This is a genomic window from Paenibacillus sp. Soil750, assembly GCF_001428045.1.
Lineage (GTDB): Bacteria > Bacillota > Bacilli > Paenibacillales > NBRC-103111 > Paenibacillus_E > Paenibacillus_E allorhizoplanae.
The window spans coordinates 919835-977505 of record NZ_LMSD01000012.1 but is presented as its reverse complement, the minus strand read 5'-3'; the positions used below and the strand labels follow the sequence as shown (position 1 = coordinate 977505).

Below are 57671 nucleotides of genomic sequence, written 5' to 3'. Positions count from 1 at the left end.
CACAACTGGAAATAGTAGTTACGGTTTCCTCTCCAATAATGATGCTAGTTTTTATAACGGCGATATTAACATCAAAACCAAATTTAATTTTAATACGTATAGCGATAGCGTCACAGCAGGCATCGGATTTAGAGTGCAAAATAATAAAAACATGTACAGAGTAGAAATGACACCGAATCTTATCAAGCTGACCAAAATTGTTAATGGTATTTCATCTACTATTATGAGTAAAACTTATAATTCCAAGCTTGGGGTATACACAGAGATCAAAGCCAAGGTAAGGGCTAATCACATTATTGTCTACGCAGCTGGAATTCCAATCATCGATGTTTATGACGATACATTCGCAGTTGCAGGATCTTATGGCCTTTACTCGGAATCCCCGTATGTAGAGCTTCAAGGTTTCAATGCTATGATTTACGAGAGTGGTGATACGGCAGTTGCCAATCAAGCCATTGTTAATATGCCAATTACGTATAATACAAGTTATTTTGATCCTGAGAACGATCCTGCTATTCCCAATCTAGCGAAATGGAAATTTACTAATATGGAACCTTATAAATTTCTTAATGCTGGGGATGGTGCTTCCGATCCTATAGGAACTAACAGCTATAATGGCGTTGTTATTCAAACACCAAGCCCTAGTATTTCGAAGGTAGGCGTATTCAAGGTTGAATTCCAAGAACCCGACGACCCTGCGCCAGCTGGATTCAAATATCCATCACCTATCTTTGCCATGTTTCAGAAAATGTCAGACCCTACAACTCATTCAATCTTGGTTCACAGAAGGCCAATAGAACAATTCACGATTGCTGAGAATCCAGATCATACGATTCAATGGACAGAAACAGGTTACGACCCGGATCGATGGCTAAGCATGGCAAACTATTCAACTGAAGTGACGGGGAAAAATTATCAGAGCACAAGAGGTATTTTTAATAACAGATACAGCTATACAACGCCAAGTGGCGTAACCCAATTAGGAAAGCTTACGCGTCCTACTGAAACAGGTCTCTATACCGTCAGGGCTGCCGTCGCCGACGAATACGGAGCATGGTCCGATTGGGTAGAACAAACAATTCATATTACGATTCCGTTGCCAAATCAACCGCCTGCAGCCGTACTTACATTCCCAAATGGTACACAAACAAGTCCTAGTTATGTGAATACACGGCAACCTACAATTACATGGAATCAAACCGATCCGGATGCTGGAACAACCTTTGCTGCTTTTCAAGTAGTACTAAAAGATGAGGTTGGAAATGTCGTCGTTGACAGTGGTATCAAACCACAAGGAACTTCTGCAACTACACAAGAATGGATAACAACACAATTACTAGCGCAAGGACAAAAGTACCAAGTTCAAGTAAGGGTTTTCGATGGAATTGCTTGGTCGGCATGGTCGAATATAGGGTGGCTTATTACAAACCGTCCACCAACAGCAACCATGTTGGATCCCAATGGCACACAAGCTTCGCCAACCAGATTTAGTAAATTGCGGCCAACGCTGAAATGGAGTCAAGTAGACCCGGATCCAGGTACAACATTTACGTATTTTCAAGTTCAAATCACGAATGAAGCTAACGATACAATAATTGTAGATTCAGGTCAGTATTATCAAGGCACATCTTCAACATCCGGTAGCTGGACAGTAAATGCCGATCTACCGGCTGGTCAAAAATTAAGAGTTCGTGTTAGGGTATTTGACGGCGTTATCTGGTCAGACTATTCACCACAAACTTGGTTGTACATCAATAGACCCCCAGTAGCTGATTTCGATTGGCATCCTAAGCCGGTCTGGGAAGGGGATGAGGTGCGGAGTACCAATACTTCGACAGATCCTGATGGCGATGTGCTCTCTTACTTATGGACCCTTCAGGGGCCAGATGGGGTTACTAAGACTTTTACAAGTATTAATTTTACGCAAAAGTTCACTGATCCTGGAAATTACCTAGTTACACTCACCGCTACGGATGGGTATCTTACTACAACGGTAGTCAAAATGATCACCGCGTTGCCTTTGACCATAAGAACTGTTGTGACTTACACGGACAATTGGTTGATTTTGCATAATCAGAAAGGGCACCAAACACAAGAAAATCCAAAACAATTTTATTCTGGCGAGATATTTGTTGTGAAAAGTCAGAGCGCAGCTACCTCGGTTGATGAGGTCATCGCTTGGATCGATACGATTAGTTTGGATGGTCATACCTTATATGTTTCTGAAAAGTTGAAACCACAGTCCATTGATACTACCATGTTTAGTGGTGAATTATTTGATAGCCAATTCCAATCTCTAACGGAGGGATTACCCCTAGGCGCACAAACGATTCATTTTCAGATTAGGTACAGTAATGGTGTTGTGAAAAAGGAAGATATTCCTATCGAAATCATTGGGAATGCTCAGCAATCGGTTGGTGTTCATCGGGTGCAATAACGAAGAGTAGATCTTGAGAAGTCGTTGTTGTTATTGTAAAAACGGTGAACTGATTTTGCACCTATGGTACAATTAGTCGATAAGAAAAGAGCGAGGAGAGAATACCTTGAACTATCGATTAATCGCACTAGATGTAGATGGGACACTGCTTAACGATCATCACGAATTAACGGACCAAACGATTGAAACTATACAGGAGATTCATGATCAAGGCTGCCATATTGTTCTTTGTACGGGGAGAGCGCCGGTAAGTACGTTGCCGATCCTAGAGCAATTAGGCTTGGAAGGAACGATGATCACGCATAATGGAGCGGTAACCGTTCATGCCGATGAGCGAGGACAGTCGTTGGTGAATGAGTTTTCTTTTGAAATTAGTGAAATCGAAAGTATGTTGGCTTATGCACGCCGAGAAGGGATTCACTTCGATGTGTGTACAGCATTTAATATGTATATCGAACGAGTCGGTGAATATGAGAAGATGATGTACCAGAAGTTTCTCATTAATCCTAAACTTGTTACTTCTGTTTCAGAGCTCGGGGTGCCGATCGTTAAATTTACGCTTTTTGCTCAACCGGATGTGTTGGATCGTGTTCAATTGGAGTGGGAGGAGCAGAAGCTCTATGGGAATTTGAGGATGATTCGCAGTGGAGATTTGTTCATTGATGTGATGAATCCGACGGCCAATAAGGGGAATGCATTGAAGGCCTTGGCAGCTACTTTAGAGATAGAAGCCCCTGAAATTATGGCGATTGGCAACTACTATAATGATCTGGAAATGATGAGTTTTGCTGGTTTGGGGATTGCCGTTGAGAATTCACCAAATGATGTGAAAGAGGCAGCTGATGCCGTGACATCTTCTAATAATAATGAAGGTGTACATGAAGCCATACGAAAGTACTGTTTTTAAATAGAAATCGGTCAAAAACCTCGTATTTTGAGGTTTTTTGTCGTTTGAGGGGTTTTTAGTGCAAATTTCGTATGATAGAATGAGAGAAAGACTAATAGATGATGGTGGTGTGAGTGATGGGGAAAACGAAAGGCTCTAGGAGAAGAGAGAAATTGATCGGAACAATAGCAGGTGTTACAGCTTTGGCTGCTCCAATGATCATGGTTCCGGTTGAAGTTAGTTATGCAAAGCAAGACCCAGTACCAACAACAGTTGAAAAAATACAAACAATTGTTATTCCTAAGAACGGCATGAAATATATTGATTTAAATGCACTATATAATGCTAGTTATTTAGAAGTAGATATTACATTTGAAGAAGAGCAAAGTGAGGACCACCCTGTTTCGGGAGCCTTTACAAAAAATTATTATGATGGAATTTATGAAATTAAGGCCGATCATGTGGGTGCTGCTACGTTTACAGTCACAGGTGAAAGGTACGAAGGAGAAGAATATACAACGATTACGGATTCGTTTAAAGTCATTGTCGTTGAGAATTCAGAGGATCCTGATGATTATAAAATCGATATTTCGAATGTTATACCTTTAATGAATCAATCGACGTATACTCAAGATCAAGTCACGGATTTTCTTGAAAATATTAGTCCAACTAATATTGCTAGTTTTGATTCTATTACATACAATAATGGCAATTCTGCTCCACAACAAATCAGACCTTTTGATTTCAAGATTAAAGGGGTTGTAGGTGAATCAATTCGTAGTGTGGACATTGAAAATCGAATTAATTCTTACTTAAGAGATTCGAACGAAGATTCGCTCGATTTCATTTATTCAGAAGAAAATAATCCTAACTTTGAAATAGGTAACTACTGTGAATGTTCTGAATGGGAGGATATAATCCCACAAGAACCTGGTGACTTCGATTTGAAAGTTACAATTACCGATCACAGAGGCGGATTCACTAAGGTGAAGATCCCTTTTCAAGTTGCAGCAGTGAATACGCCTCCACAGGTTAAAAGCAATAGTGTACTTGCTGCACATGTTCAGTCATCTAACAATCCAGTTTTATTTTTATCTAATGATGCTATGATTGACTTAAATGAAATTTTCTATGATACAGACGAGAATTTAATGCACTTTGAATTATATGCAGAATTTCAGGTATCCTCTTCGGATTTTGTAAGTAGAGCTATTGATCTTAATCAGGCTAATGTGTTTTCTTGGAAAACATTAGGATATTCGAATGAATATCCAGCAAGAATCAAGGAAATTCGTGCGAATGATATTTCACATCCCAACCAACCCAAAACTGTACTTAAAGTTGATATTGAACGCACGGATAAGGACCCGTTCCCCGAATCTATCAATCTATATCAATCGATTCAAGGTGTAGGTAAAAGTAGTTTCATTTTGGATTATCAAAGTGCAAGAGGATTTAATGATTCCTCCATTACGATTAGTAATTCAGATCTTCAAAATTACGCGACTGGTACAGTTACAGCATCCGTATATCAAAATCATTATCTGAAGTTTGATGCGGGATATGGGGCAAATGATTGGACGACGAAAATGAAAGTGTATGCACACGACTCAAATCCTAATCATCTTTACCTGGATGACTTTAATTTTAGATTAGCATCAGCGCAGCAGACACCAAATTTAGCGGGGAATCCCGCGATTCAGCTAAGCCGTTTATATCCAGACAATCAGTACAATTATGAGTTTTGGAATACCTTCACTGAGAATGAGTATGTAACTATGACTACACCTGAAAATATAGTTTTTGGATTTGACTCAGGTTCATATATTGCAACCTATAGTTCAAGTGCAGTATCTGGAACCAGTGACATATTGAGATTTGATCCATTCAATGGGGCGAGTGTATTCTACGTTCCTTTCAAAAAACAATGACGTCCGAAATTAACCACATCATCACCCTCATCCAATCCAACAAACCCCGAGAAGCCGAAGCGGAGCTCTTCCAAGCCATTCGCTATAAACCCTTGGAAGCTCAGCTTTGGGTACTGCTCGGTGAAACGCTGCTCCTGCAACAACAAGCTGGCGCAGCGAAGCGGGTCTTCGACCGTGCTTGGCTGCTGGATCCACAAGCCAAGTGGGTGAATCACATCTATAAGGCGATGCAGAAGATTCCCCAAAGCGCGTCGCGACCAGACATCGAGGATCTCTTATATGTTCCCAAGGTCACGGTGACCGCGGCAATTTTATCACATAATGAAGCTGCAAATATTGCGAAGTGTATCGTGGCTCTGCAAGGAGCTGTCGATGAAATTCTGCTAGTGGATTCGTCGACGGATGATACACGCAAGATAGCTATGCAGTATCCGAAGGTAAAGGTTGTCCCTATCGTGTGGGAAGATAACTTCGGCGCCGCGCGTAACATAGGTCTTCAACATGTGACGACAGATTGGGTTATCTGGATCGATGCCGATGAGGTTTTGATTCCGGAGGATGTCGGTGCCATTCGCGAGGTTGCGAGTGTGTACGACCATTCGAACATCACCCCAGCCTTACATGTCTGGCATTTGAATCGAATAAACGGAACCGTTCAACATGATTTCTCGCAAGTGCGGATGTTTCCAGCACAACGGGGGCTTCGGTACTATGGTCGCATCCATGAGCAAATTGCTACGGACAAAGGGGTCTATCAGCTCGATACGTACCGAAGAGCTGTTAAAATCCGACTAGATCATAACGGGTATGATCCAGCTGTTATTCAAAGCAAGGGCAAGCTAGAACGGAACCTTCGTTTGCTTAAGCTTATGATCGAAGAAGAGCCTGAGAATCCAGGTCACTGGTTATTTTACGGTCGGGAATCGCTGGGAATCGGGCTAGAAGAGCAAGCTGTAACATCCCTCCTTGAAGCCGAGCACTTAGGTTTACAAACACCTTTATTCGGGCGGATGCCTGAGATCTACCGACTTCTCATACAAATCATGATGCAGCGCAAAAATTACGCAGAAGCGGAAGCCTATTGCCACAAAGCATTGGCGCATTCACCTGATTTCCCTGATGTGCATTATTTGCTCGCACAAGTGAGAATGAGACAAGCAGATGAACTGCTGAGATTAGCAGAAACGAGTATTAAGCAGTCGTTGTCCAGTCTGCCTAACTACCGCGGAAGCGTTAGCGCTGATTATCACATTGGCGAGTGGAAGGCCGCGACGTCGCTTGGCGAGTTAGCGATGCGTTCGGGAAAGCTTGCGAGGGCAAAGCAGATTTTCTCCCGGCTCAAGGATAAACCAGGTGCAACAGAGATATTATCAGCTAAATTAAATGCCATTGAAACAGAGCGGCAACGGCTTAATCAAGTCGACCAGCAACACCAAAAATAAAGACGATCACCATGCCTCAGTGGGCTGATGATCGTCTTTTTGCTTTTAGCTTAATGATTAAATAACGAATGCGCTAGTTATGATAACAAGAAGGATAAAAAGTACTAGAATTGCAGCTGATGAAGTTCCTACTGCTGACATGGACATTCCCCCCTTTCGTGGTGAGTGTTATAAGATAAGATATGTAAGTGGGGGCTGAAGTGTATAGACGAATATCCTGATTACTCATATTTTGGTCGATAATGGGCATGCTACAGAAGAATGACACAAGATCTGTAGAGGAGGCGACGAAGTCGTGGCCGATATTATGCTAAGACCCGACCTGAAAACAGCAGGCGGCGAAGTCTGCGATATTATGTACAATGGGGAGTTTGTCGGTACGTTAACGCTAGTCTACAGGGAATCGGATCGTCTTAAAGGCGCGATTCATCTGGAGCAACAATCCATCACGATTGTGAATAAGCAAGCGGTCTATGATTTTGCTCAGTCCTATATTCAGGATGTGATTGATGCGCTTGGAATCGCCCAGTGCGAGGTTACGGTTAGTTATAGTGATTATGATTTTGTCATAGTGACGGAGCATGCTGTTGAGCCGTCAACGTATCAAGAGGATTATATTTCGAGTGTAGATCTCCTGCATGATGATGGGTTGGATTACTCATGGCTCAGGGAAGATATTAGCTTGGATGATCAGGAGTCGGAACTGTCTTCGGAACAGCTGGAAATGCTTGAGGAACGAAAGAAAGAACAGGGATATGAACTTGTCATTGTTAACGAAAACAGGAGTAGTGTCGAATATCACGTGTATGATAAGGATGCCGAGTTAATCGCGGAAGCCATCCTGCATATCTATGGTTCGGAAGTAATCGGGGATATTTCGTGGAAATTCGATCCGTTTGATGAAGAGATGGATATTGTCACTGAACTCATGGTGGCAGATTTCAATGAAGAGCAAACAGATTCGTTCGTGTTCCATATGATCTTTAATGGAGAGACCGTAGATACGGTGGAATTAACGCATATTGATATGCTGGATTTGGTGGATGACATTCAATCTGAAGATGATATATGGATACCAACAAGAGATGACTATTCCATCGTTTTGGTTAGAGATGATTTGGATACGTTATCTTATGAGATCTATCAACAATCCTATGGTGGATTACCAATCGGAACCGCAACGGTGGATATCAGCTCGCGGCAACTAACAGGATTTATTGATTTTCGTGAGCCCGGAGATTCGGATGATCGAGAGTTAATTGCCACACTGCTGTTAGATGAGTTAGATAAAGAGAAAGAATACGAAACCTTCAATTTATCTATGCTCTACCGGAATAAGCTAATCGACGAAATTATGTTTGAAACCGAACAATTTCACTAATCCAAACGCGCAAAAAAGGCATGATCTCTCATCCTAACATGAGAGGCATGCCTTTTACTACATTAACTTATATTAGAAAGAGTTAGAAACGGTGATTTGATCTAATGAAAAGCGACCAGCCGAACGTGCTGGAGTAGATGCCAATCCAACGCTGATCAACATAACAGGTACATAACGAGCAGGAACGTTAAAGGCTTCTACGAATTTACCAGCATCATAACCACCCATTGGGCAAGTGTCATAGCCAAGTGCTTTTGCTGCAAGCATCAAGTTCATTGCTGCCAAAGAACCGTTACGAATCGCTTCATCGCGAGCAACTTGCGGATATTGGTAAGCACCTTCGATTTGAGCAACTAGCGTATCCATCACAGCTTGTGGAAGGAACCCGCCAGCAACAGCTGGACCGAAAACAGCTTGCGCATTTTTGTTAGCTTCAAGATCACCAAGAACGGCGATAACTACGGAGCTTTCAACGATTTGCTTTTGACCGTAAGCGATTGGAAGCAATTTCTCTTTCTGTGCTTGGTCGTCGATAACAAGAAGTTTCCAATGTTGAAGGTTCCAAGATGATGGAGCCAAGGAAGCGGAAGTTAGAATTTGTTCAAGATCTTCTTTAGGTATTGTGTGTCCAACTTGGTATTGCTTAACGGAATGACGGTCTTCGATTACTTTCAAAACTTCATTTTGTACTTGTGTGCTCATTACGGATCCCTCCAAGGATAGTATAAGTTCTATATAGTGTTGTTCAACCATCGAAAATCATGCCTGTAAGTCGTTGGTAGTCGATCGAGGAACTGTAAACAACTTTGTAACAATTTACTGTAATCATAAATGTTATAGTTGTGATTGTCAAGAGAGTCTTTCCCGTTGTCGTAAAATGTTGGATAATGGAAAAAGAAAGGGGTTGTTCCTCTTGAAATTAACGCAAAAAGAGTTGAATCACCTTGTTTTTTTGAGTGAGGTCGTATTGACGGGGAAAAAGAAGAGCCTTATGGACGAAACCCTGCAATGCTTGCTTTATATTGTGAAATCACTTGAAGAAGTGGAACTTCCTGATTCTGTTGCGCGCCAGATTGAGCAGCTGACTGCTTTAATTGAAGCTGACTTGCGTGATGAGAATGTACGCATGCAAGAGATCCGCGGACACTTAGATTGGATGCAAAAGAAGGAGCGAAATTCTTCCATGCCATCCTAGTAAGGTGACATTCAGTCTATTTATGATATAATATAGAGTACTGTTTTTTTTGAAAATATGAGGTGATAAATAATGAGCTATGAAATCCCAAGAAATGTGCAAGAGTTGGGGCGTGACATCCAAGAGAACCAATTGAAATATCACCATAAATCCGTTTTGATTTCCAAAGAATTTACGTTTGACAGTGCGCATCATCTGCATTGTTATGAGGGAAAATGTAAAAGTCTACACGGCCATACTTATAAACTGCAAGTGATTATGCGGGGAAAAGTGGATAGCCGAGGGATCGCAATTGATTTTGGAGATATCAAAAGAATTACGAAAGAACGTGTGATAGATCGATTAGATCATCGCTATCTGAACGACGTATTGCCGCCGATGAACACGACGGCTGAGAATATGGTGGTTTGGATTTATGAAGAAATTCATCAAGCATTGCTTGATGAGAAGCTGTATCCAGCCATTTCTTTGGACGAGATTCGCCTATGGGAAACGCCGACTAGCTATGCAGCCATCACTCGCTCGATGATGGAGGAGGATCTGTAATGCGAGATATCCGCATTCCCATGGTCGAGATCTTCGAGACGGTTGAAGGGGAGGGAACCCGTGCGGGGTTCCCAACCATCTTCGTCCGTCTTTTTGGTTGCAACCTGCGCTGCACATGGTGTGACACCACGTACAGCTATCCGCCGGCGGAAGCCGAGAACGTCATGACCATTGCTGAGATTATCAGCAAGGTCGAGACGTTCCGATCCCGGCATATTTGCCTGACAGGCGGCGAGCCGCTCTTGTACGGCAACAAATCACTCGCGTTGATCGAGGCGCTCGCCGAGCTAGAGCAGGTCGACGACCTGCACATCGAGACGAACGGTGCGATTGACCTAGCGCCATTTATCTCACACGTAGCATCACCGAAGGTGCGTTACGTGATGGACTTCAAGCTGCCGGATTCTGGAGAAATGGATCAGATGATTTACAGTAATTTCGAGCTGCTGCGCGAGCAAGATGAGTTGAAGTTCGTCATTGGAAGCGATCTCGACTTCCGTACAGCTGTCAACGTACTTAAGGAGTATCCGACGAAGGCGCTGCCGATGTTCAGTCCCGTGTGGGAAACGATGCCGCCGCGTAAGCTGGTAGATCTGATGCTAGCTGAAGGGTTATCGAAGGTGAAGCTCAATATGCAGTTGCATAAGATTATTTGGGACCCAGCGATGCGAGGCGTCTAGCCAGCAGGCATTGTACACCATGTGTACAGTGCCATTTTCTACTTATATGAAAGAGGTGCTTACGATGAGTGAAAATACAAAAAGAGCCGTCATTATTCTCAGCGGCGGTTTAGATAGTACGACATGTATGGGAATAGCGAAGGAAGCGGGCTATGACTTGTTTCCGATTTCTTTTGACTATGGACAGCGTCATAAGATTGAAATCGAGAATGCCAAGCAAGTTGCTGAGCATTACGGGGTTGCAGCGCGTCACAAAATTATCAAGTTGGATTTCCTGCGTGATTTCGGAGGCAGTGCACTCACGGATGATTCGATAGATGTTCCGAATGTGATGGAGGGGACAGAAGTTGAAGAAATCCCTGTAACTTATGTACCTGGACGCAATCTTTTATTTCTTTCCATTGCAACCTCTTACGCAGAAGTAACAGGCTCTCAAGCGATCTACATTGGTGTAAATGCGCTAGATTACAGCGGTTACCCGGATTGTCGACCTGAATTCATCCACAAAGTAGAAGAAGTTATCGCATTAGCTACAAAGGTTGGAGTCGAAGGTAAGGGAATTACGATTGAAACACCTCTGATTTCCTGGACGAAAGCGAAGATCGTAGAAGAAGGTTTGAAAATCGGTGTTCCTTATGAGCTGACAACATCTTGTTACAATGGCAAAGCAGAAGCTTGTGGCGAATGTGACAGCTGTCGTTTGCGTTTGAAAGGCTTTGAAGAAGCGGGCTCTAAGGATCCGATCGCTTATTTACCGTAGCTGCATGGTTGGAGAAAGGCGGTGCCTGCATGACTCGTATTATGGTTGTTGATGATGATGCTGATATCCGAGAGTTGATTCGCGTTTATTTGGCAGGGGAAGGCCTGACGGTTGTGCAAGCCAGCAATGGGCAAGAGGCGCTAAGTCTTATGGAATCCGTTCCTGCTGACTTAGTCGTGCTAGATGTCATGATGCCCTTGATGGATGGTTGGGAGCTGTGTCGTGAATTGCGATCGCATTACCCAGAACTTCCGTTATTGATGGTGACTGCGAAGAGTGAATCGGTCCATAAAGTGAAGGGCTTCCAGCTCGGTACCGATGATTACTTAGTAAAGCCTTTTGATCCCGTAGAGTTAGTCATGAGAGTCAAAGCGCTATTAAAGCGATATCGGATTCATTCTTCTCAAGTTATTCTCATTGGTGGGGTAACTATCGATCGAACAACGTATGAAGTACGTTATCAAGACCAGCGGTTTACATTGCCATTGAAAGAATTTGAGCTTCTCTATAAGTTCGCAAGTCATGCGGGACAAATCTTTACGCGTACCCAGCTGATTGAGCAAATTTGGGGAATGGATTATGAAGGCGATGAACGCACGGTGGATGTGCACATTAAACGTTTGCGAGAACGCTTTGAGCATTACCAGGAAGGATTTCAAATTACAACGATACGGGGATTAGGGTATAGGCTTGAGGTGAAGGTATGATCAAATCGCTTTATTTGCGCGTGGTTTTAACCTTTTTAGCGATTGTAGTAGCGAGTGTGCTTGTCGCTTTTCCTTTGGCCATGTACTTTTTTACCAATATGATTTCGACGCAATTTCAATCCGAGATGTTAGCCGTTGGACGTCAAATTGTCACGTTAAGCAATGAAGTGCAGCCTAAGAACCTGTATTCCTTTGTAGCAGGGAGCAATCGACTGAACGAGAATTATTTGTTCACTCTATTTGATTCCAGCGGCGCTTCATTAGGTCAGACTCCTGTTGATGTAAAAGGAAGGCCGCGTATCCAATCGTCCGAGGTTGCTGACGTGTTGAAGGGTCATATTTATAAAAGCTTGGATTTCAGTGCTCCCTTTAGCGGGATTAACGGCATTAAAGTCGGTGTGCCGCTGATCGTTGGTGATGAGAGCTACGCGTTATTCATACATACGAACATCACAGATGCAGCACGAAGACAACTCCAGACATTGATTGTATCTGTTCTTGCCATTGTCCTCCTTGTGGGGAGCATACTTATTCTCTTCGCTTCGCGCTACCTGGTGAATCCTTTGAAGAAGCTGACCCTAGCGACAGAGAAGCTGGCACGAGGTAATTTTAACGTCAATGTGAGTGTGAATAATAAGGACGAATTAGGCAAACTCGCAGAGAGCTTCAACCATATGGCTGGAGAGCTAAAGCAGTTGGAACAGATGCGTCAGGATTTTGTTTCAAACGTGTCACATGAGATTCAATCGCCATTGACCTCAATTCGCGGTTTTTCCAAAGCATTAAGAGAGTCGGATATCGCTGAAAACGATCGGATCAAGTATTTGGAGATTATTGAACGCGAGAGTGACCGCCTGTCTCGACTAAGCGAAAATTTACTGAAGCTGGCTTCGTTGGAATCCGAGCATCATCCGTTTCATCCTACGATCTATGATTTGGACGAGCAATTACGTCGCATTGTTGTTTTCTATGAACCTCAATGGTCAATGAAAGAGTTAGATATGGACCTGGCTCTGCCTCGTGTGAAAATCTTTGCAGATAGCGACCAACTAAGTCAAGTGTGGATGAATGTGATTGGTAATGCGATCAAATTCACAGCTACGGGTGGACATATTTATATCAAGCTTGTTCCACTGCGTGACCGGGTTCAAATATGGATACAAGATAATGGGATCGGTATTCCAATCGACGAACAAGGTCGTATTTTTGATCGTTTCTATAAGGTGGATCAAGCCAGGCAGCGTGATAGCGGCAGTGGTCTTGGACTTGCTATTGTGAGGAAGATCATCGATATGCACGATGGATCGATTGAGGTGCAAAGTGAAGTAGGCAAAGGAACGTTATTTCTTATCGTGTTACCGACAACGCACTCACCAACTAAAAAGAGTTGAACAAGAAACTTGGGATTGTTCACCAAGTTTTTTTGTTTTGTTCATATTGAGTTCATATTGAACCTGTATTCTTTATCTCACAATCATTAGTTGAGGGGAGTACAGGAATGAATCGACTCACACAGTTTTCGATGAAAAACGTTTCCGCGTTATTCATCATCATGATCATGCTTTTTGTAGGCGGCTTGTATTCAGCAACACAGCTCAAGGAAGAGAACATGCCGAACGTTTCCTTCCCTGTTGTGGCCGTTACAACGACCTACACGGGCGCACCTAAAGACGTTATGGATGAAATTACGGTACCCATCGAGAAGAAGTTGGCGAATCTGGAAGATCTAGATTCGATCCAGTCCACTTCCAGTGATAATTTCTCCATGGTTATTATTTTGTTCAAGCAGAATGTCGATGTTGACAAAAAGAAGCTAGCTGTACAGGATGCCCTCTCCACGGTTTCCTTACCGGCAACGGCAGGTGCGCCTAAAGCATCTACTTTCGGTGCAGCATCCTTCCCATCCAACTATTTAGTTGCTTATGCGAACGAGGGAGTCAGCCAAACAGAGCTTGATAAAACGTTCAAAGATACGATTAAACCAGGTCTTGAAGGTATTAAAGGGATCGACCATATGGACATTATCGGGGCTAGAGATACCTCACTCGATATTGAACTAGATGCAGCGGCCTTAGATGTGTACGGTTTGTCACCAGGCATGGTGAGTAATGCGATAAATACCGCGGCGACGAAAACACCGATCGGTTCTGTTGAAATCGATGGGAATAGCAAAATGACCCGAGTAACTGGCAACTTAGCCAGTTTGTATGATCTACAAAAAGTAGAAATTACAACACCAACTGGCGCCATTGTTACCCTGGATCAAGTATCTAAAGTAAAAGCCATTAGCGAATCCGACTTCAATGGACGATTAGATGGCAAACCAGCAATTGGGATGATTTTATACAAAGCTGGCAGCGCAAATGCGGTTGAGTTCTCCGATGAAATTGAGAAGAACATTACAGAGTGGAAAACAACTTTACCGAATATTACGTTCAAAAGCACCTTCGATAGTGCCGATCAAATTAAGGAATCTATCTCCGGACTTGTCCGTGAAGGGATTGTAGGAGCAGTTCTTGCCTCCTTAATGATTCTAGTATTCTTACGGAATGTACGTATGACACTCATCGTTCTCGTCTCGATTCCGCTTTCCATTTTGATCACCTTATTATTAATGTCGACGTTAGACCTTACGCTCAATACGATGACACTTGGTGGTATATTTATCGCAGTTGGACGGGTTGTCGATGACTCGATTGTTGTTATTGAAAATATTTATGCTTCCTTGGAAAAAGCGCAGGAACGTAAAGAATCCGTTATTGCTTTGGCAACGAAACAAGTTTCGATGGCGATTACGTCGTCTACCTTAGCTACTGTAGGGGTATTTGCTCCACTTGCTTTGGTCACTGGGGTTGTAGGAGGTTTCTTCCGACCTTTCGCATTAACGATTGCTTGTGCACTTCTTTCATCCTTAATCGTAGCTCTAACGGTTATTCCAATGCTTTCGAAATTACTTGTGTTGCGCAGCAAACCAGGTAAAGTGCAGCATGATGAATCTGCGCCAACGAAGTTATCGATGTTTTATGAAAAAGTGCTTACATGGAGCTTGAAAAATAAAATTAAAACGCTGCTAGTCGCTTTAGTTATGCTGATTGGGACGATGGCTGGAACGATTCCGTTCTTATCAGTTGCCTTTTTACCGGCGTCAGGCGCGTCACATATCATGTACTTCCAATTAAAATTGCCGTATTCAACGTCGTTTGATGCGACAGATAGCAAAACGAAAGAAATCGAAACGGTCTTGTTAGACCTGAAGGATTCAAAAGGCGAGCCCGTATTTAAATTTGTTGAAGCACTTGTTGGTTACGCTGGTAATGATGATGAGCAAACCCCATATGCATCGCAAATTTTCCTTGAAGTGAATGACAATGTGGATCCTGAACAAGTGAAGGATCAAACGACAGCTTATATTTTATCGGAGCTTCCGAATGGTTCTGAAGTTGAACCTAAATCGATGGAAGGTGATTTCGGCGTATCAAGTACAGACTTCGCCTACACACTCCAAGGTGATGATCAGCTTCAACTAGAGAAAGCAGCGAGAATGGTAAAAGAGAAATTAAACACTTTCCCTGAGCTTGCCGAAGTTGAAGATAATTTGAGCGATGCCAAAACAGAAATCGAAATTGCTGTTGACCAGAAGAAAGCTAGAGCCTATGGTTTAAGCGCAGCTTCCGTAAGAGATTCAGCACGTACATGGATTCAAAAGCAAAATCTAGGCGATATGAAATTCGATAATATTGTGTATACAACAACGGTTTCATTGGAAAAAACAGACAAAGATTCTCTTGAGAAGTTGGGAAATATTCCGTTAACGGCTCAGAACGGCTCAACCATTCTATTGAAGGAAGTTGCCAAAATCAATGAAACGAAAGGCGCTGCTTCGCTTGCAAGAGAGAATCAGGCGCAGCTCGTGAAAGTTTCTGCCAAAATTAATTCAGACAATAAAACTGCAGTAAGTGCGAAGCTAAGTACGGCTTTGAAAGAGCTAGAGCTTCCGGAAGGTGTTACACCGCAAATTACTGGCGTATCCGAAGATGTTAACGAGAGCTTTACTCAGTTATTTGTGGCTATGGCTGCTGCGGTATTCGTGGTTTACTTGATCATGGTATTGGCGTTCGGGAATGCAAGTGCACCATTTGCGATTCTGTTCTCACTTCCTCTAGCTGTTATTGGAGGCCTTTTAGGACTCGTCATTGCAAATGAACCATTAACCGTAACTTCCATGATCGGATTCCTCATGTTGATTGGTATCGTTGTTACGAATGCGATCGTATTGATCGACCGTGCACAACAGTTGCGCGAAGAGGGATATACCGTTCGTCATGCGCTTATTGAAGCAGGGAAAATCAGACTTCGTCCTATCATCATGACAGCCGGGGCAACTATTATGGCGTTAGTGCCATTAGCACTCGGGATCTCAGCAGAAGGCGGATTGATCGGTAAAGGTCTTGGGGTTGTTGTTATTGGTGGATTGATTACTTCGACACTCTTGACGCTAGTCGTTGTACCTATTATTTACGAGTTGATTGAAAGTATGAAAAACCGCATTAGCAACATGTTTAACCGGAAAAAAGGCAAAGAAAAAATGACAACGAGTTCGTTAGAGGTATAAGGAGGCACATCGATGATTAACGAAGGTTCACGAAGAGGGCATAGCAAATATCGCTGGATGGGGGTCATCACGCTATTAACTGCAGCGACGGTGTTGGCAACAGCCTGCTCGGCACCAGGGGCTAAGGATGCGGCAACCGTACAGTTAACGCCTAAAGCGGTCAAAACGGAAGCGATCAAGCTTCAGAAAATAAGTAATCCGATTGAACAGGTGGCAGATGTTGTAGCTGGAACAACGCTCGATGTGATGGCGAAAGCGAATGGTGAAGTTACAGAAGTTTTGAAGAAGCGAGGCGAATATGTGACGAAAGGCGATGTCCTTTTCGTTATTGATAATAAAGATGCCTTATCTGCTAAACGGAAGAGTGAGCTTCAAGTGAAGAGTGCAGCTGATTCCTTGCAGCAAGCTAGAGATAATAAAGTGAATACACGGAAAGATTTGGCCGATAACGTAGCTCGTACACAAACTGCTTTGAATAACGCGCAGCAAGATTACAACAAAATCAGAAATGATTTTGAAGCAGGTAGTGCGGTTCAGCGCCAAGTAGATCAAGTTAAACAAGCTTTGGATAATGCTCAAATGAGTTTAGATGCTGCGCAAAGTAAGCTATCCGCTTTCGATAATACGGATTCTATCTCCAGCATTGAAACACAAGCTGAATCCGCACGTCTAACATTAGAGGATGCTACTCGCTCTTTGGATAATTATGAAGTGAAAGCTCCTGGAAGCGGTATTCTGACAGATTTCAATGTTGTGGTTGGTCAAACAGCATCTGCAGCAGCAGGAAAGGTTGGTCAAGTTCAGCAGATCGATCCGATCAAAATTAAAACAGAGCTAGCTGAAACGAACTACCTGCTTGTGAAAAACAAGAAGGAGCTCGTGTACTATAACCCGAATACGCCTGATAAGAAAGGGACAGCTAAGATTAGTTACTTAGCGCCAATCATGAGTGCTGCATCCAAAACCTATACGCTGGAATTGGAAATTCCGAATCCGGATCGTACGATTCAGCCTGGTGGACGCTATCTCGTCCAATTGACAACGGAGACTGAGGAGAACGTTGCTGTCGTGCCTACACTTAGTATCATTCGTGAAGAATCAGATACCTTCGTATTCGTTCAACAGGGTGACCAATATACGAAACGGAAAGTGAAACTTGGACGCATTAACGGCGAGTTCCAAGAAGTACTGGAAGGTGTGAAAGAAGGCGAGCAACTGGTCGTCACTGGACAGAACACATTGAAAGACGGTCAAAAGGTAGCAAGCCCAGCAGCATCCACACAACCGACGGCATCACCAGCTGCCAAATAGCATCATTGAAATTCATATTAAGGGAGACGTTATAGATGAAAAAAAGACCATGGAAATCCAGTCTAACAGCCATTATGCTGGGAGCAATGATCGTTCAAGGAGGTACCGCAGCATGGGCTGCGGAGCCTTCCACGCCAACCGTTGTCGCACCAACTGTGAATTATGGTTTAACGAAAGATATTCGCGCTGCTATTAAAAGTGTCGGAGAAACACCGACAGCGACGGGGTCACAGCTTGCTGTGACGGTTCGCTTGTACAATGGGGGCACAACACAAAACCGCGTTCCAGAGCATGAGCTTCGCGTGCAAACATCGAGCGGGATCTCTTACACGCTGAAACCAAGTGCAAGTAATAAAGCTTCCCTGCAACCGAAGGAAATTGCAGAGCTTGTTTATTTCGCAGCCATTGATTCGAAGGAAATCGGTAAAATTGAAAGCCTTTCGTTCGTGAATGTTGATTTGTATGCTTATCCGAAGGTTGAGACTACGCTGCTTTCAATGCCAACCAATCAAGTATGGTATGGTGGTACGGGCAGTGCAGCGCTTGAAAGCATCGCTAGTGCGGGGTGGGGACAAGAGTTCACGATTTCTGGCGTGAATTCAGGTTTAACGTATAAGACGGTGGAATCTTCCTTACAGAACACAGCGACAGGTCGTGTTGCCGTGGTGACTGTCCTTGTAAACAATCCGGGAGCAGGTCGTGAAACGGTACCCGCTTTCCGTGTTGATGCACAATCGGAGTCGAAGAATTATGAAGGAAAACGTACAGAAGTGGCGCCAGTTGTCTTGGCAGCAGGAGAAACGACCTATATCCACTACGCGATCCCAGTGGAAAGCGGTGTGACGTTAACGAATATCGTCGTGCTATCGACAGATACGTTTGTCCCGAAAGACGGAGGTCAGCCTTCGGAATTGGCAACTGCTAAGTTGGCTATCAACTGGCCAGTAGATGGGGCTAATGCAACAACAGCCGCGTATACGATCGGTAAACCGATCACTTTCAATGCACAAGCCAAAGTGATTGATAAGTCGACGGAAGTATCCTTAATGGAGCTGCATTTGCATGAGAATCCAGGTGAGGGCTATAAGACAGCTGTAGCGAAGTTCAAATTAACGAACACAAGCACAACGCCAGTAGCAACACCAGCATTTTTGACGGAGTTAACAAGTAAGCTAGGTGCCTCATACCAAGGTGTTCGTCAAACGAATGTTACGACTATGTTGAATCCTGGATTGAGCTATGTGGTCAGCTATTCATATATTGTTCCACAATCCGAAGATAGTGAAAGCTTTGCTTTGAAAATATTAGATGCACAGGCTGCAGCACCATATACGACGACGATTGCTGCGTTGCAAACGGATGTCCAGAAGGAAGAAGCGGATGCACCACTTTCCTTGTATCCGTTTGATTTGAAAATAAACGATATCTCAACTAGCATGCAAACGACTGCACAGTTGACATACACGTATAAATTAAGAATGGATTTAAGCATAACACAACAAGAGAATGTCGTTGTCGACAATAACTTCTCCAAATTAAGATTTGAAATTATTGATCCAGCAGGACGTCTCGTTGGTGCTAAGGATGCTTCTTTTGCAGGTCCTAACAAATTAGTGAGTGGTGTTCAAATGATGGATGTATCGAATTTCTCAACAGATCAATTCACATATCCGTTTACGATTCATGTATACGAGATCATTGAAACGCAGAACGGTACAGCGAAGAGGTTACTTAAGATTATTAAATAAGTCAGCAATTAATAAGGGCAGTCTCTCGAGTAGAAGTCATTCTACAGGAGAGATTGCCCTTTTTTTGCAAGTAAGGCTTTAATTCTGTACCCTAGCTTTCACAGATTTCGCATAATCCGATGGTGACATACCGACGGTTTTCTTAAAATCTCTAGAAAAATAATGAATGCTTGTGTAACCAAGCAAGCTTGCAATTTCTGTTATGTTATAAGGTCCTTCGCGCATATAGGTTTTGGCTTGCTCGATTTTGAGTAATTTGAAGGCTTCCATAATGCCCATACCCTTCTGGGATTGAAAGAGCTCCTTCATACGACTTTTGCCCAGGTGAAAGGTTTGGCAGAGGTCATCAAGGGTAAATGAATCTGCAAGATGATCACTCAAATAGGCCATAATCTGACCGACTAGCCCAACCTCCGCTTTTTCCTTTTGCAAGGAGGATTGTTTCAATTTCTGAGCTTCCTGAACGTTTCCACGAGCTGCTTGCTTACGGATGAGCGTGATAAGGAGGATTTCCAAATAAGCTTTGATAAGCTGCTCACTAGCAAATGACGCTCCTTCGTTTCTTTCTAACAAATGAACGGAAGGAGAATCGAAGGGAGGGAGGAACGCATGAAATCCCTCTTGCGTGATGATTGAAAGCATATTACGTTCGCGATCGCCCAACGATACGACTTTATTAGCTAGCTGAGACATAGCCTCAGAATGGCAGGCGAAGGCGATGACGATGAGATTCGGCGGCTTATGCGCATGTCTGACATGAACGGTATGGAATTCCTCAGGCTTGTGGAAAATCATATTCCCCTGCTGGAGGGTATGGATGACATCGTCGGCACGAACCTCGACTTCCCCCTTGTCCACGTAGAGAATTTCCCAGAAGTCATGCTGTTCACCGTCGAATACAAAACCTTTGGCATATTCAAAATAGTGAAAGGAAATGAGAGCTTCGATCGAAAGTGATTCCTGTAAATAGATTCTTGGGAAATCCATGGTGTCCGTCCTCTCTAGGGGATTTTCTTCCCGATTACAGCCATTTTACCACATTCAATTTAGCTAAAGTGCAAATAATTCGGCTTAATAGATAAATCCAATGGGACATCACTCTTTTATAATAAAGGAAAGAAGCGGAGGGGATTAACAATGAAAAAAGGGATTAATATTTGGTCATTTCCAGGCTCTATGAGCGTGAAAGATTGCATTACGACTGCGAAAAAAGCCGGATTCGACGGCATTGAGTTAGCTTTGAACGAAACGGGTGAACTTAGTCTGGAAAGCACGGAAAGTGAAGTTCGTGCGTATCGCCAGCATGCTGACGAAACAGGGATTGAGGTAAGCAGCCTAGCAACAGGCTTATTCTGGTCCTATTCCTTGACAAGCAGTGCACCGCAGACGCGTCAGAAGGCGAAAGACATTGTGAAGAAGCAGCTAGAGCACGCCGCGGCACTTGGTGTTGATACGATTTTGGTCGTACCTGGTGCGGTAGGTGTTGATTTCATTCCTGATTCTGAAGTGGTTCCGTATGACCAAGCCTATGACTACTCCCTTGAAGCCATAAAGGAGCTTTCGACGGTTGCTGAGTCCTTGAAGGTTTCGATTGGGATTGAAAATGTGTGGAACAAATTTTTATTATCACCGCTGGAAATGCGGGATTTCATTGATAAGGTAAATTCACCTTATGTAGGTGCATATTTCGATGTAGGGAATGTTATATTCTCTGGGTATCCGGAGCACTGGATTTCTATTTTGAGCCATCGTATTAAAAAAGTACATTTCAAAGATTATCGCCGCGCAGCTGGCGGTTTGCATGGTTTCGTTGACCTGCTTGCAGGCGATGTGAATTATCCGGAAGTAATGAAGGCTCTTCAAACCATCGGGTATGAAGATTATGTAATCGCTGAAATGATCCCTGGCTATACGCATCACGGTGAGCAAATTGTTTACAATACATCAGGCGCTATGGATGCTATTCTGGGGAGGAAATAATTATGCTAAGAATCGGACTAGTTGGACTAGGCTTCATGGGAAGAACACATTTGGAGAATTATGTACGCCTGGAAGCAGAAGGTGTTGCAATTAAAGTTGTTGCGTTATGTGATATTGACCCGGTTAAATTAGAAGGCAACGCTGTTGCTGGAAATATTGATACAGGTGATTCGGCGATCGATTTCAACCTCTATGCGAAGTATACCAGTGTGTCCGAGATGATTGAGAAAGAACAGTTGGATTACGTGGATCTAGCTCTCCCGACATACCTGCACCGTGATATCACGATTGAATGTCTAAATAAAGGTCTGCACGTGCTGTGTGAAAAGCCAATGGCTTCGAATCCGCAAGAGTGTGAAGACATGATCGCAGCTGCTGAAGCGAATGGTAAGCAGTTGATGATTGGACAGTGTTTGCGCTTTTGGCCAGCCTATGTGCACTTGAAAGAAGCTGTAGAGAAGGGGACTTACGGTAAAGTAACAAGCGGATATTTCTACCGTGGCGGCGCAACTCCGACTTGGGGACCATGGCTAATCGATAAAGAGAAGAGCGGCGGAGCTTTACTCGATATGCACGTTCATGATATTGATATGGTTAATTGGTTGTTTGGAAAACCTGAATCCGTTTCGTGTTTGGCACGAAATATAGTTCCAGGCAGCGGCTATGATGTCGTGTCTACGAATTATTTGTACGGGGATGGCAAGGTCATCAATGCGCAAGCTGACTGGACGCTCGAAGGTGATTATGGCTTTGATATGCAGTACCGCGTGAATTTCGAGAAAGCGAACATTATCTTCAATGCGAGCGGCCTGAAAGTAAACCCGAATGATGCGCCTGGGTTTAACCCAGAGCTTTCTCCAGAGATGGGCTATTACTTGGAACTGAAATATTTCATTGAGACGCTTCTCGCAGGGGAATCGGTCACAACCGCAACGCCGGCTAGTACACGGGAAACGATTGAAATTGCTGTCGCTGAGATGGCTTCGGCAGACAAGCAAGGGGCTTGGGTAGAAGTAAAATAAATGGCAGTGAAAACCTTGGAAATCGTTACTGATTTCTAAGGTTTTTTTGCTAAGCCAGAAGAAGCGATGATGGTGCAAATCTGAGTGTTAATTATTTTCATTTGACTGCAATCGCTTTCGTATTCTATGCTAAATGCATTTGCAATAACTAGAGGTGAAGACGAATGAAAGACATAGATTCAACAGCATCGTGGCAAAAACTCCGTCTATTCGCAGTCACTTGGCCGATTTTTATTGACTCTGTTTTACGTATGATGTTAGGTACTGCGGATGTCTTCATGTTAAGCCGAATTTCGGATGAAGTAACGGGAGCCGTGGGTTTAGCGAATGAAATCATCGTGTTCTGTATTCTGATGTTTGGTTTTGTGGGTATCGGGACGAGTGTGGCTGTTGCTCAGCATCTGGGAGCAGGTAAGGTGAAGGAAGCGAGTCGGATTTCTGCAACAGCCATTACGATTAATTTGATTTTCGGCATTCTGGTGAGTATCGCGTTAGTTGTTTTTGGTGAGCCGTTAATGCATGTGATGCATCTTGATCCACAGCAAATAGCGATTGCCAAGAAATACTTAACGATCATCTCCGCATTTATTTGGATTGAAGCATTGTCGTATGCGATATCTTCGGTATTACGCTCCAATGGTCAGACCCGAGACGTAATGTTTGTTACGTTGGGGGTTAATGTGATTCACATCGTGGGTAACAGTCTCCTGATTTTCGGGAATCTGGGATTCCCTGAATGGGGAGTTACCGGTGCGGCTGTTTCCACGGTTGTAAGTCGACTTCTTGGACTCATTGTTCTTGTAATCATCATGTACCGTCGTTTACAGGTTCCTATTCTTCTCAAACATTATGTGAGCTTTAAGTCTAAGATTGTGAAGCAAATTCTTAGTATTGGTTTACCTTCCGCTGGGGAGCATGTTTCATGGCAGTCCCAATATTTGATGATTTTTAGCTTTATTAATATGATCGGAGCCACCGCGCTTAGTGCACATGTGTACGTGATGAATGTGACTAATTATTTCATGGCCCTGGGTATGGCGATTGGCATGGGGACGGAAATTATTATTGGGCACATGGTTGGTGCAGGGGCTTTCCAAGCGGCTTATCATAAATTGATCCGAAGCTTGAAGATTACGTTTGTTCTGACATTCGTCATCGTGGGCATTACGTCGATTTTCCGTAAAGAACTGCTCGGACTATTTACCGATAATCCCGATATCATTGCTATGGGATCGACAATTCTACTTCTTTCTATCATTCTAGAACCCGGTAGAACGTTTAACTTGGTTGTCATTAATTCCTTACGTGCTGCTGGAGATGCTAGATTCCCGGTAATGATGGGGGTTGTCTCCATGTGGGGGATTGCTGTTCCATTAGCTTACTATCTCGGAATTCATCTAGAGATGGGCTTACTGGGTGTCTGGATTGCTTTTACAGTTGATGAGTGGGTGAGAGGCTTGCTGATGTATCTACGTTGGCGAAGCCGTGTATGGCAAAGTAAATCACTGGTTAAACCAAGCAGCGAGCTATTGGCCAATTCGGCATAATTGTAAATGAAGAAGCCTAAAACTCTTGATGAGAGAGTTCTAGGCTTCTTTCGTATTTTGAAAAGGATGACATGAAGGTTGTGGCTGGCGGCTGGTAATTATACTATATTCAGTTTCTTGTAAAAGAATTGGATGTTTGTATGAAATCATAGAAAACGTGCTAGTGTACCCCTGTATAGATGTGGATTGCATCTCTTAGAAACTCTGCTGTACCTGGTTGTTTTACATCATAATAGGCTTTGAATCGTTCATCATCCACATACATTTGGGCAAGCCCAGCATGCGCTTCTTTACTGTACTCACTCCAATAGGACATGAGCCATTGTTTGTGCAAATCAGCCGCTTTTTGTGCAAGCTCACTTCCAGGGTCACCTAGCTTGAAAGCCTCAGCCAAGGTTTCGGCTACTTCCTCCGCCAATCGAGTCACCGCGTCGTGCTGCTCTTGCGTCATATTTTGTAGTTTTTGATTGCTCTTATTCACTTTGTCTTCGCCGTATTTCTCACGAATCTCTTTTCCATATTTCTTCTCGTTATCATCAATTAGCTTTTGTTTGAAGCCTTCAAATTTCTCTTTGTTCGACATGGTAAGTCTCCCTTCTTTGGAAGCAATGGTTTGTTCGACGTTGGCAATGAGAATATCCAATTGTCTCCGCTTGTCGAGAAGCTGCTCTCGATGGTCCATCAGTGCACGGGTTCCGTCATAAGTAGGGGACGACATGATGTCTTTAATTTGTTCCAGAGGAATGCCCAGCTCCCGATAAAATAAAATCTGCTGCAGTCGGTCCACCTCATTTTGCCCATATATGCGATATCCTGATGAGTTGATTCTTGCCGGCATAAGAAGTTCAATCTCATCATAATAGCGAAGTGTACGGGGGCTGATTCCAGCCAACTTCCCCAAGTGCTGTACCGTGTATTCCATCTGCTCACCTCCTGACAACTTAACTGTAAAGGTTTACGTAGCGTTAATGTCAAGTCCTTTTTTTTATCTTGTGAGTCCAGCTGAAGTGAACGACGAAGGTGATGAGTCCAATCAGCACGATGAATAACAAACTAACGAAGAAGCCAGGACGCGTGGTAGGGTGAAAAGCAGCTCCAGTAATGGCGATAAGAATAAGAAGCATGCCCACCCAGCGTTTGAACATTTTAGCAGACGTATGAATTAATAGTCGTCCGGAAGACAGCAAGATCAATAACCAGATGAATAGCAAGGTGAGACCTGCTGCCGTCGACATAACCGTGTAAAGTTCATCGGGTAAAAGTAAGGAAAGAATAACAGCGGCAGCCATTCCACCGGAAGTTAAGGCAAGAGCAGGGTATGGAATCTGTCTCCTTCCACTTGTCGTACGAGTGAACATGAAAGGCGCATCATGATCCTTCGCAAGGGCAACGAGTATGGAGGTAACGGCGAATAAGGAAGCCACCATCGTTGAGAAAGCAGCAATAATGAGGATCGCATTGAATACATGCGGAACATATGGCAATGGGTAGCTTTCCAAGCTGACTTGGAAGGGGCTTTTTTGGTCATGAAGCGCGTGCAAGGGTAAGAGGGTTAAGACTAAGAAGAGCGAGACGATGTAGAGGATAGCTAAAAGGAGGATCATGATGGAGCCTGCTTGATGAGCTTCGCTCGATTTCTTTAGACGCATGGCGAAAAGCCCCATCATTTCCGTGCCGCCGAAGGCATAGAACGCATAGATGAAGGATGACCAAGAGCCCTTGAGCCCTGAAGGCAGAAAGGTGTCTTTTGAAATAGGGAATGAAAGCGGATGGAGACCTCCTCTGATCCACCCAAGTACCGCGGCACCGGCAAGGAGGAGAAATATCAGCAGCGCTGAAACTTTGATGAGTGCGAAAATATGCTCCGAACGCTCGAAAGCTTGGGCACCGAGCAAGATGACACCTACGCCGAGACTGGCATAGAAGAAGGCAAACAACCACATCGGTACCGTGGGAAACCAGAACTGCGTAAACAGGGAAAGAGCCGCTAATTGACTCCCCATAATCATCAGCTGGGAGCCCCAGTAAATCCAGCCGCTGCTAAATCCAGCCCAGTGTCCATAAGCTAATTTGGCATAGGAGCGGAATGAGCCTTGTTGAGGATGCTCTCCCGTCATTTGTAGCAAAGCGTCAAGAACAAAATAGGTGCCTGCTGCAGCTAAAAGGAACAAGAATAGCATGGAGGCGCCGCCCATCGTTAGGCCGATACCGACGCCTAGAAAGTAGCCAGTTCCGAGCGTGCAAGCGACGCCTAGCAGTGATAGCTGCCACCACGCCATCGTGCTGTTCTTCGTTGAATTTGCTTTTGTGGACATGCCGCCTCCTAAGCTGTTTATGAGAAATGGATAACAACAGCCCATAGTATAGCTTGTCCATTGGTAAAATATACAGTTAAGAAAGGTCCATCAGTGCGAATAGAAGACCTTCTTTTTCGATGACGTCAAAGGGTTGAAGCCTTGCATTAGGGACATTGTGGCAACGGCCAGTGTGCACTTCAAAGGTCCAGCCATGCAGTGGACACTCTAATTCGCCATTTTCAAGTTCGACCACATATCCTGCGTGAGGGCATCGACTGGAAAGCAGCGTGTAGACACCATCCGCTTCCGTAAGGAAAAATCGCTTGCCATTCACTTTCACTTCGGACGGGTTTGCAGTAAACTGTTCCTTAGAACCAATCAGGATTTCATTCATGGGGATGCTCCTTTTCAGAAGGGATATCTTTATTAATATCATTATAATCCAAACGACATCAAAGATCTCTAAGCAGATGGCAAAAACAAAGGAGCACGATCTACATGAGTACAATATCTCCATTAGCAGCAGCCTTTCGCCAAACCTCGTATCCAGTAGGTGGCCACGGCCGCAGAAATATTCAAATTTTAAAAGAGGCCTTAGATGGACTGGATGGCAAACTAGAGAGTGATATTTATGGAACTGGCGAAAGTATAGAGAGCTTTCAGGCGGAAATGGCCGCTTATCTTGGCAAAGAGAAGGCTGTGTTCTTCCCCAGCGGGACGATGGCGCAGCAGATTGCTCTACGTATTTGGTGTGATGAGAAGGGAATCCGCAAGGTTGCGTATCATCCGTTAAGCCATTTGGAAATTCATGAAGAGGGTGGCTTGAAGGAGCTTCACCAGATTGAATCGATTTTGCTGGGCGAGAAGGATCGCTTGATTCTATTGGATGAGATTCTTGAACTCAAAGATGACATCGCATGTCTCTTGATTGAGCTGCCACAGCGTGAAATTGGTGGTGTGCTGCCGCCTTTCGAGGAGCTCGTTGCGATTTCGGCACATTGTCGTGCCAAAGGGATCAAACTGCATCTGGACGGGGCAAGATTGTACGAGGTGCTGCCGTATTATCAGAAGACTACTGCAGAATTGTGTGTGCTTTTCGATAGTGTGTACATCTCCTTCTACAAAGGAATCGGCGGCATTGCAGGTGCGATTCTAGCTGGTGATGAGGCGTTTACGGCGAAATCAAAGGTGTGGAAAAGGCGGCATGGCGGCGATTTGATCAGCCTGTATCCGTATTACCTTAGCGCGAGCTACTATTTCAAGCAGCGTGAGCCGAAGATGGGTCAATACTATGAAGATGCGGTGGGGCTTGCTGCGCTGTTTAATAGCTGTCAGCATGTGACTACCTTGCCGCGGGTACCCGTAACGAATATGTTCCACGTTCATATCGCGATGCCGAAAGAGAAGCTTGAGCCAATACTTGTCGAGTTGTACGCTGAGACAAGTGTAGGGTTGATTCACTATCTGCGTGAATCAAGCGAGGGAACTTGTTCCTTCGAAATAAGTATAGGCGATGCATTCGCTCAAATTCCGAAGGACAAGCTGAAGTTGACGTTTGAGCGGTTGGCTGCGGTATTGCGAGAGGGATAGTTAGCAGGCTTGCCTAAAGTGAAATCAAATAGCGCATTGATATTCTGCGTCGGTTGACGAGGTGGAACATCAATGCGCTATTTGTTGCATTTTCACAATCGTAATTTTGTACGCCACGAGAGTAAGCATCAGCTTCTGAATAGGGTGGGATCGTAACATTTGTCACCTTAGTCCGTCAGGCCCAGCATTCGCTGCGAATGGGCCGATTATATGGGGATCCTCGGTCACGATAACGAATATCAATACGTTTACAGATGCGGGAACAGATGCACGTGGCATTAGTCCAGGTACGTTTGGCTCGGAATATCCGCGTATGATTAAGCTTGCCAATGGTAACTGGCTAGCGGTTGCAGCCATTTATGATAATAACGGCTATACGAAAGTTTCCTGGGGCGGTACGCGATTACAGGTATTCCTCAGCACAGATAATTGCCGTACGTGGTCTTTAGCAGCGACATTTTGGGAAGATGGACGTGAGCTCGATAATGGTCAATTCGCGCAACTAGCGAATGGCGATATTTTGCTAGCGATGCGATCGGTGCGTTGGCAAGAGTCTTATCAGTTAAAAGTGTACAAAAGTATGAACGGCGGTTCAAATTGGAGTTATCTAAGCACGATCGATGAGAAAACAGGTTCTCCAGGTACATTAGGTAACCCCGATAAGGGCGTGTATGAGGATAAATCCATACTTACCCCTTATCCATCCAAGCGAAATTACACCCTTGAAGGAGATATCAAGCTTAACAATGCGGGGCAGGGCAGTCTTATTTTTAATGTGACGAATCCAGCAACGGGGACGGACAGTTTGAAAGGGTATGCCGCAGGCATTGATTCTGCGGGGCAAGTGTGGCTAGGTCGTTTTAACAATAACTGGACGCAGCTTGGTCTTGTCAATACAACGATCAGCACGAACACGTGGTATCACATGAAGGTTGTAGTCAATGAAGGGAATACGAAGGTGTACGTAGGCGATATGGCCACTCCCAAAATTACCTTTACCGATACAACATTTGTAAGTGGGACGATCGGGGTCCGTGGTGGCTTCGGGAATAGTGTGAGTTTTGACAATATAACGATAAACTAACTTGCTTGTAAATAATCTATAGAAAAAAGAGCCCTCGGGCTCTTTTTTAATAGATATAAAGTAATGCAAGGTTTGCTTTGATGTTTACTGCGTTACGGACAGGAGAGCCGTTATTTGATGAGAAAAGCAGGGAGTCCAAAGGCTAACGGACGCCAAGGCCGTTATTCAGTCCCTTGCCACACATGTTGGCATGTAAATTAGTCAATAACGCCTCTGGTGTCCATTAAAAATCAAAACTGCCTCATTTTCAGATAATAGAGGCTGTCACGTCCGTTAGAATATCAACCAACCACTTTTCGCGATACTCTCTATGTTTGGGAATTTGCACGACTGTTTACCTAGAAACATGGACAACCCTCCCTATACACATCAGATTGGGTTTATACCAAGGACCTGAGGCAGAGCCTCAGGTCCTTCTTAAAATATGTTTCACATCACAATTTGGTTATATTTCTCCAAAAACGCTCCCGTCCCAGAAGGACGGCGTAGCCGTTTATTTTGATAGTCTCGGAGGGAAAGGGATGCTAAGCGTTAGTTCGGAACCAAATCCTTTAGTTCTTGTACAACATAGGCCTGACCGCCGTTCAGAGCTTCCACAAGATTCTTGGCTGCAAGTTCAGCCATGTCATTACGCGTTCTTGCAGTAGCCGAACCGATATGAGGTAAAGTGACCACATTCGGCATGGATAACAACGGATTATCCGCAGGAGTTGGTTCGATATCGAACACATCTAGGCCGGCTCCGCGAATTTTTCCTTGTTGAAGCGCCTTAATCAGCGCTTGCTCGTCTACAGTTGCTCCTCGGGAGGCATTAATGAAGATGGCTGATGACTTCATCAAGTTAAACTGCTCCTCGCCGATCATATGTTTCGTCTCTGGAGTTAAAGGAGTCATCACAACGATGTAGTCGGATTCACGTAGTAACTCATCCAGCTCGCAGAAGCGGGCATGGAAGCGCTCGTCTACTTCTTTTTTTGGACGGCGACTGTGATAGAGCAGGTTCATATCGAAGCCAAATACAGCTCGCTGAGCAATCGCTTCGCCAATCCGCCCCATGCCGATGATTCCCAGTGTTGAATGATGAACATCTACACCGAATAATTCGGTACCGCTCGTTCCCTTTTGCCATTTCCCCTGTTTCACATAAGCGTCCAGTTCTGCGATTCTTCGCCCTGCACTTAACATTAAGGCGAGAACGAGATCAGCTACGGTGCTATCAAGTACATATGGAGTATGAGTACCAATTACACCATGGGATCTCATTGCATCAAGATCAAAATGATTGTACCCGACTGAAGAGGTACTCGCTACACGTAACCGTGGTGCGCGGCTTAACAGTTCTTCGTCAATTGTTCCTCCCAAGATTCCCTCGGCATCTGAGACTTTATCCAAAATGACACTCCGAGGCATACTGCCTTCCTGATTCCAGAACGTACAATCACCATGAAGATTTAAATAATCTTGAACGGTTTCCGGTAATTTGTGGGTAACGAGTATTTTGGGCTTGGTCGACATGAGTATTCCTCCTTGAGTTTCTTAATTGAATATTCTTTGCATGCGATAATTAAAGTGCCGAGATAACGCGTTTATTCGAATGGGGGGTTACAGTCCCGGCCAGGCACTTTTTATTCTTTATTGAGCAAAAGATGATCTGACTAGCCAAAGTAGTCTTTATGTAGTCTGTTATATTATAGCTAAACTTATCGGAATGATATATGAAAATCTACTAGTTTACTAGAGAAGCAGCCCTCCGACGAAATAACTGGATTTCCTGTATCTAAATTTGCCCCATTTGGGCTCATTTGCGGAATAACTGGATTTCCTCCAGCTATCTTCGAATTCTGTGTTTTTCAATAATTCCAAGGAAATTACCTGTACATTTTCCATCTATATTCAAATAATCGTCTTTTTCACTCGAATTAGCTGTATGTTTTCCAGTTAAACGTCGCTTGTCCAACGTACGATTCACCCCTCCAATCGTAACATCGTCACCTTTTAGTCAAAACAGTCTGAGGATTTCTTACGTTTGTTCCCTAAAGTTGACGGTTTTATCGGTTTAGACGCGGAGCGATTCCCTGTAAAGTTAGAACCAAGGAAAGCCCTTACACTTGAATGAAAGGGCTTTCGACAACTAACATAAACCGAATGAGAGAGGGTTGTTCATCCCAATGAAAAAGAAATTCACTAGTTTACTTACCGCAAGTATTGCGCTTGCTATGGTAGCGACAGGCTGCTCGAGCACAAAAGAAAGCGATACCAAAACTGCAACTGCCACAGCTGCACAGACTGCGAAAGCCGCAGAGACAACCAAAGCAGCGAATCCGGTAGAGATCACCTTCTGGAATATGTTCGGCGGTGGCGAAGGTGATTTCGTAGATCAAATTGTCAAAGGCTATAACGACTCCCAGAAGGAAGTCATCGTGAAACAGCTGCGCTTAGAATCCAATGAGTACTATGCAAAGCTAAGCACGGCACTTTCTTCATCGAAAGGGCCCGATGTGGCTGTAGCTCACGTGGATCGAATCTCGCCCTTCGTGAAAGCGAAGCAAATTCTACCTCTTGATGGTCTTGCCAGCAAGGTTGGTTTTGATCTGAAACAAGTCTCAGACTCCAATATCAAAAGCGTATCCTATGATGGAAAGCCTTACGCCGTACCGTTAGATACACATTTCCATATGTTCTATTACAACAAGGATCTGCTTAAGAAAGCCGAGCTGCTAAACGATGATGGCACGCCGAAACTGGGAGAGTTGACGCCAGAGGGCTTTAAGAAAACGTTAGCGCAGATTCAAGCCAAAGTACCTGGCGTGCAGGCATTAGCCGTGAATACCCCTTATTTCCAAGAGCCATTCCTGAATTTGTACTATGAAGCAGGCGGCGATATCTTAAATGGCGATATGACGAAATCCGCAATCAACAACGAGAAAGCCTTGAATGTCCTTAAGTTTTATATGGATTTGTACAAAAACAAGTACAGTGATCTCAATGATAAAACACCTTGGGATTCCTTCCATAGCGGAAAAGCAGCCCTATGGTTCGGCGGTGTGTGGGAAGCGGGGCTCTTGCTTAACGATAAAGCTTTGAATATTGGTGCGATGCCGCTGCCTGCGATTTTCGGTAGCCAAACCCACTGGGGAAGCTCCCATTTACTCGTCGTACCTTCTTATGTAACAACAGAGAAGCAAGAAGCATCCGCGAAATTCATGAAGTACTTCTCAGAGGTAGGTGGCAAAACGTGGGGTCAAGCCGGACACGTACCTGCTAACAGCACAGTAACAACAAGCGATGAGTACAAAAAACTGCCATACCGTAATTTCTTTATCGAAGCTCAGAAAACAGTGAAATTCGCACCGAAAACAGATAAGTACACAACGATTATCACGACGGTTTCAGAGTCCTTACAGAACATCCTATTCGGTAAGCAATCTCCAGAAGATGGCTTGAAAAGTATGGATAAGCAAATCAATGATATTTTGACCAATTAATCGTCCGCTTGAATCGGGTGAAGCTCTCGTGAAAGCTAACGGTGGCTTCACCCGCTCTTATACAGAAAAGAAACAAGGAGAAGAGCCAATGGAGACAAAAGTAAGTGAGCGTGATCGGACATGGGTCCTCCGCGAACGTAAACCGTTACGAATAGCTTTGGAATTGAAGGCAATGGTGTATCTGCTGCCGTTTCTGATCCCTTTTGCCATCTTCTATCTGTGGCCTGTTGGGCGAGGCGCTTGGATGAGCTTGCACGTTTGGGGCATTCAGGGGATGCAGAAGTATGTTGGCTTAGCGAATTATAAAAAGATTTTCAGTGATTCGAATTTTTATCTGTATGTGTGGCACTCGATTTACTTTGTCATCATCTGTACACCGACTATTATCGTACTAGGCCTGATCTTAGCTCTGCTGATTAATCAGAATCTCCGCTTTCGAACGCTTATCCGTTCCATGTTTTTCCTGCCTTATGTACTGTCCGTCTCGGTCATCAGTTTCATATGGCTCCGACTTTTCGACTCGAAGTATGGCCCGATTAACGCGTTCTTGAAACTCATTGGTTTACCTGGTGACATTCACTGGCTGACAGATAAACATTTTGCTTGGTGGGCTATTACCCTAACAACCGATTGGTGGTCAGTTGGTTTCGTGATGGTACTATTCCTAGCTGGTTTGCAAGAAATTCCTACGGATCATTATGAAGCTGCGAAAATAGATGGCGCTGGCGCTTGGAAGCAATTCATTCATATTACGCTCCCAGGTTTGTCGAGAGTCATGCAAATACAAGTTTTTTATCAAATTATCTCGTGTTTAAAGCTATTTGGGCAAGTACAGATTATGACCGGCGGAGGTCCAGGGGACTCCACGAATACCATGATTCGCTACATTTATGTCACGGGGTTTAAAAAGGATATGTTCGGGCTTGCTTCGGCTCAGTCCATCGTATTCTGTGTCATCATGCTGCTCCTCGCCGTTGTACAGTTCAAATTAACAGACAGAAAAGATTGACGGAGGTTGAACAATGAAAGGAATCGCAATTAACATCATCGCCGTGATCCTGGCTCTCTTATTTATGTTTCCATTGATTTGGATGCTCATTGTATCGCTGAAACCGGATGGCGTAAATGTCTCCGCGCTAAGTGATTGGGTGAATCTCTCGGATTTACATCTGCATAATTATACGAAGGTGATCAAAGATTCGCAGATCCTAAGATGGACGTGGAACAGCGCTGTGATCGGTGTGCTGACTACCGTTATTTCACTCATCTTTAGTTCATTGGCAGCTTTCTCTTTTTCGAAACTGCCTTTCAAGTCCAGAGGTTTGTTCTATCTGGTTATCGTTTCAGGCTTGTTAATTCCTACGGAAGCGATTCTGATACCACTTTACGAAACAACGCTTCATCTGAAGCTGATTGATAACATGTGGGCGATTATTCTGCCTGGGCTTACGAATCCAATCGGCATCTTGCTCTTGAAGCAATTCATGGACGGCGTCCCGAAGGATTATATCGAAGCAGCACAAATCGACGGGTGTAGAAATTTCGGTTTATGGTATCGGATATGTCTCCCGCTTACTAGATCTGCTATGTTCTCTGTCGGGATTTTCTACTTTATTTTATCGTGGAACAATTTCTTGTGGCCGTATCTTTCCATTACCTCGCAAGAGAACATGATCTTATCAGCAGGACTACCGACATTTTTGTCGAATAATACGATGTCCTTAAATCTGATCATGGCAGCAAGTGCAATTGCGGCAATTCCAACGATTCTGGTGTTTGCTGTCCTGCAGCGTCAAATTGTGCAAGGAGTGGCCATGTCTGGTATTAAAGGTTAATAAGCTAATATCTACCAATCAGATTCTCTTCCCAGAAAGGGTTGCTACAACGATGACCCAAGCATCAGAGGTTGCGACGCGACAACGCCACAAACGAATTCCTTCATGGATGTATACATGGACGAGCAGCATTCGCTATAAGTGGATGCTGTTGTTGTTCCTTTTTTCGCTAACACCCCTGCTTGCTCTGGGGTTTATTTCATATTCGATATCGAAGTCAACGATCAACAATAAAGTTACGGAATACTCGGAACAACTCTTGAAGCAGACGGCGGAGAATATTGACACGAGACTTGGCATTTATAAAGATATGATGATGCAGGTCGTCAATAATAATGACATTGTCACGATGCTGCGGACTTTGGATCGCGCAGATCCTGCACAATACGATCTAGATAGTCTATCCCTAACTACGAAGCTATCGACCATTATTGCAATTAATCAGGATATACAGTCGATTTCGTTCCTTTCACCGCAGCATTTTATCAAAGGTATATATAGATGGAACGATCGGTCTTTAGACAAGGTATCACCATTCCTGCAAACCTTGAAGGATGGGAGTAATTTTCGGTGGTTTTCTACGCGATTAGGAACGTATGTCGATAGTCTAAACACTCAGAATGTACACGTTTTCTCACTGGCCAAGCAAATATACAAAATGTCGGACGATAGTCCTGTTGGGATTATTGCCGTACTAGACATCCGCGAGGATGTGCTGAAAGAAATTGGTGCTCGAACGACGAAGAGTAATATGGATATTGAAAGTTTCGTTATTGATGGTTCAGGACACATCATCTCATACCCAGACAGTCGCGTATTGGGTAAGAGTGTGAAAGAAGTACTAGGCGAAGATGGTTATACAGAAATGTTTCGTTCCACGACAGATGAATCCGTATTTCCACTGAGATATCAAGGCGAAAGATTGATTGTGAATTATAAAAAGCTGCACACAAACGACTGGATCGTCGTTAATGTCATTTCGGAGGCTTCTCTGTACAAAGATTCGAATCGTCTGCTGCAAATTATTTTGGTGATCGCTTTCATGTGTATCTTATTCTCCATCTTGACCGCATTTTTACTGGCCAATTCGATCTCCAAGCCCATTCTGAAAATGATTCGATTGATGCGACAAGTCATGTCAGGTGACCTGACCGTCCGTTTCAAAGCCAAGCGCCGCAATGATGAATTCGATATTTTGGGCGAAAATTTTAACTATATGGTTACACGGATCGATGGTCTATTGGAAACGGTTTATGAGGAACAGAATCATAAGCGTGTAGCGGAATTGAAGGCTTTACAAGCGCAAATTAATCCGCATTTCCTGTATAATACACTGGATATTATTAAATGGACGGCGCTCCTCCAGAAAGCTAATCATGCGGCTGAAATGGTCAGCCTTTTATCCCGATTATTGCGGATTAGCTTAGGTAAAGGCGAAGAGACAGTAACCATCGAAGAAGAGATCGAGCATGTACAGTGCTATCTGGGGATTCAAAAGTTCCGATTCAACTTTAATATAGAGACGTTCGTTCATCTAGACGAAGAAGTACGTACGTATCGTACGCCTAAGCTGATCCTACAACCCATTGTAGAGAATGCGATTCTACATGCTTTTACGGATAGAGAAACAGGTGAAATTCATATACGGTGCGGCATCCATCCGGAAGGTGGAATTCGCTTTGAGGTCGTGGATAATGGGCGAGGCATGGACGCAAGTCTGGTACAAAGTCTGAATCGGCATGAAGTTCCCTCCGTTGATAAAGTAAGTGGGATTGGTTTAGCGAATGTAGATGAACGAATTAAACTCATTTGTGGGAAGCTCTATGGTTTAGACATTCAAAGTGAACTCGGAGCGGGTACACATATTCGTATCAGACTTCCAGAAATGAAGTAGGTGAAGAGCATGTTTCGAGTTGTGATTGTGGAAGATGAATATATCGTAAGGTTCGGTATTCGCTCGATGATTGAATGGGATAAGCTTGGTTTAACGGTGAGCGGTGAAGCAGCGAATGGGCAAGAAGCGTTGGCGTTGATCCGCGAGACCCCACCGGATATTCTCATCACAGATATTAAAATGCCCGTTATGGATGGCATCACACTAATTACGGAAGTACGTAAAAGTTATCCGCATATGAAAATAGTTATCCTTAGCAATTTGGAAGATTTCCAATATGCGAAAGAAGCAATTCGCAATGGGGTTTCTGAATATATGATTAAATCAGATATGATGCCTCGGGACTTGGAGGAAACGCTGCTGCGAGTCAAGGAATCGATCCTAGCGGCATCACCAGCAAGTGAGCAGATGCATTCGGTAAGTGACATTGAGCCCCTCTTCAAAGAAAAACGGATGCTAGAACTCCTTGAAGAAATGGACCCTGATCGCAGCCAACAAATCGCAGAAAGCTTAAGATTCTCCGACGTTATGCTACCCTTATATGTGCTTCATATCGTGAAGAATGAGTGGGCGCAGAGTGTTGAGGAGGGGCAAGCTTTGATACGTAAGGCGAATGCAGAAGTGATGACGACTTTCTCAGAGGATGTCTATGAAGTTTTTCCAGATCGACAAGGGGAAATAAACGTACTTCTTTTTGCAAGGAAAATGACGGTTGTTGGTTTGTCTGAGATGAAGACATGGGCACAGTCCGTCGTTCTCTATCTCAAGGACCACTGTGACATGTCGTGTACAGTAGGTGTTAGTATGAGTACGTCTACTTGGTCAGGGCTGCATCAAGCCTACGAGCAAGCGAAAGCCGCAGCGAAATATAAAATGTTCATTGGCCCTGAACGAGCGATTCTGTATGGTGTTGATTATGTACCTCTACCAAGTCAGTTGGCGGAGAATATTAAAGTGAGTACAACGCATATTCATGCGATGGTCTATGCTTTTCAAACGAAAGAGCTGCAAGCTTATTTGGAAGATATTTTCGAACAGCTTACAGCACGTAAAGACTATGATCTCGTGGAAATTATTTCGCTGGAGCTGCTAATCCTACTCACGACGCTATGGTCAGAGGTGGCAAGTGATCAGCAAAGCATCCTCCAATTAAAGAAACAGTATTATGAGCAATTATCCAAATTAGAGACGATTCAGATGAGTAAAGCTTGGTTTCTGCAAGCATTCGAGGAACTCGTTAGGCATATGATCGGTGTGTATAATAGTGATCGCAACGGTATTATTAAGGCAGCGCAGTATATCGGGCAGTACTACCAACAAGAGATTTCGCTGCAATCGATCAGCAGTTTGGTGCACTTAAGTAAAAACTATTTTGCTAATCTGTTCAAAAAAGAAATGGGTGAAAGCTTTCTGGAATATCTGACGCGGATTCGCATCGAGAAAGCCATGACCTTATTAACAAGTGAGCTCAAGACAGCAGATATTGGGCATTTGGTAGGCATTCCAGACCCAAAATATTTCTCGAAAGTATTTAAGAAAATAACAGGTCTATCCCCGTCGGAATATCGTATTCGAGCCAAAGAAGACAAGTCATCGTAGTTTTCTTAAAAAACTTGATTGCAAACGCTTACCGAGGAGCTGTTACTTAGTATCATAAGGGGAAAGGGGGGATCGAATTGTTAGATAAAAAAAAGATCACACGGGTCGTCGGAATCGGGTGTATATGGACGCTCACATTCGTGCTTACGGGATGCTCTTTTCTGTCCAATAATCCTAAACAAGTAGCTGAGAACAAGAAAATCGTGGCGGGCCCAACAGCGCCAGTGGAAATATCGTTCTGGAATCCATTCGGCGGTGGTGAAGGGGAGTTCGTGGAGCGTATTGTTCAAGATTTCAATACTTCACAGAAGGCCGTCTACGTGAAGCAGCTTCGCTTGGAATCTAATGAATATTATGTGAAGCTGAGCACGGCGCTTTCTTCGGGGAAAGGTCCCGATGTCGCTGTTGCGCATGTTGACCGCATGTCACCATTCGTAAAGGCGAAGCAAATTATGCCATTGGATGAATTGGCGAGTGAGGTTGGATTTGAATTCAAGGACTTAGAGGAGAGCAACGTACGAAGTGTAAGCTTCATGAGTAAGCCGTACGCGCTGCCATTAGACACGCATTTTCACATGTTATATTACAATAAGGATATTTTGAAAAAAGCGGGCTTATTGAATGAGGATGAAACGCCTAAGCTGGCCATCTCAACGCCGGAGGCTTTTATTCAAATGCTGCAGCAGATTCAAGCAAAAGTACCGAATGTTGAACCATTTGCAGTAAATACGCCATATTTCCAAGAGCCATTCCTTAATATGTATTATCAAGCAGGCGGAGAATTATTGGATGTTAGCAAGGCGAAAGTAACTATCCATAATGACAAATCGCTTCGTGTGTTGAAGTTTTATCAACAGATCTATGCAAGCAAGCTCTCCGATGTGAACGATAAGACCCCGTGGGACACCTTTCATAATGGCAAAGCTGCGTTATGGATGGGAGGTGTATGGGAAGCAGGCTATCATTTAAGTGAGTCTTCCCTTCCTGCGGGGATCATGCCGCTTCCAACTCTATTCGGCTCTTCGATGCAGTGGGGGAGTTCACATACTCTCGTGATTCCTAGTTATGTAACGAAGGATCAACAACGTGCTGCCATGGCATTCATGTCTTATTTCTCCAAAGTAGGTTCTATGCTATGGGGTCAAGCCGGGCATGTGCCCGCCAATCGAGCTGTTCTTCAAAGCCAAGCCTATAAGCAATTGCCTTATCGGAAGCTTTTTATCGAAGCGCAGCATCAAGTTAAATTTGCACCACAAACGGATAAATATGCAACGATGTTTACAACATTGTCCGAAGAGCTCCAAAGTATCGTAATGGGAGGCATGGATCCCGAGGAAGGGCTCGTGCAGTTAGAGAAAAAAATGAATAGTGTGTTGGCTAACTAAGCTGTATATATGTCCCCTTGCGGAACTTTCCGGGAGGGGATATTTGTAACGTCTGGAAGAATTTCGATTCGAAAAGGTACCTATGATAAAATGAACCTATTAACCCAGAGGAGCTGAAATAAGTGAACATTATTTTCCATGGACAAAGCTGTGTCGAAATTAGATTGAAGCAACACACCTTGATTATAGACCCCTTTCTTACTGGTAATCCGCAAGCAACGGTCAAAGCGGAAGATATCAAGGCAGACTACATCCTTGTTACCCATGGACATGGAGATCATGTTGGAGACACGTTATCTATTGCTGAGCGCAACGATGCTACTGTTATTGCTCCTAACGATTTGGCCAGATATTTGGGCTTTGAGGGGGCAAAAACACACGGGATGGGAATCGGCGGGGCTTATGAGTTTCCATTTGGTAAAGTAAAACTGACCCTAGCCTTACACGATTCTTCCTATAATCCGCCAGGCACCAAAGAAAATATCTATACAGGCATGGCGAGTGGATTCTTGCTTAAAGTAGAAGGAAAAACCATTTATCATGCAGGGGACACGGGGTTATTTAAAGATATGAAGCTGATTGGCAAAATGAACGATATTGATCTGGCCTTTCTGCCGATCGGGGATAACTACACGATGGGACCGGAAGATGCCGTGATCGCTGCGGGATATTTGAAAGCTGACACCGTTGTGCCTATGCACTATAATACGTTCCCTGTGATTGAACAGGATCCGAACGCTTTTGTAGCAAGCCTGGAAGAAGAAGGCATCAAAGGCTTAGTGATGGCACCGGGGCAACAAATAACGCTGTAATCGCGTGAAAGGAGCCATTATGATGAGGGTTCACTCTCGGTGCTTTTGCTAGATTGACGCTCTTTCCAGAATAGGACGGTAAGCATGCGCTCTACCCATTCCTTATCTTCAGGTGTAAGGATAAAACCATCAAACATGAGCTCATTTTCACGAAGAAAACGCCGTAGATTAACAGGATTGCTTTCAAACTGTTGGTTCGCTTGAGAGGACTCGAGATAACCAGCAATATCCATCAGCTCCGAGTAAGACGTGTTGAGCCCCTCAGATAATTTCATCAAGACATCGGGAGAAGGAATTCCGCGGTTACCATTCTCAAGTTGAGAGATGTATGCCGCGGACACACCTGAGCGATCAGCTAGTTCGCGGATTGTGAAGCCTTTCATTTTGCGCATATCTCGTAATTTATCGTAAAAGTACATGCCTGCTCATCCTCATTCCCTAAAGTAAACATTAGTAAACGTTATAATACTATCAGTTTACTATAGTAATTACAACGGTGAGTTTCGATCCTAATAATAAATGTTGTATACCATAGATTCGATTACTAAAGTAAACATTTATTGTTGCATTAGTGAATAAATGCGGTATACTTCAAATAGGACGAAGTGAGGATGGGGGACTGACATTTAACGCCGATGCATATTCAAATTAAGGCCAAAACAGATGCATTCATTAAAGCAAGGGTCATGAAAGGCTATTCGCAACGAGAGCTGGCACGGCATTCTGGCCTGAGCCACGCGTACATAAGTTTACTTGAACGGTCGATTAAATCAGTGGGCCCATCAACCGCTAAGCGATTAAGCGAAGTGCTGGAGATGGAGTTAGAGGAGCTTTTTCATATCCATATAGCCTGAAAATCTTAAAACCGATGTCCCCTAGGTTGGGGAGCATCGGTTTTTGTTATGCACTACCGAGCAGATTCAGACACAAAAGAACAGAAAAGCAGGGAGTCCAAATGCTAACGGACGCCACGGCAGTTACGTCCGTTAGAAAAGCAAGCAACCTCTTTTCGCGATACTCTTTAGGTTTGGAAGTTTGCTCGCCTGTTTATCTAGATACATTGACAACCCTTCCCATACACACATCAGATTGGGTTTATACCAAGGATCTGAGGCAGAGCCTCAGGTCTTCCTTAACATTACGATTGACTATTGACGATTTCTAAGATGGACTGATGTATTCTCTTAATGCCTGTCATTCTTACTTTAATACAACGGAAATGAGAACTAGGCTGTATTCAGGCTCTGGCTAGTGAAGCATACTTGGAAGCAGGTGGGAGGGCCAGCGTGCTGACCTTCAACAAGAAATACATTTATGTATAGAAAGCTTAACTGATAGGGAGTGATCATGACTCGACGATAAAATAGGATGTATTCTTTAGCTTTCCGTTATGGTTTGAGGGTTCTTTAGTTGAAAGTTGACAATCTGATATATGTTTAAGGAGGGAATAACTTTGAGCAAAATGAAACGCAGGCTTCTGAGCATGGTAGTGGTTTTGGCCATGATACTGTCGCTAATCGGCGCCAACCTTACGCCGTTGACAGTATTTGCGTCCGTCACAGATGGAGCCGAGGCTGATTTAAGCGTAACACAGCAATCATCTGCAAACGCTTACAACGTAGCGTTTACCATCAACAAAGACGGCCAGTCGTTTGACGAGCACGGCAAAACGTTCACCCTGCGGCAAAATGGGGAAATCATTGATAATGGTTCCGCCATTGGCGGCACGGTTACATTTAACGTTTACGACGGTACATATAACATTTTTGACGGCAGCGACGACACTGGCGAAACGATTGTCGTCTCTGGAACTGCTGCCAAAACGCTCAACTACTACACGGTTGAATTCAAGGCCGAGGATGCAGGTGCGTCCAATGGCTCAGCGATCATCGCTAAATACAACGACAACTTCATTGCCAGCGGGGCTGTGGTTCTCGGTGGCAAAACACTGGTGATTACCGCCGAAGGCCGGGGTGCGATGTCATCTCCGCCGAACGTGCTCGAAGCCGGGTATTCGTACAAATGGAGCGGTGAAGGGGCAAACGATCAAACCACCGACACGCTCATAATTAACAATCTGAACAGGAAGATTGATGTGCTCTGCAGCGTGAAGGGAAGTCTGAGGTTGTACGCTGCGGGCAGAAACAGCGCCAATGCTGCTAAAGCATACTATACGCTGCCAGAGGTTTTGACGAGTGGACTAATGACGGTTAAGTTCGATTACGTCACATCGGTAACCAGTCCGAACACGGCTGTCTCCTTGGTTCAAAGCGGTACCGCTTTGAATGCGGATGTCGATAAAATGAACGCCCTTGTGCGGTTCAATACAGGGATTGGCGCATATAACGGCACAGGGTGGGGTGCTGATGTCATCTCTCCTTTAGTGGCAAATAAAGTGTATCATGTCAGTGTCGCGATTGATATGACCGCTAAAACATACAGCGCATGGGTAACACCGGAGGGCGGTTCGGAGACGCAAATTGCCACAAACTTTGCGTTCAGGGCAAAAAACCCTGCAAACATTGCCGAGCTACGGGTGCTTGATACAAGGACCTCAGGCAATAACGGCGTTACAAAGCAAATGTGGATTGAGAATATAACAGTTTCCAAGAAACCGGAGCTGACGGTTCTTCTTAATGGAGAAGCGCATCCTGACATCAGCGCAGTGGATTTCGTACTGATGCAAGACGGCGTCGTAAAGGCTAGCGGCGTCAAGAATGGCAACAAGGTTGTCTTTAACGAGACGTTGAACGACGGCATATATGACATATATGTCAATAGCACTAATTCTAACGTAAAGCTCACGATCACCAATGGGGGAGGCAGCGCTACGGTCGATCTGGGCACTGAAGAGAGCAGAGCGAGGAAAGCGCTGCAAGAACTTGTCACGACCATTGAGGGGCGTGGTCTTAAAGAGGACCGCTACACCTTGGCTACATGGGTGCCGTTTGCCACGGCACTGGCCGGGGCGAAAGACTTGCTTCTCGACGAGACAGCGATGGCAGTAACACTCAATACCGTGTTGAGCAACTTGAGCAAAGCGTATGAATCGCTTGTGCTTATCCCGCGTGCCAACGGCATCTACAAGGCGGCGTACGCGGATAAGTTCGGCGGCACCGTAGTTCGCACCAACATTGGCAACACTAGCAACGGCGCGACGTATCCGAATGGCAGCTATTCGTCGCCTCCGGCTGGTCAGCCTAATGACAGATCTGTTCTGGGCGGCTTATACACAGGCAGCGACCCCCAAACTTATAGGGCGAAGCCAGGTGCCGGCGTTACATTCCCTTTTACAATTCATAAAGATGGTAAATACGGATTCATGTTGAAGTTCTCCCGCGTCAATTACGAAATTGAGGACTATATCAGTGTGTATGTCAATTACGATCAGGTTGAAAAAAATGAAAACGGCTCTCCGAAAACGCCTGGTAATTACCGTATTCCCCTTGCAGGCAAGGACAGCGAGCTTGTGTTTGTTGAATCCGATATTTGGACGATGGACCTGAAAGAGGGCGATACCATCTCTCTGGTGCTGGACACCTCCAGTCTTGATGTAGTGGACTATCCAGACAAGGGTCTTGTCAATATCGACTATATTTCCGTCTGGGAGGTGGAGCAGTCTTACTCATACGACTCCTTCAACCGCAACTTCTACCTCCTGACAGGCAATGAGATCATTATTCCGGAGCCCGTGACCTTCCCACTCACTTGGTCCAGCAGTGACCCGGAGACTGCGACAGTGGATCCTGTGACTGGAAGGATTCAAACGATTAAGGCCGGGGACGTCGTCATTACGTCCACTGGTACCGGCGGTACGTTTAAGTACAATCTGTACATAAAGAATAACGAAAGCGATATTAGGTTGAAAACCGCCCAAGTCTCGCTGTGGGATACGGCAAACAATGTGTTCGACCCACCGGCGGCGGTACGGAATAGCAACGCCAGTGAAGTCCCGGAGAACATCCCGATCGCGTTAACTGGCCTTAGCGGCGGGATCAGAGTAGGCAATGGGTTTGTGGATACGATGGACTACGTCCCTGTGGGTTCGTCTATTGAAATCGACGTTCCCGATGCCGTCGTGAAAAAGCCCGGTATGTACGACATCACCCTGAACTATGCGAAAGGCAGCTCTCAGGCGAGCGGCCAATTGGGGCTGCTTGTGAACGGCCAGCTTGCAGGCACTTTATATACGAGGACAACGGCCAGCCTGACCAGTACGGAACAGTCGAACATCGTTACAGTGTATTTGAAACCCGGCGATACAATAGGCATCCGTACGATCGTCAATCCGAAGGACGCCGTTGGACGCTTCAACAGTTTGACGGTGACCGAGAACGTAGTGATTCCGCCTTCATCTGTTACACTGTCCGCTACTACTAGCGTGAATCATCAAGACCAGACAACGCTGAATTATACAACGGTCCCAGCGAACGCCACGCCAGCCTTTGTCTGGACAGCCGCCAACACCGACATCGTGTCCGTGTACGGCAACCTAGTGGTCGGAGAAAATGTTGGTGAGACAACGGTTACAGCGACTTCCATATATAACTCGGTAATTAAGTCAACCGGTACGGTGACGGTTGCAGAAAACAGCAGCATTTTCAGCATCGAAAGCAATGAAGTAAAGGTCTATCTGGATAAGGACTTCCCTCGCGCCATTCAGTATGAGATGAAGGACAGCGGTGCGAAGATCGACGGCAACCGTAACAAGCTGGACACGCTCAAGTTGACCACTGGCATGACATATAGCTTAAATACATCCCAAGGGTTGACAGGTTCAACGGTTAAGGACTACAAGCCCATCGTTACATCCAGTGAGCCATTCCAGAACGCAGACGGCAGCCAACATGTTATCTATACCCTGCGAGTGACCGAGTTGAACGCGGAAATAAAGATCAAGGCAACGGTCGAGGGGATGGTACTCAAGTTTGATTTTATAGAGATTAAGGAGGATCCCGCCAACCGTATTTTCGTAATCGAAATACCGAATCATAATCCGGTAACTGTCAGCAATTTTAATACCGGCTCCTCATTTGCCGGTTCCAAAATGGAAAGCAATATCGGAAGGAGCGGCGATAGCTTTTACAATATCAAAGATATGATGACCGGCTCTGATTATTATAACTACGCCTTTGTGTCAAACGGCAGCGTGGCCGCCAGCATTCAGAGTAATGCCTTCGGATTGACTGACGGCAGCGTGGCAAGACGCGTTTTCGCTGAAACCAAGAGAAACGATTCGCTGGTCACAACGAGTCTGCTCAGCGGATCCTGGGTATGGCGATTCCCTGATGCAACCAAGAAATTTATTGACAATGAGGGTAGATACGGAGAGGAGGAAGCCTTAATAACCAGAACGTATACAGATGAACCATACGAAAGGGATATGCCGCATGTCTGGGTCGTGCTGGCTGAAGAAAACAATAACGATGGCATCGTTAACTGGCAGGATGCGGCCAATGAGTACCGCAGCGTCGCTAAAGTGGCGGTCGGCTCGGACAAAATTGCCGACGCGGTCGTACAACGGCTGATTATGTCACAGGGAAACGAATCCAACTACCCGTATCTGGCATCAGTGGATGAAACTAAGCGTATCTGGCTGCATACGGACGGCTTGGGACAAATCATCCTGCAAAAATACCACAACGCAGGCAACTGGGGCGACTTCAGCGTCTACGATGACCAACTGGGCGGCTTGGACGAGTTCCGAAAGTTTACCGACATTACGACTAACCAGTACAACAGCTTTGTCGGTGTCCACACCAACTTTACAGAGTATTTCGCGAAGGTTGACCAGTTTAGCTATGAGAACGTCGAAATGCAAGCCGACGGAATCACCCCGCGAAGCAAAGGTTATGTGGCGTTCGGTTACTACCTGCACCAAGCCTATGTGATCGACGACCAGTTGGATGCGTTAACCCGAGATAATGATAATGAGGCAAGCCAAGAAAAAAGCCGTTATGAGCGCATGAATCGTTTTAAAACCGACATCCCGGATTTGGGCTTCATTTACAGCGATGTGTACTCCCACAACGGCTGGCGCGGAAACGCCTTGGCGCGGGATTACGAGGATAATGGCCTTGCATACTTTGTGGAGTGGCCGTACGTCTCAGAGGACTCCGCTGCGTGGGCGCACTGGTCCGTGGAAAAGAGCTATAGCCCGGCGTCGCTTAAGGGATATTCCAGCGATATTGCCCGGTTTATCTTCAACGACTCCAAAGACCGCTGGGATAACTACACGACCGACAACTGGAAGGCAGACATTGAGGAAACCCGTGTACCGAACAGTGCTTTCCTGCTGATGGGCGCCGATACGACCTCCTACGAGGGCTGGGTGCACAATGGTATCAACGAATATGACTCGATTGTTGAGAAAATCTATCGCAACAACATCCCAACCAAGTACATGCAGCACTTCCCCGTTACGCGCATGGAAAAGGATAAGGATGGCTGGGCGGACTACATCGAGTTTAATAACGGAGAAGTGAAGGTTTATGCAGAGGGTTATGAGAACCTCAATAACGAAACAAGAAATAGCAAACGCATCATAGAAAAAGACGGAAAGAAGATTTACGAGCAGGTTAACGCCATCGGTACAGATCAAGGTTCGACCAAGTACCTGATACCGTGGAACGAGGGCGACATGCAAAAGCTTGATGAGCAAGAACAAAAGGAGATCAAACTATACCATTGGAACGATGACGGCGGCAGTACGACCTGGGAACTCCCCAACAGTTGGGCGGGCCTCAATACCGTCTACGTGTATAAGTTGTCCGACCTGGGCAAGTCTTCTGAACAGGTTCTAACAGTAGTAAATGGAAAAATTACTATCCATACAGATGCAAGAACCCCGTATGTGGTGTACAAAGAACAGCAGGATATGGATGTGGACGTCGACTTTGGCGAGGGACAATATGTGAGTAACCCCGGCTTCAGCACAGGTAACACCCTCAAAGGTTGGAAAACTGTAAATGGGAATCCCGAAGTAGTACGTAACGACAACACAACGATGCCACTCTTCACCACTGACGGTGCCGTAGCGCAACCTAACTCGAATGCCGACAACCATGGTAGAAGCCGCAATTGGGAGCTGGCGGTTAAGGATGGTAACGAAACGGAGGTCAGCCAGACAATCACCGGCCTGAATCCAGGTGACGAGTACGCCGTATCGGTTATGGTGGAGGTTCAACGTGGAAAAACGCGCAAGGCGTCGCTCATCGTGGATACAGATGGAGCTAGGCGCTCTAGTTACACAGATTCCTCCGTCTTGCTCAACTATGACCGCTACGACTCCAAAGAAAAAACCGGTATGCTCCGTATGCGCGTCGTATTCACCGCGGACGCACCTACAGCAACAATACGGTTGCAAGCAGTGGCGGGCGAAGGCGAGGTGCGATTTGACAACGTGCGTATGTACAGGACTACCACACCAACACCGAAGACTCCGGTGACCGACGGGAAAATCATCCTGTATCAGGATTTCGAATCCGCGCCGGATGGAACAACTGAAGCGGGTACGTCCATCAACAAACCTACTTTTGAGGGCTTCTTGCCCTTTAATCTTGGTAACGGCGGAGGGTTTCGCGAAGCCAGAACGATCATGCAGCGCAGACATGATCCCTATACGCAAAACAATACTGTACCCGTTTGGGGTAGTAACGCTCCCGAAAGTGTAAGAAACTTTGTGCAGCCAACGAAAGACCAAGCGGGAAATACGGTTACTGGCCAATGGTGGGATACTACGACCATCCCGGTTGATCTGGTTGTGGACGGCAAAACCTCATTCTCTAACATCACCGGCAGTGGGGGCATTATGTACCAGACTACACCTCAGAGCCTCCGGTTTGAAGAGGGCAAGGCATACCGTATTAGCTTTGACTACCAAACCGGCCTAAATGGCATCTTCGCCTTTGTGCTAGGGAATGGTATGAAAGGGACACTAAGTCAGAGAGTTTCTTCGACAACCGTGGAATTTACAGGACTTCAACACCATGATTATCTGCAAGGCACGATGGGTCCGTATTTTAACAATGTGAATTCGAACCGGTCGGACGGCGGCGTGCCAATAACCGCGATGCCTGAAGGTTGGGCAGCCAATGGCACTTACCGCAACATCGACATTAAGAAAGCAGTGCCGAACTGGAAAGGGTATTATGAGTACGAGTTCGTGAGCACATCCGACCAGACTTGGTTCGGTATCTTACGGAACAATGACTCACCGACGCCGAGCGATAACCCCAATCCTTTTATCATCGACAATCTGCTAATCGTGGAAGTGGGCGAGGTTGTCTCGGGAGACGCAACGCTTTCTAACTTGACCGTTAGCGCAGGTGTACTGTCTCCGGAATTCAGCTCGGACACTACGAGTTACGCAGTAAATGTGGATAACAATGTCAGCAGTATTACCATTGCTGCCACAAATAACCACAACGCTGCGACGGTCAGCGGAGCGGGCGTAAAATCTCTGAGCGTAGGTCTGAATACATTTGAGGTAGTTGTTACTGCCGAAGATGGTACGCAGAAAACCTACACGGTAACTGTGAACCGTGCTGGGAAAGACGCCTCCAATGACGCAACGCTTTCTAATCTGACTGTTAGCACAGGTGTACTGTCCCCAGAATTTAGCTCGGACATTACGAGCTACGCAGTAAATGTGGATAACAGTGTCAGCAGTATTACGATTACTGCCACAAATAACCACAGCGCTGCGACGGTTAACGGGGCAGGCGTAAAATCTCTAAATGTAGGGCTGAATACATTTGATGTAGGTGTTATTGCTGAAGATGATACGCAGAGGACCTATACCCTAGCAGTGACCCGTGCCAGCGCTCCGCAGACAGACAACGGTTCTGAAGGCAGCGGTTCTGGGGACACCAGCTCCGAGACTCCTTCTCAGCCAGTCCCGACACCTGTCCCGACTCCTACTCCGAAACCAGCCGAAAATGATTGGATCCTACAGGTTGAGGAAGATACGGATGCAACCACCATGATCGAAAGCACATCGGAGCAAACGAAAGCAGCTGAAGACGCAGTAGCGGCAACTGCGGCGAACAACGCAAACACAAGTGTGACCATTGTGGCAGTTGCACCCCCAGTGATTGTGAAAACATCAGGAGATGTCAACAAACCTTATGCTGTAACCGTGAATATGCAACCCGACGAGGACAAAGCGGAATTCACTACGATGGCAATCGTAAATGCCGACGGCACATTGACCCCGGTACCTACCAAATTGAATAGTGATGGTACGGTAACCGTCATCGTCCGCGGCGATGTCACGCTGGTGCCAGTGAACGTCAAGTCCAACTTCATCGATGCGATCGGGCATTACGCAAGTGATGAAATTAACAGGGCGGCGGCGTTGATGCTGATCGTCGGCGTGGGTAACAGCAGATTCGCCCCATCAGAGTCGGTCACTGTTGCGGAAGCCAGTACGATATTCCTACGGGCACTTGGCATCCCGGCCAATAAAGCCGCTTCTGCCGTGAACGGAGTAGATCAGAACAAATGGTATGCCGTTAATGTCAATACAGCAGCTGATAATAAGCTGATTGACATAATCGAAAATAACGTTAAACCTGACAGCCCCATGACTCGCATTGAGACAGCGACATTGATTGTCAACGCTCTGAAGGCATTGAACATGAATCCCACGATGTCACTTCAGGAGGCGGATGAGTTGTTGCTGAAAGACTTCACCGATCTGCCGGGGCTGACGACGTCAGAGCGTGTAGATCTAGCTATTACGGTTAAGCTGGGGATCTTTACAGGCAATGGCGATGGAACCATGGCCCCGCACGCTGACCTGCAGCGAGCTCATCTGGCAAGTCTTGCGGTTAGATTTCAGGATTATATTCTGAAACGCTAAGGAGTCACCTTAGTCGTAGGCAGTTGAAAATCAGAAAACCGATGTCCCCATGATTGGGGCGCATCGGTTTTTGCTTTATTTCACAGTCTTATTATAAGCACCAATTTTCTCCGTAATGCTCTTAGCTGCGTTATCCAGCGCTTCTTTGGGAGCCTTTTTGCCAGTCAAAGCCTCTTCGATAGCTGTTTCGACAATTTGACGAGCTTCTGGGAATACACCCATAACCGCACCTTGCGTTGCTGTGTTGGCTTTTGTTTTGTGCAATTGATCGATGGCTGTTTGGAATTGCGGATATTTCGTAAGATTATCTTTGATGATTTGTTCATCATAGGCTTTTTTCGTAATTGGGAAGTAGCCTGTGTTTACGTTCCACCATGCTTGTGTTTGCGGATTCGTTAGAAATTTAATAAATTCCCATGCGCCTTGTTGCTCAGCTTCCGACTTATTGTTCAAGATGTAAAGACTCGCTCCGCCTACAACTACACCGCCTTCTTTGGCATCCGATGGCTTCGGAAGCGGGCCTGTGCCTACTTGGAATTTGCCTTCAGCTCCGCTGACAATACCACGGAGGGATGCTGTGGAATCTAGAGTCATGGCGATTTGGCCAGCTAGGAAAGCTTTTTTCGTATCATCTGTTTTACGTCCAAGATTAGCAGACGTTTTGCTGTCGACCATCTCTTTCCACCAGGTTAGCGTTTTGACACCAGCGTCATTGTTAACCAAGGCTTCTGTTGCAGCAGCGGTACGGCCATTTCCGTTATTAAGGAATTCAACACCTTGGTTAGCGAAGAATTGCTCCATAAACCAGCCATAGATCGCAAAAGAAGAACCGGATTTTCCATCTTTACTTAGTGCTTTAGAAGTATTCGCAATTTCTTCATACGTGGTTGGCGGTTTCTCTGGATCAAGACCGGCAGCTTTGAACATGTCTTTGTTGTAATACAAGATAGGGTTCGATGTATTGAATGGCATGGAATTTAGTTTGCCATCGACTTTATAATAATTCAGAATGTTCTCTTCGAGCTGGGAAAGATCAAATTTATCGGCATCAACAAATTTTTGAACAGGTGTAATGGCTTTAGAATCGATCATAAAGCGGGAGCCGATTTCGTAAACTTGAATGAGGGAGGGGCCGCTTTTGGTATCCATCGATGCTTTCATTTTGTTAATGCTCTCATCGTACGTACCTTGGAATACAGCCTCAACTTGTACATTCTTCTGGGAGCCATTGAAATCTGCCACTAATTTATCGACGGCTTTGCCAAGCTCTCCACTCATCGAGTGCCACCAGATTACTTTAACGGGTTCAGTTGGTTTTTTGACATCCGCCGCTGCCGTACTTGTTGCAGGTTTACTTTCTGTCGTAGTGCCTGAAGTCGTTGTTTCTGCTTTGCCGCATGCACTAGTTAACAGCACCATAATTGCAGTCATAGCAAGGATGGAGCTTCTTGTTTTCAATGATTTCATCGTCTATTTCTCTCCCTTATCTCTAATCTAAAATATATGGAAATCTGCTTCAGCATTGTAGCTGAACAGAGTGGCCATCAGAGGATGGATTAACCTTTCACAGCACCAGCGGTAAGTCCGCGAACGAGCTGTTTTAAACCGAGAATGAGCAATAAGAGGGACGGCAGTAATACGATGGTTACACCTGCCAGAACCAAATTCCATACAGTCAACTCTTCGAATTGCAGCATCGCGATGCCAATTTGCACGGTTCTCATGGCTTCGCTGTTCGTTATGAGCAGTGGCCATAGATACATGTTCCATGCATTTAAAAAGGCATACACAGCTAACGTTGCCAAGGCTGGACGCCCGAGCGGAAGCACAATTCGAAGGAACATGCGAAAATGTCCGCAACCATCGATTCGTGCCGCTTCGAACAGCTCTTTGGGCAGCTGTAAGAAGAATTGCCGCAGAAGGAAGGTTCCGAAGGCCGTAGCCAAGAATGGAACGGTTAGCCCCTGCATGCTATCGAGCCAGTCCCATTTTTTAACCGTCAAATAGTTGGGAATAATGGTGACCTCCCAGGGAATCATCATGGTAGCCATGAAGAGCGCAAAGATGAAGGCTTTACCCATGAACCGAATATTGGTAAAGGCATAAGCGGCCATGCTGGATGTAATCAGCTGTCCCAGGGTAATCACGATAGATACAATGAGACTATTGGTAACAAATTTGGCGATGGGCACAAGCTTGAATACGTCGATGATACTTCCCAGATAAAAGCTGCTTGGCAAGAAGTGAGGGGGATAGGCGGATGCTTCCTCTGGTGTCATCAATGCAGATGAGAATGTATAGAAAATGGGATAAAGAACAAGTGCGGCACAGATGATCAATAGGGTGTAGACGAAGGTATGTTGCAAACGGGTCATCATTGATAGTGCACCTTCTTTTCAAATACTTTAAACTGAATGATTGTGAAAATAAGGATAATGGTAAAGAGGACAAGTGCTTGCGCGCTGCCAGTTCCGAACCGGAAGTTGATAAAAGCATCCTGATATAAGGTGTAGACAAGTACGTCTGTGGAGTTGACGGGTCCACCTTTGGTCAGAATATGAATTTGTCCGAAGGACTGAAAAGCACCGATGATCGACACGATCGTGACGAAGAATACCGTCGGTGACAATAATGGAAGGACGATTTGCACAAAGGTGCGAATGGGGCCAGATCCATCGATTTTGGCGCTGTCATAGATTTCATCAGGAACTCCTTGTAAACCACTTAACAAGACAATGTAGGTGAAGCCGAGATTCATCCAAACAGTCATCATAGAAACAGAAAGCAGTGCCCATCGCGGGTCAGTCAGCCATGCCACAGGTTCTAGGCCAACTTGTTGAAGTAAATAATTCAACATGCCAACACTCGGGTGAAATAGCATCATCCAGATCACAGCGGAAGTACCTACGGATAGGACAACAGGCAATGAGAATATGAATTGAAAGATTCGCATACCTTTGAGTTGATTATGCGTTAACGCAGCGAGCATCAGCGCGATGATGATCACAGTAGGAACCGTTAGTAGAGTAAACAGGCCAGTAACGCCGAGACTCTGATAAAATCGTTCTGAAGTAAAAATAGCTGTGAAATTATCGAAACCGACATAGGAGGCCACTCGGCCACGAGGATCAGTTTCGTGTAAACTGAGATAGAAGGTTTGTATCAAGGGATAGAACAAGAAGACAGCGAACAACAAGAGTGAGGGAGCTAAGAAAACATAACCAAGGATTGTCTCCGCCCATTTCTGGCTAATTGCTGCCTTGCGCGGATGCGCTGCTTGTACAGTCGTTTTTGATTTTCTTGCATGAGGTAAATCTCTTTCTATTGCATTCATTTCAAGCTCCTCCATGAACATTATTCAACATGTACGCCTCGTTACTAGACTAACGCTTGTTTATTTGACCAATGTCAAATTCAAGTGAAGATTTTGTATATTTTTAGATGAATTTACAAAAACAATAGAATTTCTTACTGGGCAGAATTAGGTGCATTCAACTATAATTTGAGCATATTTAGCTAGTCTATCTGGATAGGAGAGTGAATTTGAACATGCAGCAACCGATCGTAATTGGACATCGCGGAGCATCTGGTGAGGCGCCTGAAAACACATTAGCTTCTTTCGCACTAGCTTTAGAACAAGGTGCTGAAGGGATTGAACTTGATGTACAAATAACAAAAGATGGCGAGATTGTCGTCTGTCATGATTTAACGCTGGATCGGACCACAAACGGATCCGGACTTATTTGTGAGCATAATTGGGAAGAGTTGAATTCCTTAGATGCTGGCATCTGGTTCTCTGAAGCATTCACGGGAGAGAGAATTCCTCATCTGCGTCAAGTATTCGAGCTGGTACCACTGGGACATTTCATCAATGTGGAAGTAAAACACGCTTATGAGGGAAGAATGGAGAAGGCGTTGTTGGCATTTTTGGACGAAATGGATAGATGGGAAGATATCGTGATCTCTTCCTTTGATCACAAGCTGATTCACGAGATCAAACAAGCGCAGCCTAAGGCGAAAGTGGGATTGCTTTATGCAGCCAATTTAATAGACCATGCAGCCTATGCTAAGCAATTGGGGGTAGATGTGTTTTCTTTGCATCCGTATCACCACTGTATTAACAAGGAGGATGTTGTCGCGGCTGAAGCTGCAGGACTGGCTGTTTATCCATATACGGCAAATGATGTTGCGGATTATAAAAGGTTGATTGCTGCTGGTGTTACGGGGATTATTACCGATTATCCAGCGCGATTGCGGAATCTGCTTGGCTAAATTGGTCAGAGGATGAGATAAAAAGAACCAGTAAACTTTGAGTTTACTGGTTCTTTCGTGTCTTAAGAATTGTGTTTTTGAGCGTGTAAGAAAACCGTCATGTGAAATCACACTGCAAAACAATCTAATGTCTAATGTCTTGATATCAAATTTCACGCAATATTTTCTTTTAACAGTTGAAGGAGCTTTTCAAAACAACATAGTTTGAAAAGCTGTAAACCGATGCCCTCGTATTTGGAGGAGCATCGGTTTTTGTTTTGTTGGAAAGTCACAATCATTTTAACTGTTCATATTACCAAAATATGACTTAAATATGACTTTACTCACCTGTTTTAATCACAATGAAAAGCTATAATAAATCCGATCGAGCATACATGGAATTGTCAACTTTAGGATATTTACTGTTAAAAAATTCCAAGTAAAATGTAAGAGTGAGTAGTAAGCATGTAAGCATTAAAGCTGGTGATAGGGGAGAAGTGAGAATGTCAAAGTTAACTGAGTTTTCAATGAAAAATGTGGCAGCGATTTTCATCGTCATGCTGCTGTTGGTCGTAGGAGGAACTTATTCTACTACCACACTAAAGGTAGAAAGTATGCCTGATATTACATTCCCGGTTGTCATTATTAGCACGACCTATGTAGCACCCCCGAAGGATGTCCTTGATGAAATTACGAAGCCATTAGAGAAGGCTGTTGCGGGGTTGGATGGACTCAAGACCCTAAGCTCCGGATCACAGGACAATTACTCACAGATTATCCTGGAGTTGGACCAAGATAAGAAGCCGGAAGATGTTAAGAAAGATGTAGAGAGCTTGATATCTAACGTTAAGCTGCCTCAAGGCTCTGAGAAGCCCAAAGTGTTAACAGCAGGTTTTGCTTCTGACCCTGTCTATTATTTGGCCGTTTACGGTGAGGTAGGAATGAACCAAACCGAGCTGGATAAAGCCTACAAAGATACAATTCTTCCTGGTTTTAATGGGCTCAAGGGAATTGACCATGTCGACTCTGTAGGCAATCAGGATGCTGTTCTTACTATTAAGCTTGATGCGCCTGCGATAAATAATTATGGTTTAACACCATCAGAAGTTTCTAGTTTAATCAAAGCTTCATTGGTATCTAGCCCGGCAGGTACAGTAGATTTCAATGGAAACACACAGATGGTTCGAGTCAAAGGTGAACTAGATACAATTTATAACTTGGATAACTTGAAAATCACCACGAAAACAGGCGATACACTGCTTCTCAAACAAATTGCCAAAGTAGAAGCAATCAGTGAGTCCAAATTCATTGCCCGATTAGATGATCTGCCAGCCATTGGTGTGCTGCTTTACAAAACGAAAGCTGCGAATGCGGTAGAATTTGCAGATAGTGCTGACAAGCTAATGACTGACTGGAGCCAAACGCTGCCTGGCGTAAAGTTCCACAAAATTTATAATTCTGCCAACGATATTAAAGATTCTATCCACGGCATGGTGCAAGAAGGTGGATTAGGTGCCATACTTGCTTCATTAATGATCTTGCTTTTCCTACGCAATGCACGTATGACAATCATCGTACTCGTGTCGATTCCTCTCTCCATTCTTGTTACGTTACTATTTATGGGTCCTCTAGGCATTTCCCTCAACATCATGACTTTAGGTGGGATGGCCATTGCAGTCGGGCGAGTCGTGGATGACAGTATAGTCGTTATTGAGAATATCTATAGTCAGCTGCAAAAAGCTCAAGATCGTAATGAATCTGTTATTAAATTAGCAACGAAACAAGTTTCCAGCGCAATTACCTCCTCTACCATTACAACAGTCGGTGTATTTGGTCCCATTGGATTCGTAAGTGGTGTCGTTGGTGAAGTATTCCGTCCTTTTGCTATAACACTTGTCGTAGCCCTAATGTCATCATTAATTGTGGCACTAACGGTAATTCCAATGTTAGCGAAGATTATGGTGCTTAAAAGCAAGAAGCTTGCAAGTCATGATGACAGTCACGTCGGCCCAATGGGTGTGAAATATAGGAAAGCACTCATATGGTCCTTGAATAACCGAATCAAAACGTTATTTATGGCTGGGGTTGCGCTTATAATCTCGATTTTCATTACAGTACCTAATTTAGCAGTAGCTTTTATGCCGGATAGTGAAGCAGTCAAACAAGGTGTAATTGAGATTAAAATGCCGCGAGAAACATCCATTGAAATGATGAATGAGAAGTCCAAAGAACTTGAAAAAGAACTAAAATTACACACAGATGAAGCTGGCAAACCTGCATTCAAGTACATTGAATCTCTTGTTGGATATAACCAAAGCAGTGATCGATTTGCTTATCGAGCAATGATGTTCTTCGAGCTAACAGCTGAAACCAATGCGACTGAGGGAGTCAAAACGTATAAAGAAGACATGTTGAAACTGATGCCAGATGGATCAGATGTGAATATTACACTGTTTACAGGAGGACCTCCTACCGCAACAGGAGCTGACTTCTCCTATTCCCTGAAAGGGGATGACCAGCTTTACCTGAAGCAAGCTTCCCAGTTGGTCAAAGATAAAATGAAGGAATTCCCTGAGCTGAATGACATTAAAGACAGCTTGAGTGATTCCAAAACGGAAGTCGAGATTGTCGTAAATCAAAACAAAGCACGATTGTATGGTCTCTCAAGTGCTCAAATTTTGCAAGCAGTCAACGCCTGGATAGCAGAAGAGAAGTTAGGTGATTTGAAATTTAATAACATCACTTACGCCACGAAGGTTATGTTGAATCCTATGTACAAAAACTCCGTGGATAAATTGGGTACTTTCTTAATCAAGACGCCTACTGGTCAAACGATACAGTTAAATGAAGTAGCTCGTGTTGAACAAATTGAGGCACCTAACAGCATTAGTCGTGAAGATCAAGAACAAATCGTGAGTGTAAGAGCCAAAATTGATGCTACGGATAAAGGTGGCGTCAGCAAGAAAATTACCGAAGAACTGGCTAAGTTAGAACTGCCTTCTGGCGTCACTCGTGAAGTAAAGGGTGTATCCGACGATATTCAAAAAAGTTTCATGCAAATGTTTATGGCTATTATAGCTTCCATCTTCATTGTGTACATGGTTATGGTTATTGCCTTTGGTAACGCTAGAGCGCCGCTTGCCATTCTGTTTTCACTGCCGCTAGCAGCTATTGGGGGCCTCTTAGGACTACTAATAACCGGCGAATCGATCAACGTAACGTCACTCATCGGCTTCCTCATGCTAATTGGTATCGTTGTAACCAATGCGATTGTACTCGTAGACCGCGTGCAGCAGCTGAGAGAGCAAGATTATTCGATTCGTGACGCACTCATTGAAGCCGGCATTACGAGATTAAGACCTATTATCATGACGGCAGGTGCAACGATA

Annotated in this window: 42 protein-coding genes (2 of these 42 running past the window's edge); 31 read left to right on the top strand and 11 right to left on the bottom strand. The window is 44.7% G+C overall.

Annotated elements, in window-relative coordinates; all coding sequences use genetic code 11:
• The 4 genes from ASL11_RS16110 to ASL11_RS16095 all read left to right on the top strand — a co-directional run.
• Window positions 1-2437 carry the 3' portion of a glycoside hydrolase family 78 protein gene (locus ASL11_RS16110; protein ID WP_056616204.1) on the top strand. Its footprint begins 4184 nt before the window's first position, so the window shows 2437 of its 6621 coding nt (coding positions 4185-6621); the start codon falls outside the window, past its left edge; it ends in the stop codon at window positions 2435-2437.
• Window positions 2438-2543: 106 nt separating this feature from the next.
• Window positions 2544-3344, top strand: coding sequence for a Cof-type HAD-IIB family hydrolase (locus tag ASL11_RS16105; RefSeq protein ID WP_056616201.1), 801 nt, complete (start codon window positions 2544-2546; stop codon window positions 3342-3344).
• Between the two features lie 116 nt (window positions 3345-3460).
• Complete coding sequence (locus tag ASL11_RS16100) at window positions 3461-5254, top strand: hypothetical protein (RefSeq protein WP_056616196.1); 1794 nt, start codon at window positions 3461-3463, stop codon at window positions 5252-5254.
• Window positions 5251-6696 carry a glycosyltransferase gene (locus tag ASL11_RS16095; RefSeq protein WP_056616194.1) on the top strand — a complete coding sequence of 482 codons (1446 nt, stop codon included), beginning with the start codon at window positions 5251-5253 and terminating at the stop codon, window positions 6694-6696. The genes ASL11_RS16100 and ASL11_RS16095 overlap by 4 nt, the downstream gene beginning before the upstream one ends.
• A gap of 57 nt (window positions 6697-6753) precedes the next feature.
• On the opposite strand, the gene ASL11_RS36520 is transcribed toward ASL11_RS16095, so the two are convergent.
• The gene (locus tag ASL11_RS36520) at window positions 6754-6837 is read right to left on the bottom strand and encodes a YjcZ family sporulation protein (protein WP_420794167.1); all 84 of its coding nucleotides are present in this window, start codon (window positions 6835-6837) and stop codon (window positions 6754-6756) included.
• Window positions 6838-6991: 154 nt separating this feature from the next.
• On the opposite strand from ASL11_RS36520, the gene ASL11_RS16090 reads away from it, so the two are divergent.
• Window positions 6992-8077, top strand: coding sequence for a hypothetical protein (locus ASL11_RS16090; RefSeq protein ID WP_056616191.1), 1086 nt, complete (start codon window positions 6992-6994; stop codon window positions 8075-8077).
• A 72-nt stretch (window positions 8078-8149) separates the two neighbouring features.
• On the opposite strand, the gene ASL11_RS16085 is transcribed toward ASL11_RS16090, so the two are convergent.
• Complete coding sequence (locus ASL11_RS16085; protein WP_056616188.1) at window positions 8150-8779, bottom strand: nitroreductase family protein; 630 nt, start codon at window positions 8777-8779, stop codon at window positions 8150-8152.
• A gap of 211 nt (window positions 8780-8990) precedes the next feature.
• Between ASL11_RS16085 and ASL11_RS16080 the strand changes: the two genes are divergently transcribed.
• The 9 genes from ASL11_RS16080 to ASL11_RS16040 all read left to right on the top strand — a co-directional run bounded on the left by ASL11_RS16080 (window position 8991) and on the right by ASL11_RS16040 (window position 19636).
• A complete protein-coding gene (locus ASL11_RS16080; protein ID WP_056616186.1) occupies window positions 8991-9272 on the top strand; it encodes a hypothetical protein in 282 nt (93 codons plus the stop codon).
• A gap of 72 nt (window positions 9273-9344) precedes the next feature.
• Window positions 9345-9818, top strand: a complete 474-nt coding sequence (queD, locus tag ASL11_RS16075) for a 6-carboxytetrahydropterin synthase QueD (protein WP_056616183.1) — start codon at window positions 9345-9347, stop codon at window positions 9816-9818.
• Window positions 9818-10498 (top strand): 7-carboxy-7-deazaguanine synthase QueE, encoded by a 681-nt coding sequence (locus ASL11_RS16070; RefSeq protein WP_056616180.1) that lies wholly within the window; start codon window positions 9818-9820, stop codon window positions 10496-10498. The genes queD and ASL11_RS16070 overlap by 1 nt, the downstream gene beginning before the upstream one ends.
• A gap of 64 nt (window positions 10499-10562) precedes the next feature.
• Window positions 10563-11258, top strand: a complete 696-nt coding sequence (gene queC, locus ASL11_RS16065; protein ID WP_056616177.1) for a 7-cyano-7-deazaguanine synthase QueC — start codon at window positions 10563-10565, stop codon at window positions 11256-11258.
• A 29-nt stretch (window positions 11259-11287) separates the two neighbouring features.
• Entirely contained in the window at window positions 11288-11965 is a 678-nt protein-coding gene (locus ASL11_RS16060) for a response regulator transcription factor (RefSeq protein WP_056616174.1), read from the top strand.
• Entirely contained in the window at window positions 11962-13356 is a 1395-nt protein-coding gene (locus ASL11_RS16055; protein WP_056616171.1) for a sensor histidine kinase, read from the top strand. Before ASL11_RS16060 ends, ASL11_RS16055 begins: the two co-directional genes overlap by 4 nt.
• A gap of 107 nt (window positions 13357-13463) precedes the next feature.
• Window positions 13464-16577, top strand: coding sequence for an efflux RND transporter permease subunit (locus ASL11_RS16050; RefSeq protein WP_056616168.1), 3114 nt, complete (start codon window positions 13464-13466; stop codon window positions 16575-16577).
• 12 nt (window positions 16578-16589) lie between these two features.
• On the top strand, window positions 16590-17888 hold the full coding sequence (locus tag ASL11_RS16045; RefSeq protein ID WP_056616164.1) for an efflux RND transporter periplasmic adaptor subunit: 1299 nt from the start codon (window positions 16590-16592) through the stop codon (window positions 17886-17888).
• Between the two features lie 35 nt (window positions 17889-17923).
• Entirely contained in the window at window positions 17924-19636 is a 1713-nt protein-coding gene (locus ASL11_RS16040) for a hypothetical protein (RefSeq protein ID WP_056616162.1), read from the top strand.
• Window positions 19637-19714: 78 nt separating this feature from the next.
• On the opposite strand, the gene ASL11_RS16035 is transcribed toward ASL11_RS16040, so the two are convergent.
• Window positions 19715-20623 (bottom strand): AraC family transcriptional regulator, encoded by a 909-nt coding sequence (locus ASL11_RS16035; protein ID WP_056616158.1) that lies wholly within the window; start codon window positions 20621-20623, stop codon window positions 19715-19717.
• A 150-nt stretch (window positions 20624-20773) separates the two neighbouring features.
• On the opposite strand from ASL11_RS16035, the gene ASL11_RS16030 reads away from it, so the two are divergent.
• The 3 genes from ASL11_RS16030 to ASL11_RS16020 all read left to right on the top strand — a co-directional run bounded on the left by ASL11_RS16030 (window position 20774) and on the right by ASL11_RS16020 (window position 24185).
• Window positions 20774-21616, top strand: coding sequence for a sugar phosphate isomerase/epimerase family protein (locus ASL11_RS16030; protein WP_056616155.1), 843 nt, complete (start codon window positions 20774-20776; stop codon window positions 21614-21616).
• A gap of 2 nt (window positions 21617-21618) precedes the next feature.
• Complete coding sequence (locus tag ASL11_RS16025) at window positions 21619-22638, top strand: Gfo/Idh/MocA family protein (RefSeq protein WP_056616152.1); 1020 nt, start codon at window positions 21619-21621, stop codon at window positions 22636-22638.
• 164 nt (window positions 22639-22802) lie between these two features.
• Window positions 22803-24185, top strand: a complete 1383-nt coding sequence (locus ASL11_RS16020; protein ID WP_056616149.1) for an MATE family efflux transporter — start codon at window positions 22803-22805, stop codon at window positions 24183-24185.
• Between the two features lie 160 nt (window positions 24186-24345).
• Here ASL11_RS16020 and ASL11_RS16015 read toward each other — a convergent pair whose 3' ends face one another.
• From ASL11_RS16015 to ASL11_RS16005, 3 genes are all read right to left on the bottom strand, one after another.
• The gene (locus ASL11_RS16015) at window positions 24346-25107 is read right to left on the bottom strand and encodes a MerR family transcriptional regulator (protein ID WP_056616147.1); all 762 of its coding nucleotides are present in this window, start codon (window positions 25105-25107) and stop codon (window positions 24346-24348) included.
• A 49-nt stretch (window positions 25108-25156) separates the two neighbouring features.
• Window positions 25157-26500, bottom strand: coding sequence for an amino acid permease (locus ASL11_RS16010; protein WP_056616144.1), 1344 nt, complete (start codon window positions 26498-26500; stop codon window positions 25157-25159).
• A gap of 76 nt (window positions 26501-26576) precedes the next feature.
• Window positions 26577-26876, bottom strand: coding sequence for a Rieske (2Fe-2S) protein (locus ASL11_RS16005; RefSeq protein ID WP_056616142.1), 300 nt, complete (start codon window positions 26874-26876; stop codon window positions 26577-26579).
• 104 nt (window positions 26877-26980) lie between these two features.
• Between ASL11_RS16005 and ASL11_RS16000 the strand changes: the two genes are divergently transcribed.
• Both ASL11_RS16000 and ASL11_RS15995 read left to right on the top strand, forming a co-directional pair.
• Window positions 26981-28072 (top strand): threonine aldolase family protein, encoded by a 1092-nt coding sequence (locus ASL11_RS16000; protein ID WP_056616140.1) that lies wholly within the window; start codon window positions 26981-26983, stop codon window positions 28070-28072.
• Window positions 28073-28385: 313 nt separating this feature from the next.
• The gene (locus tag ASL11_RS15995; RefSeq protein WP_056616137.1) at window positions 28386-29156 is read left to right on the top strand and encodes a family 16 glycoside hydrolase; all 771 of its coding nucleotides are present in this window, start codon (window positions 28386-28388) and stop codon (window positions 29154-29156) included.
• A gap of 531 nt (window positions 29157-29687) precedes the next feature.
• On the opposite strand, the gene ASL11_RS15990 is transcribed toward ASL11_RS15995, so the two are convergent.
• Entirely contained in the window at window positions 29688-30671 is a 984-nt protein-coding gene (locus tag ASL11_RS15990; RefSeq protein WP_056616134.1) for a 2-hydroxyacid dehydrogenase, read from the bottom strand.
• 653 nt (window positions 30672-31324) lie between these two features.
• Between ASL11_RS15990 and ASL11_RS15985 the strand changes: the two genes are divergently transcribed.
• The 7 genes from ASL11_RS15985 to ASL11_RS15955 all read left to right on the top strand — a co-directional run bounded on the left by ASL11_RS15985 (window position 31325) and on the right by ASL11_RS15955 (window position 40166).
• Complete coding sequence (locus ASL11_RS15985) at window positions 31325-32641, top strand: ABC transporter substrate-binding protein (protein ID WP_056616131.1); 1317 nt, start codon at window positions 31325-31327, stop codon at window positions 32639-32641.
• 88 nt (window positions 32642-32729) lie between these two features.
• On the top strand, window positions 32730-33650 hold the full coding sequence (locus ASL11_RS15980; protein WP_056616128.1) for a carbohydrate ABC transporter permease: 921 nt from the start codon (window positions 32730-32732) through the stop codon (window positions 33648-33650).
• Window positions 33651-33663: 13 nt separating this feature from the next.
• Window positions 33664-34476: a carbohydrate ABC transporter permease gene (locus tag ASL11_RS15975; protein WP_056616125.1), complete on the top strand. Its 813-nt coding sequence runs from the start codon at window positions 33664-33666 to the stop codon at window positions 34474-34476.
• A gap of 52 nt (window positions 34477-34528) precedes the next feature.
• The gene (locus ASL11_RS15970) at window positions 34529-36370 is read left to right on the top strand and encodes a sensor histidine kinase (protein ID WP_056616122.1); all 1842 of its coding nucleotides are present in this window, start codon (window positions 34529-34531) and stop codon (window positions 36368-36370) included.
• Between the two features lie 9 nt (window positions 36371-36379).
• Window positions 36380-37969, top strand: a complete 1590-nt coding sequence (locus ASL11_RS15965; RefSeq protein WP_056616119.1) for a response regulator — start codon at window positions 36380-36382, stop codon at window positions 37967-37969.
• A gap of 77 nt (window positions 37970-38046) precedes the next feature.
• A complete protein-coding gene (locus tag ASL11_RS15960) occupies window positions 38047-39354 on the top strand; it encodes an ABC transporter substrate-binding protein (RefSeq protein ID WP_056616116.1) in 1308 nt (435 codons plus the stop codon).
• A gap of 122 nt (window positions 39355-39476) precedes the next feature.
• Window positions 39477-40166, top strand: coding sequence for a metal-dependent hydrolase (locus tag ASL11_RS15955; RefSeq protein ID WP_056616113.1), 690 nt, complete (start codon window positions 39477-39479; stop codon window positions 40164-40166).
• 17 nt (window positions 40167-40183) lie between these two features.
• Here the strand turns inward: ASL11_RS15955 and ASL11_RS15950 are convergent, their stop codons facing one another.
• The gene (locus tag ASL11_RS15950; RefSeq protein ID WP_056616109.1) at window positions 40184-40585 is read right to left on the bottom strand and encodes a helix-turn-helix transcriptional regulator; all 402 of its coding nucleotides are present in this window, start codon (window positions 40583-40585) and stop codon (window positions 40184-40186) included.
• Between the two features lie 216 nt (window positions 40586-40801).
• Here ASL11_RS15950 and ASL11_RS15945 point away from each other — a divergent pair, with 216 nt between their 5' ends.
• From ASL11_RS15945 to ASL11_RS15940, 3 genes are all read left to right on the top strand, one after another.
• Window positions 40802-41020 (top strand): helix-turn-helix domain-containing protein, encoded by a 219-nt coding sequence (locus ASL11_RS15945; protein WP_327205105.1) that lies wholly within the window; start codon window positions 40802-40804, stop codon window positions 41018-41020.
• A gap of 852 nt (window positions 41021-41872) precedes the next feature.
• The gene (locus ASL11_RS36980; protein ID WP_162261654.1) at window positions 41873-42121 is read left to right on the top strand and encodes a hypothetical protein; all 249 of its coding nucleotides are present in this window, start codon (window positions 41873-41875) and stop codon (window positions 42119-42121) included.
• 23 nt (window positions 42122-42144) lie between these two features.
• Window positions 42145-50031, top strand: coding sequence for an endo-alpha-N-acetylgalactosaminidase family protein (locus ASL11_RS15940; protein ID WP_162261653.1), 7887 nt, complete (start codon window positions 42145-42147; stop codon window positions 50029-50031).
• A gap of 75 nt (window positions 50032-50106) precedes the next feature.
• Here ASL11_RS15940 and ASL11_RS15935 read toward each other — a convergent pair whose 3' ends face one another.
• The 3 genes from ASL11_RS15935 to ASL11_RS15925 form a co-directional block, all read right to left on the bottom strand.
• Entirely contained in the window at window positions 50107-51498 is a 1392-nt protein-coding gene (locus tag ASL11_RS15935; RefSeq protein WP_056616102.1) for an ABC transporter substrate-binding protein, read from the bottom strand.
• A gap of 89 nt (window positions 51499-51587) precedes the next feature.
• On the bottom strand, window positions 51588-52409 hold the full coding sequence (locus ASL11_RS15930) for a carbohydrate ABC transporter permease (protein ID WP_056616099.1): 822 nt from the start codon (window positions 52407-52409) through the stop codon (window positions 51588-51590).
• A complete protein-coding gene (locus tag ASL11_RS15925) occupies window positions 52406-53365 on the bottom strand; it encodes a carbohydrate ABC transporter permease (RefSeq protein ID WP_056616096.1) in 960 nt (319 codons plus the stop codon). Before ASL11_RS15925 ends, ASL11_RS15930 begins: the two co-directional genes overlap by 4 nt.
• A 215-nt stretch (window positions 53366-53580) precedes the next feature.
• Here ASL11_RS15925 and ASL11_RS15920 point away from each other — a divergent pair, with 215 nt between their 5' ends.
• Together ASL11_RS15920 and ASL11_RS15915 are read left to right on the top strand one after the other, a co-directional pair.
• Window positions 53581-54303 carry a glycerophosphodiester phosphodiesterase gene (locus ASL11_RS15920; protein ID WP_082595493.1) on the top strand — a complete coding sequence of 241 codons (723 nt, stop codon included), beginning with the start codon at window positions 53581-53583 and terminating at the stop codon, window positions 54301-54303.
• A 482-nt stretch (window positions 54304-54785) separates the two neighbouring features.
• Window positions 54786-57671, top strand: partial view of an efflux RND transporter permease subunit gene (locus tag ASL11_RS15915; protein WP_056616090.1) — the 5' portion only. The gene runs 222 nt beyond the window's last position; only the first 2886 of its 3108 coding nucleotides appear in the window; it begins with the start codon at window positions 54786-54788; the stop codon falls past the right edge of the window.

What these genes read in the sequence shown, in the direction of transcription:
- ASL11_RS16025 (WP_056616152.1), top strand. Translation starts at nt 21,619, where the DNA reads ATGCTAAGAATCGGACTAGTTGGACTAGGCTTCATGGGAAGAACACAT.
- ASL11_RS15990 (WP_056616134.1), bottom strand. Translation starts at nt 30,671, where the DNA reads ATGTCGACCAAGCCCAAAATACTCGTTACCCACAAATTACCGGAAACC.
- ASL11_RS36520 (WP_420794167.1), bottom strand. Translation starts at nt 6,837, where the DNA reads ATGTCAGCAGTAGGAACTTCATCAGCTGCAATTCTAGTACTTTTTATC.
- ASL11_RS15965 (WP_056616119.1), top strand. Translation starts at nt 36,380, where the DNA reads ATGTTTCGAGTTGTGATTGTGGAAGATGAATATATCGTAAGGTTCGGT.
- ASL11_RS15970 (WP_056616122.1), top strand. Translation starts at nt 34,529, where the DNA reads ATGACCCAAGCATCAGAGGTTGCGACGCGACAACGCCACAAACGAATT.
- ASL11_RS16005 (WP_056616142.1), bottom strand. Translation starts at nt 26,876, where the DNA reads ATGAATGAAATCCTGATTGGTTCTAAGGAACAGTTTACTGCAAACCCG.
- queC (WP_056616177.1), top strand. Translation starts at nt 10,563, where the DNA reads ATGAGTGAAAATACAAAAAGAGCCGTCATTATTCTCAGCGGCGGTTTA.
- ASL11_RS16100 (WP_056616196.1), top strand. Translation starts at nt 3,461, where the DNA reads ATGGGGAAAACGAAAGGCTCTAGGAGAAGAGAGAAATTGATCGGAACA.
- ASL11_RS15985 (WP_056616131.1), top strand. Translation starts at nt 31,325, where the DNA reads ATGAAAAAGAAATTCACTAGTTTACTTACCGCAAGTATTGCGCTTGCT.
- ASL11_RS16010 (WP_056616144.1), bottom strand. Translation starts at nt 26,500, where the DNA reads ATGTCCACAAAAGCAAATTCAACGAAGAACAGCACGATGGCGTGGTGG.
- ASL11_RS16085 (WP_056616188.1), bottom strand. Translation starts at nt 8,779, where the DNA reads ATGAGCACACAAGTACAAAATGAAGTTTTGAAAGTAATCGAAGACCGT.
- ASL11_RS15925 (WP_056616096.1), bottom strand. Translation starts at nt 53,365, where the DNA reads ATGAATGCAATAGAAAGAGATTTACCTCATGCAAGAAAATCAAAAACG.
- ASL11_RS16000 (WP_056616140.1), top strand. Translation starts at nt 26,981, where the DNA reads ATGAGTACAATATCTCCATTAGCAGCAGCCTTTCGCCAAACCTCGTAT.
- ASL11_RS15945 (WP_327205105.1), top strand. Translation starts at nt 40,802, where the DNA reads ATGCATATTCAAATTAAGGCCAAAACAGATGCATTCATTAAAGCAAGG.
- ASL11_RS15935 (WP_056616102.1), bottom strand. Translation starts at nt 51,498, where the DNA reads ATGAAATCATTGAAAACAAGAAGCTCCATCCTTGCTATGACTGCAATT.
- ASL11_RS15940 (WP_162261653.1), top strand. Translation starts at nt 42,145, where the DNA reads ATGTCATCTCCGCCGAACGTGCTCGAAGCCGGGTATTCGTACAAATGG.
- ASL11_RS16040 (WP_056616162.1), top strand. Translation starts at nt 17,924, where the DNA reads ATGAAAAAAAGACCATGGAAATCCAGTCTAACAGCCATTATGCTGGGA.
- ASL11_RS15930 (WP_056616099.1), bottom strand. Translation starts at nt 52,409, where the DNA reads ATGATGACCCGTTTGCAACATACCTTCGTCTACACCCTATTGATCATC.
- ASL11_RS16020 (WP_056616149.1), top strand. Translation starts at nt 22,803, where the DNA reads ATGAAAGACATAGATTCAACAGCATCGTGGCAAAAACTCCGTCTATTC.
- ASL11_RS16055 (WP_056616171.1), top strand. Translation starts at nt 11,962, where the DNA reads ATGATCAAATCGCTTTATTTGCGCGTGGTTTTAACCTTTTTAGCGATT.
- ASL11_RS16030 (WP_056616155.1), top strand. Translation starts at nt 20,774, where the DNA reads ATGAAAAAAGGGATTAATATTTGGTCATTTCCAGGCTCTATGAGCGTG.
- ASL11_RS15920 (WP_082595493.1), top strand. Translation starts at nt 53,581, where the DNA reads ATGCAGCAACCGATCGTAATTGGACATCGCGGAGCATCTGGTGAGGCG.
- ASL11_RS16070 (WP_056616180.1), top strand. Translation starts at nt 9,818, where the DNA reads ATGCGAGATATCCGCATTCCCATGGTCGAGATCTTCGAGACGGTTGAA.
- ASL11_RS36980 (WP_162261654.1), top strand. Translation starts at nt 41,873, where the DNA reads ATGGTTCCGCCATTGGCGGCACGGTTACATTTAACGTTTACGACGGTA.
- ASL11_RS15975 (WP_056616125.1), top strand. Translation starts at nt 33,664, where the DNA reads ATGAAAGGAATCGCAATTAACATCATCGCCGTGATCCTGGCTCTCTTA.
- ASL11_RS16045 (WP_056616164.1), top strand. Translation starts at nt 16,590, where the DNA reads ATGATTAACGAAGGTTCACGAAGAGGGCATAGCAAATATCGCTGGATG.
- ASL11_RS16060 (WP_056616174.1), top strand. Translation starts at nt 11,288, where the DNA reads ATGACTCGTATTATGGTTGTTGATGATGATGCTGATATCCGAGAGTTG.
- ASL11_RS15980 (WP_056616128.1), top strand. Translation starts at nt 32,730, where the DNA reads ATGGAGACAAAAGTAAGTGAGCGTGATCGGACATGGGTCCTCCGCGAA.
- ASL11_RS15995 (WP_056616137.1), top strand. Translation starts at nt 28,386, where the DNA reads ATGATTAAGCTTGCCAATGGTAACTGGCTAGCGGTTGCAGCCATTTAT.
- ASL11_RS16095 (WP_056616194.1), top strand. Translation starts at nt 5,251, where the DNA reads ATGACGTCCGAAATTAACCACATCATCACCCTCATCCAATCCAACAAA.
- ASL11_RS16035 (WP_056616158.1), bottom strand. Translation starts at nt 20,623, where the DNA reads ATGGATTTCCCAAGAATCTATTTACAGGAATCACTTTCGATCGAAGCT.
- ASL11_RS16050 (WP_056616168.1), top strand. Translation starts at nt 13,464, where the DNA reads ATGAATCGACTCACACAGTTTTCGATGAAAAACGTTTCCGCGTTATTC.
- queD (WP_056616183.1), top strand. Translation starts at nt 9,345, where the DNA reads ATGAGCTATGAAATCCCAAGAAATGTGCAAGAGTTGGGGCGTGACATC.
- ASL11_RS15950 (WP_056616109.1), bottom strand. Translation starts at nt 40,585, where the DNA reads ATGTACTTTTACGATAAATTACGAGATATGCGCAAAATGAAAGGCTTC.
- ASL11_RS16015 (WP_056616147.1), bottom strand. Translation starts at nt 25,107, where the DNA reads ATGGAATACACGGTACAGCACTTGGGGAAGTTGGCTGGAATCAGCCCC.